This window comes from Nitrosomonas sp. Is37 (assembly GCF_033063275.1).
Lineage (GTDB): Bacteria > Pseudomonadota > Gammaproteobacteria > Burkholderiales > Nitrosomonadaceae > Nitrosomonas.
Genome location: NZ_JAWJYP010000006.1, coordinates 57,672 through 115,342 on the forward strand (window position 1 = coordinate 57,672; position 57,671 = coordinate 115,342).

General features: G+C 45.4%; 54 protein-coding genes and 1 pseudogene (2 of these 55 cut by a window edge). 16 read left to right on the forward strand and 39 right to left on the reverse strand.

Annotation, left to right across the window (positions count from 1 at the left end):
• A protein-coding gene (locus R2Q26_RS04335; RefSeq protein WP_317535140.1) for a D-alanyl-D-alanine carboxypeptidase family protein crosses the window boundary here: on the reverse strand, positions 1-131 show its beginning. It extends 1,228 nt beyond the left edge of the window; 131 of the gene's 1,359 nt are visible here — the first part of the coding sequence; the start codon lies at positions 129-131; the stop codon falls past the left edge of the window.
• A gap of 638 nt (positions 132-769) precedes the next feature.
• On the opposite strand from R2Q26_RS04335, the gene R2Q26_RS04340 reads away from it, so the two are divergent.
• Complete coding sequence (locus R2Q26_RS04340) at positions 770-1,891, forward strand: site-2 protease family protein (protein WP_317535141.1); 1,122 nt, start codon at positions 770-772, stop codon at positions 1,889-1,891.
• A gap of 41 nt (positions 1,892-1,932) precedes the next feature.
• On the opposite strand, the gene R2Q26_RS04345 is transcribed toward R2Q26_RS04340, so the two are convergent.
• Positions 1,933-2,748, reverse strand: coding sequence for a CheR family methyltransferase (locus R2Q26_RS04345; protein WP_317535142.1), 816 nt, complete (start codon positions 2,746-2,748; stop codon positions 1,933-1,935).
• A 666-nt stretch (positions 2,749-3,414) separates the two neighbouring features.
• On the opposite strand from R2Q26_RS04345, the gene R2Q26_RS04350 reads away from it, so the two are divergent.
• A complete protein-coding gene (locus R2Q26_RS04350) occupies positions 3,415-4,614 on the forward strand; it encodes a cupin-like domain-containing protein (protein WP_317535143.1) in 1,200 nt (399 codons plus the stop codon).
• A 472-nt stretch (positions 4,615-5,086) separates the two neighbouring features.
• Here R2Q26_RS04350 and R2Q26_RS04355 read toward each other — a convergent pair whose 3' ends face one another.
• Positions 5,087-5,371, reverse strand: coding sequence for a hypothetical protein (locus R2Q26_RS04355; RefSeq protein WP_317535144.1), 285 nt, complete (start codon positions 5,369-5,371; stop codon positions 5,087-5,089).
• 299 nt (positions 5,372-5,670) lie between these two features.
• Positions 5,671-5,991: a hypothetical protein gene (locus tag R2Q26_RS04360; protein ID WP_317535145.1), complete on the reverse strand. Its 321-nt coding sequence runs from the start codon at positions 5,989-5,991 to the stop codon at positions 5,671-5,673.
• Positions 5,992-6,282: 291 nt separating this feature from the next.
• Here R2Q26_RS04360 and R2Q26_RS04365 point away from each other — a divergent pair, with 291 nt between their 5' ends.
• Positions 6,283-8,472, forward strand: a complete 2,190-nt coding sequence (locus tag R2Q26_RS04365) for a copper-translocating P-type ATPase (protein WP_317535146.1) — start codon at positions 6,283-6,285, stop codon at positions 8,470-8,472.
• A gap of 150 nt (positions 8,473-8,622) precedes the next feature.
• On the opposite strand, the gene R2Q26_RS04370 is transcribed toward R2Q26_RS04365, so the two are convergent.
• Entirely contained in the window at positions 8,623-8,838 is a 216-nt protein-coding gene (locus tag R2Q26_RS04370) for a hypothetical protein (RefSeq protein WP_317535147.1), read from the reverse strand.
• Between the two features lie 64 nt (positions 8,839-8,902).
• On the opposite strand from R2Q26_RS04370, the gene R2Q26_RS04375 reads away from it, so the two are divergent.
• Positions 8,903-9,661 (forward strand): pentapeptide repeat-containing protein, encoded by a 759-nt coding sequence (locus R2Q26_RS04375; RefSeq protein ID WP_317535148.1) that lies wholly within the window; start codon positions 8,903-8,905, stop codon positions 9,659-9,661.
• A gap of 79 nt (positions 9,662-9,740) precedes the next feature.
• Here R2Q26_RS04375 and R2Q26_RS04380 read toward each other — a convergent pair whose 3' ends face one another.
• The 9 genes from R2Q26_RS04380 to R2Q26_RS04420 form a co-directional block, all read right to left on the reverse strand.
• Positions 9,741-10,484, reverse strand: a complete 744-nt coding sequence (locus tag R2Q26_RS04380; protein WP_317535149.1) for a hypothetical protein — start codon at positions 10,482-10,484, stop codon at positions 9,741-9,743.
• A 237-nt stretch (positions 10,485-10,721) separates the two neighbouring features.
• Positions 10,722-11,594, reverse strand: a complete 873-nt coding sequence (locus tag R2Q26_RS04385) for a M28 family peptidase (protein ID WP_317535150.1) — start codon at positions 11,592-11,594, stop codon at positions 10,722-10,724.
• Entirely contained in the window at positions 11,591-11,860 is a 270-nt protein-coding gene (locus R2Q26_RS04390; protein ID WP_317535151.1) for a DUF504 domain-containing protein, read from the reverse strand. The genes R2Q26_RS04385 and R2Q26_RS04390 overlap by 4 nt, the downstream gene beginning before the upstream one ends.
• Positions 11,857-12,057 carry a hypothetical protein gene (locus tag R2Q26_RS04395; protein WP_317535152.1) on the reverse strand — a complete coding sequence of 67 codons (201 nt, stop codon included), beginning with the start codon at positions 12,055-12,057 and terminating at the stop codon, positions 11,857-11,859. The genes R2Q26_RS04390 and R2Q26_RS04395 overlap by 4 nt, the downstream gene beginning before the upstream one ends.
• A 46-nt stretch (positions 12,058-12,103) precedes the next feature.
• Complete coding sequence (gene rtcA / locus R2Q26_RS04400) at positions 12,104-13,138, reverse strand: RNA 3'-terminal phosphate cyclase (protein WP_317535153.1); 1,035 nt, start codon at positions 13,136-13,138, stop codon at positions 12,104-12,106.
• Between the two features lie 15 nt (positions 13,139-13,153).
• Complete coding sequence (locus R2Q26_RS04405; RefSeq protein WP_317535154.1) at positions 13,154-14,044, reverse strand: NAD(P)-binding domain-containing protein; 891 nt, start codon at positions 14,042-14,044, stop codon at positions 13,154-13,156.
• Positions 14,045-14,218: 174 nt separating this feature from the next.
• Complete coding sequence (locus R2Q26_RS04410) at positions 14,219-14,803, reverse strand: DJ-1/PfpI family protein (protein ID WP_317535155.1); 585 nt, start codon at positions 14,801-14,803, stop codon at positions 14,219-14,221.
• Positions 14,804-15,282: 479 nt separating this feature from the next.
• Positions 15,283-16,320: a methyltransferase gene (locus R2Q26_RS04415; protein ID WP_317535156.1), complete on the reverse strand. Its 1,038-nt coding sequence runs from the start codon at positions 16,318-16,320 to the stop codon at positions 15,283-15,285.
• Between the two features lie 82 nt (positions 16,321-16,402).
• Positions 16,403-16,912: an SRPBCC family protein gene (locus R2Q26_RS04420; protein WP_317535157.1), complete on the reverse strand. Its 510-nt coding sequence runs from the start codon at positions 16,910-16,912 to the stop codon at positions 16,403-16,405.
• Between the two features lie 511 nt (positions 16,913-17,423).
• On the opposite strand from R2Q26_RS04420, the gene R2Q26_RS04425 reads away from it, so the two are divergent.
• From R2Q26_RS04425 to R2Q26_RS04440, 4 genes are all read left to right on the forward strand, one after another.
• Positions 17,424-18,200 carry a zinc-dependent peptidase gene (locus tag R2Q26_RS04425; RefSeq protein ID WP_317535158.1) on the forward strand — a complete coding sequence of 259 codons (777 nt, stop codon included), beginning with the start codon at positions 17,424-17,426 and terminating at the stop codon, positions 18,198-18,200.
• A 3-nt stretch (positions 18,201-18,203) separates the two neighbouring features.
• On the forward strand, positions 18,204-19,211 hold the full coding sequence (locus R2Q26_RS04430; protein ID WP_317535159.1) for a glucokinase: 1,008 nt from the start codon (positions 18,204-18,206) through the stop codon (positions 19,209-19,211).
• A 70-nt stretch (positions 19,212-19,281) separates the two neighbouring features.
• Complete coding sequence (locus R2Q26_RS04435) at positions 19,282-19,956, forward strand: DUF4126 domain-containing protein (RefSeq protein ID WP_317535160.1); 675 nt, start codon at positions 19,282-19,284, stop codon at positions 19,954-19,956.
• 281 nt (positions 19,957-20,237) lie between these two features.
• Positions 20,238-21,419, forward strand: a complete 1,182-nt coding sequence (locus tag R2Q26_RS04440) for a hypothetical protein (protein WP_317535161.1) — start codon at positions 20,238-20,240, stop codon at positions 21,417-21,419.
• A gap of 173 nt (positions 21,420-21,592) precedes the next feature.
• Here R2Q26_RS04440 and R2Q26_RS04445 read toward each other — a convergent pair whose 3' ends face one another.
• Both R2Q26_RS04445 and R2Q26_RS04450 read right to left on the reverse strand, forming a co-directional pair.
• Complete coding sequence (locus R2Q26_RS04445; RefSeq protein ID WP_317535162.1) at positions 21,593-22,102, reverse strand: dihydrofolate reductase; 510 nt, start codon at positions 22,100-22,102, stop codon at positions 21,593-21,595.
• The gene (locus R2Q26_RS04450; RefSeq protein WP_317535163.1) at positions 22,099-22,893 is read right to left on the reverse strand and encodes a thymidylate synthase; all 795 of its coding nucleotides are present in this window, start codon (positions 22,891-22,893) and stop codon (positions 22,099-22,101) included. Before R2Q26_RS04450 ends, R2Q26_RS04445 begins: the two co-directional genes overlap by 4 nt.
• 97 nt (positions 22,894-22,990) lie before the next feature.
• On the opposite strand from R2Q26_RS04450, the gene R2Q26_RS04455 reads away from it, so the two are divergent.
• A complete protein-coding gene (locus R2Q26_RS04455) occupies positions 22,991-24,454 on the forward strand; it encodes a leucyl aminopeptidase family protein (RefSeq protein WP_317535164.1) in 1,464 nt (487 codons plus the stop codon).
• Positions 24,455-24,466: 12 nt separating this feature from the next.
• Here R2Q26_RS04455 and R2Q26_RS04460 read toward each other — a convergent pair whose 3' ends face one another.
• From R2Q26_RS04460 to R2Q26_RS04470, 3 genes are all read right to left on the reverse strand, one after another.
• Positions 24,467-25,858 (reverse strand): transglycosylase SLT domain-containing protein, encoded by a 1,392-nt coding sequence (locus R2Q26_RS04460; protein WP_317535165.1) that lies wholly within the window; start codon positions 25,856-25,858, stop codon positions 24,467-24,469.
• Between the two features lie 246 nt (positions 25,859-26,104).
• Positions 26,105-27,283 (reverse strand): ribonucleotide-diphosphate reductase subunit beta, encoded by a 1,179-nt coding sequence (locus R2Q26_RS04465; RefSeq protein WP_317535166.1) that lies wholly within the window; start codon positions 27,281-27,283, stop codon positions 26,105-26,107.
• A 46-nt stretch (positions 27,284-27,329) separates the two neighbouring features.
• Complete coding sequence (locus tag R2Q26_RS04470) at positions 27,330-30,125, reverse strand: ribonucleoside-diphosphate reductase subunit alpha (protein ID WP_317535191.1); 2,796 nt, start codon at positions 30,123-30,125, stop codon at positions 27,330-27,332.
• Positions 30,126-30,610: 485 nt separating this feature from the next.
• On the opposite strand from R2Q26_RS04470, the gene R2Q26_RS04475 reads away from it, so the two are divergent.
• The gene (locus R2Q26_RS04475; protein ID WP_317535167.1) at positions 30,611-34,051 is read left to right on the forward strand and encodes an acyl-[ACP]--phospholipid O-acyltransferase; all 3,441 of its coding nucleotides are present in this window, start codon (positions 30,611-30,613) and stop codon (positions 34,049-34,051) included.
• A 35-nt stretch (positions 34,052-34,086) separates the two neighbouring features.
• Here the strand turns inward: R2Q26_RS04475 and der are convergent, their stop codons facing one another.
• The 9 genes from der to ndk all read right to left on the reverse strand — a co-directional run bounded on the left by der (position 34,087) and on the right by ndk (position 43,506).
• Positions 34,087-35,493, reverse strand: a complete 1,407-nt coding sequence (der, locus tag R2Q26_RS04480) for a ribosome biogenesis GTPase Der (RefSeq protein WP_317535168.1) — start codon at positions 35,491-35,493, stop codon at positions 34,087-34,089.
• Between the two features lie 110 nt (positions 35,494-35,603).
• Positions 35,604-36,824 (reverse strand): outer membrane protein assembly factor BamB, encoded by a 1,221-nt coding sequence (gene bamB / locus R2Q26_RS04485; RefSeq protein WP_317535169.1) that lies wholly within the window; start codon positions 36,822-36,824, stop codon positions 35,604-35,606.
• 30 nt (positions 36,825-36,854) lie between these two features.
• A complete protein-coding gene (locus R2Q26_RS04490; protein ID WP_317535170.1) occupies positions 36,855-37,502 on the reverse strand; it encodes a tetratricopeptide repeat protein in 648 nt (215 codons plus the stop codon).
• A 29-nt stretch (positions 37,503-37,531) separates the two neighbouring features.
• Positions 37,532-38,794 (reverse strand): histidine--tRNA ligase, encoded by a 1,263-nt coding sequence (hisS, locus tag R2Q26_RS04495; protein WP_317535171.1) that lies wholly within the window; start codon positions 38,792-38,794, stop codon positions 37,532-37,534.
• The gene (gene ispG, locus R2Q26_RS04500) at positions 38,787-40,031 is read right to left on the reverse strand and encodes a flavodoxin-dependent (E)-4-hydroxy-3-methylbut-2-enyl-diphosphate synthase (RefSeq protein WP_317535172.1); all 1,245 of its coding nucleotides are present in this window, start codon (positions 40,029-40,031) and stop codon (positions 38,787-38,789) included. Before ispG ends, hisS begins: the two co-directional genes overlap by 8 nt.
• Positions 40,032-40,081: 50 nt before the next feature.
• Positions 40,082-41,116 carry a RodZ domain-containing protein gene (locus R2Q26_RS04505; protein WP_317535173.1) on the reverse strand — a complete coding sequence of 345 codons (1,035 nt, stop codon included), beginning with the start codon at positions 41,114-41,116 and terminating at the stop codon, positions 40,082-40,084.
• The gene (gene pilW / locus R2Q26_RS04510; protein ID WP_317535174.1) at positions 41,109-41,900 is read right to left on the reverse strand and encodes a type IV pilus biogenesis/stability protein PilW; all 792 of its coding nucleotides are present in this window, start codon (positions 41,898-41,900) and stop codon (positions 41,109-41,111) included. The genes R2Q26_RS04505 and pilW overlap by 8 nt, the downstream gene beginning before the upstream one ends.
• Entirely contained in the window at positions 41,897-43,045 is a 1,149-nt protein-coding gene (gene rlmN, locus R2Q26_RS04515) for a 23S rRNA (adenine(2503)-C(2))-methyltransferase RlmN (protein WP_317535192.1), read from the reverse strand. Before rlmN ends, pilW begins: the two co-directional genes overlap by 4 nt.
• A 35-nt stretch (positions 43,046-43,080) precedes the next feature.
• The gene (ndk, locus tag R2Q26_RS04520; protein WP_317535175.1) at positions 43,081-43,506 is read right to left on the reverse strand and encodes a nucleoside-diphosphate kinase; all 426 of its coding nucleotides are present in this window, start codon (positions 43,504-43,506) and stop codon (positions 43,081-43,083) included.
• Between the two features lie 440 nt (positions 43,507-43,946).
• Here ndk and R2Q26_RS04525 point away from each other — a divergent pair, with 440 nt between their 5' ends.
• Positions 43,947-45,332: an aspartate aminotransferase family protein gene (locus R2Q26_RS04525; RefSeq protein WP_317535176.1), complete on the forward strand. Its 1,386-nt coding sequence runs from the start codon at positions 43,947-43,949 to the stop codon at positions 45,330-45,332.
• Positions 45,333-45,405: 73 nt separating this feature from the next.
• Here the strand turns inward: R2Q26_RS04525 and dnaQ are convergent, their stop codons facing one another.
• From dnaQ to R2Q26_RS04540, 3 genes are read right to left on the reverse strand one after another with little or no spacing between them, the layout of a single operon-like run.
• Positions 45,406-46,110, reverse strand: a complete 705-nt coding sequence (dnaQ, locus tag R2Q26_RS04530; RefSeq protein ID WP_317535177.1) for a DNA polymerase III subunit epsilon — start codon at positions 46,108-46,110, stop codon at positions 45,406-45,408.
• Positions 46,110-46,610: a ribonuclease HI gene (rnhA, locus tag R2Q26_RS04535; protein WP_317535178.1), complete on the reverse strand. Its 501-nt coding sequence runs from the start codon at positions 46,608-46,610 to the stop codon at positions 46,110-46,112. Before rnhA ends, dnaQ begins: the two co-directional genes overlap by 1 nt.
• 20 nt (positions 46,611-46,630) lie before the next feature.
• Positions 46,631-47,425: a class I SAM-dependent methyltransferase gene (locus R2Q26_RS04540; RefSeq protein WP_317535179.1), complete on the reverse strand. Its 795-nt coding sequence runs from the start codon at positions 47,423-47,425 to the stop codon at positions 46,631-46,633.
• A 33-nt stretch (positions 47,426-47,458) separates the two neighbouring features.
• Between R2Q26_RS04540 and gloB the strand changes: the two genes are divergently transcribed.
• Positions 47,459-48,223 carry a hydroxyacylglutathione hydrolase gene (gloB, locus tag R2Q26_RS04545; protein ID WP_317535180.1) on the forward strand — a complete coding sequence of 255 codons (765 nt, stop codon included), beginning with the start codon at positions 47,459-47,461 and terminating at the stop codon, positions 48,221-48,223.
• A gap of 80 nt (positions 48,224-48,303) precedes the next feature.
• Here the strand turns inward: gloB and R2Q26_RS04550 are convergent, their stop codons facing one another.
• The gene (locus tag R2Q26_RS04550; RefSeq protein WP_090570228.1) at positions 48,304-48,876 is read right to left on the reverse strand and encodes a peroxiredoxin family protein; all 573 of its coding nucleotides are present in this window, start codon (positions 48,874-48,876) and stop codon (positions 48,304-48,306) included.
• Positions 48,877-49,202: 326 nt separating this feature from the next.
• Positions 49,203-49,808 carry a cytochrome P460 family protein gene (locus R2Q26_RS04555; protein WP_317535181.1) on the reverse strand — a complete coding sequence of 202 codons (606 nt, stop codon included), beginning with the start codon at positions 49,806-49,808 and terminating at the stop codon, positions 49,203-49,205.
• A 138-nt stretch (positions 49,809-49,946) separates the two neighbouring features.
• Here R2Q26_RS04555 and R2Q26_RS04560 point away from each other — a divergent pair.
• Positions 49,947-50,176: pseudogene (locus R2Q26_RS04560) on the forward strand (nitroreductase family protein); the annotation flags it as partial.
• A gap of 97 nt (positions 50,177-50,273) precedes the next feature.
• On the opposite strand, the gene R2Q26_RS04565 reads toward R2Q26_RS04560, so the two are convergent.
• The 6 genes from R2Q26_RS04565 to R2Q26_RS04590 all read right to left on the reverse strand — a co-directional run bounded on the left by R2Q26_RS04565 (position 50,274) and on the right by R2Q26_RS04590 (position 56,074).
• Positions 50,274-50,933: a tetratricopeptide repeat protein gene (locus tag R2Q26_RS04565; protein WP_090570222.1), complete on the reverse strand. Its 660-nt coding sequence runs from the start codon at positions 50,931-50,933 to the stop codon at positions 50,274-50,276.
• A 141-nt stretch (positions 50,934-51,074) separates the two neighbouring features.
• Positions 51,075-51,830, reverse strand: a complete 756-nt coding sequence (locus tag R2Q26_RS04570) for an ankyrin repeat domain-containing protein (protein ID WP_317535182.1) — start codon at positions 51,828-51,830, stop codon at positions 51,075-51,077.
• Between the two features lie 94 nt (positions 51,831-51,924).
• Positions 51,925-53,046, reverse strand: a complete 1,122-nt coding sequence (locus R2Q26_RS04575) for a deoxyguanosinetriphosphate triphosphohydrolase (RefSeq protein ID WP_317535183.1) — start codon at positions 53,044-53,046, stop codon at positions 51,925-51,927.
• On the reverse strand, positions 53,039-54,139 hold the full coding sequence (aroB, locus tag R2Q26_RS04580; protein ID WP_317535193.1) for a 3-dehydroquinate synthase: 1,101 nt from the start codon (positions 54,137-54,139) through the stop codon (positions 53,039-53,041). The genes R2Q26_RS04575 and aroB overlap by 8 nt, the downstream gene beginning before the upstream one ends.
• Positions 54,140-54,174: 35 nt before the next feature.
• Positions 54,175-54,825, reverse strand: coding sequence for a shikimate kinase (locus tag R2Q26_RS04585; RefSeq protein ID WP_317535184.1), 651 nt, complete (start codon positions 54,823-54,825; stop codon positions 54,175-54,177).
• Between the two features lie 211 nt (positions 54,826-55,036).
• Positions 55,037-56,074 (reverse strand): IS481 family transposase, encoded by a 1,038-nt coding sequence (locus R2Q26_RS04590; RefSeq protein ID WP_317535194.1) that lies wholly within the window; start codon positions 56,072-56,074, stop codon positions 55,037-55,039.
• 742 nt (positions 56,075-56,816) lie between these two features.
• Here R2Q26_RS04590 and iscR point away from each other — a divergent pair.
• The 3 genes in view from iscR to sufB are tightly spaced (at most 22 nt apart) and all read left to right on the forward strand, a layout consistent with a single transcriptional unit that may run on beyond the window.
• Complete coding sequence (gene iscR, locus R2Q26_RS04595) at positions 56,817-57,284, forward strand: Fe-S cluster assembly transcriptional regulator IscR (RefSeq protein ID WP_090572212.1); 468 nt, start codon at positions 56,817-56,819, stop codon at positions 57,282-57,284.
• 22 nt (positions 57,285-57,306) lie between these two features.
• A complete protein-coding gene (locus tag R2Q26_RS04600; protein ID WP_090572213.1) occupies positions 57,307-57,660 on the forward strand; it encodes a HesB/IscA family protein in 354 nt (117 codons plus the stop codon).
• Positions 57,661-57,662: 2 nt separating this feature from the next.
• Positions 57,663-57,671, forward strand: partial view of a Fe-S cluster assembly protein SufB gene (gene sufB / locus R2Q26_RS04605; protein WP_317535185.1) — the 5' end (the start) only. Its footprint extends 1,428 nt past the window's final position; 9 of the gene's 1,437 nt are visible here — the first part of the coding sequence; the start codon lies at positions 57,663-57,665; its stop codon lies off the right edge, out of view.

The window sequence follows — 57,671 nt, forward strand, 5'->3', positions numbered from 1 at the left end:
TGACCCGTATCCGCATCGATCACGATAGCAGCATGACGAGGATTCGCCTGTACCTGGCCTACCAGGGAGAGTAATAACAATACAACAAAGACAAGAAATCCTTTTCTCCTTGCACCTTTCAAAGCAAACATAGGACCTATCCTTTCTGCAATAATGCAAATCAATGTATTAATCAATGGACTCACCCATCAGCCTGTCCTGTCGATAGCCTAAATGAAACACTCTGCTGCTGAACAGCATATAAATTAACTTATCCATGGTCGTCACTCACATCGCAATTGTAATATCCCAAATAGCCTATGATTTAGGCAAAATGTAAATCATAGAGCTATGTGTGATATCCAATCAGCCTTCAATTGCTGCTGATCAGGTTACACAAGGGTGGCAAATTTAAATGATGGATATCATCCATCCCCCGCATGATCGTCAATTAGCCTGAGTTTTTTTCCTCAGCCCTGCTGGTTTGCAATATTTTTTCAAAAGCCATGTCCCTTTTTGTCGCTTGCTGAGCAGATTGTGATCACGCATTTTTCACACGCTACACGGCCTAATCGACCACCAACCTTGCCTGCATGAGTACAGCGTGGCCGCTGCTCATGGTAGTTTAAAGTCAGGTCAACGTAATAGCTGCGATTTTATCCGAATTGCTGCTAAACGCCATACCTGATTTTGCAAGCTAATCAGTAATTCTAGGTGTTTGCACTAATTCTCTGCGGAGGGATATGAGGAGTATAGTGTGCTTATTACCGCTTCATCAAAGGATAACTAAATGCTGGAATCTTCATTTCGTCTCGGTACTGTTTTTGGTATACGTATCGGAGTGCACTATACGTGGGTTATCGTCTTTTTTTTGCTAATCAGCTCGCTGTTTGCGGTATTTAGAAATGCTCACTCAGAGTGGAGCAGTCATGCCACATTGCTGACCGCTTTGCTGGCTACACTGTTGTTTTTTGTCAGTATCATCCTGCATGAACTAGGTCACAGCCTGATAGCGATAGCTCGCGGGATCAAGGTACGCGCCATTACGCTCTTTGTTTTCGGTGGTGTGGCGCAAACTGAGAAAGATGCAGATACTGCCGCAACCGAATTCTTCATTGCAATTGCAGGGCCCCTGGTAAGCTTTGCGCTCGCGGGTCTGTTTTATTTACTCAAGCTTTGGCTAATGCCATACAGCGAAACCGCCACAGCAGTACTCGATTGGTTAACAACCATTAACTTGGTGGTGGCGATCTTTAATTTAATACCTGGTTTTCCAATGGATGGTGGCCGTGTTTTCCGTGCCCTGGTATGGAGAATCACTGGAAATGCTGTTAAAGGAATGGAATGGGCTGTAATGAGTGGCAAGATAGTCGCCTATGGCTTAATGGTTACAGGTATGCTGGTAGCCTTGCAGCCAGCCGCGCTGATCAATGGTCTGTGGTTAATAGGGATAAGCTGGTTCTTGCTTGCCGTGGCAGAGGACAGCAAACGTGCTTATTTCAGGGAACACCTGGCTGGTCATGTATCTGTTGGTGATGTAACACAAAAAGAAGTGCCGACGATAGCTGCAGACATGAGCATATTGGACTGGATAGATAAAAAGATGTTACTGACCGGCCACCGTGCGTGTCTAGTGATTAAAGATAACCAAACTATCGGCCTAGTATCACTAAGTGATATTGTTAAGTGTCCACGCGAGCAATGGTCCAGCACGCCAGTGCGCGAGATCATGACCCCGCTCAAACGTCTTTATATCGCCAAGCCTAATAACAGCATCCTTGAGGTATTACAAATCATGAATGAGTATGGCATCAACCAAGTGCCTGTAGTCGACGAGGGTAAAATTGTTGGCTGGATCGATCGCGAACATATACTGAAGATTTTGCAACTACACATCGACACCGGCCGTTAATCCCGTCATCAAGCTCATCTAACTGAGGATATCAGGTCTTCCTATTCACGCACATAAATCGGTAATCGGGACTGCCATTGGCGCCAGCCGCTCATCCCTTCAGGCAGGCGCTCATGCGCACCCAGTACCAGTATGCTTCCCGCTGAAAGTTGTGTTTGTAATTTATGCAGAAATTGTACTTGTCTATTTAAGCTGAAATAGGTGAACACCAGATTGCGGCACAGCACCAGATGACAAGATTGCGTACCAACCATCTGCTCTACATCAGCAAGTGAAAAAGTGACTGGCTGCTGATAAATGGGATGCAGACAATATTGATCATTGATTTGTCTGAACGCTCTTTGACGCCATTCAGGTGCCAAATTCTTCACACTGCTAAATGGATAGCACGCTTTGCGTGCCTGTTGAATCATGAGCGGCTCAATATCTGTTGCAGTAATCGATATTACAATTTCCGGGTAGTAGTCTTGCAAAACAAAAGACCAGAGTAACACCAGGCTATAAGCCTCTTCACCTCTAGCACAGCCTGCACTCCAGCAATATAAGTATTTTTCACCTCGCAGCAGCAGCTGAGCACACAATCGGGGTATTAATTCACTTTCAAGTCGATTAAAAACGACTTTATCACGATAAAAACGTGAGATGGTGACATGAGACAAGATGGCCAGAGTTTGCCATTCAGAAGCATGGCTAAGCAAATAATCACGATAAGCCAATTCATCCGCAAGACCTAGCTGGTTAATACGCTGACTAATACGTTTACATACCTGTTTTCTAACTCGGGGAAAACCCTGCCAGCGTAGTTGCATCTGCGGCAGGGCCCACTGCAAGAAGTGAATACAGGCTTCATCTTTCATAAGTATTACCTATTTAAAGCCAGCCAGCCTTTCCTGTTATTATTGATCAAAAATACCATCGGTTCTCAACAAGACCGGGCCTCACAATCCAGAAAGCACGATGTAGATCCATGCAATATAGCATCGGATCAGCACATCAGTACTGCTAGAGTTTGGAGCCACCCGCTACAAAAGCAATATTCTTGCATCCAGTTATTGCTATCTAATCTAATTGTTAAACCCAGATTCCTCAGTTAATCGTTCATGCGGGTATTAACATTATGAATATAATAGTCTTTCCTATAAATTTCATTCTCACCTTCCAGATGTTTACGCTTCGGTGCGGAGTGCACGATTTTACAAGCACATAACTGCATTGCGACTCCTTGGCATGGAGCGACCATTCTGCATCGTTCGCTTTGCCCTGCGCTCGCAAAACCGCCACTCCATCCCGTCCAGCTAAGAAATCTAGATTAAAACTTTATCCGTCCGGATTAATAACACACCAGTCAGATCACTTGCTCCTTTCTTTCTCAATGCACCTCTCGCTAAGGAATAAAAATTGTAGGCTTCTGCATTATTGCCTATCTCTTTGTTATTCCTTAGCATCAATATGAGACAAAACAGGATCAATTCTCATTCTCAAACTGAAATTAAACACTGAGAAGAAAACAAAGGAGGCATTCAATGGAGATTGCTGACAAAGTACTAAAAAGAACAACACGGGCGTCTGTGAGAAACGTGCTGGCTATTCTGCTGGCTGGAGTAACGACATTTCTATATGCGGCGTGGCAATTAGTGATGGAGCAGCAATTTTTCTTGCGCATGTTTGTTGTAGAGCGAATAGGTAAACGGGGTGTAGTGAGACTGCCATTGGGGTATGTAAATGTGTTATCGCTAAAGAGCATCATGTTATGTCAACATCTGGCTAATAATCCTGACGTATTACGAAAGGAGCGTCAGCGAACAGAACAGCAGATATTACAAAGATTGAAAAACTACAACCTACCGCGCCGACTAATTCTAGATATTGCGGAATATCGTCCTGGTAAGATTGAGCCGCACCAGTTTTACCATGAGCACGTCAAACGCTCCATTCCGTGCTTATTGCGTGGATTTATGGAAAATGTACCCGCAGACTGGACACTCGCAACACTGGCAGAACGATTTCCTGATGCAGTGGCACAGGCTCTGAACAAGCACAGCATGAAGATGATCAATACATCCCTATACCAGATCGCTAAGGATCGTCGCTGCAATTTCATCCCGCAACAATTACTGCTCGACCAAAACCCAGCCTTCTACCAACATTTTGATATCCGACGGTCACATGCCTATTTCCCAGTCATGGGTCGTCCATCCAAACCTATTCTGAGTTTTCTGATTCTCGGTCTCGGCACGGGGTTAAATGCCAATTACCACTGCGAAGAAGGTCTCAACTGGTATCTGGCCGTATCGGGAACCAAGCGCTGGACATTGATTGAATCCGAATATTCCTGGCTGTTATATCCGGCCGCTCGTGGCGATGGTATGCGACGGTTTGCAGCATTCCGCGCTGACGAACAGGGTGAGCCAAGTGATCGTGACGCTTATCCATTAGTGGAGTACGCCCCGCGTTATGAGTTCGACCTGCACCCGGGTGATGTTTTATTTTTCCCAGCATGGATGTGGCATAAGACCATCAACCTCGATGAAGAAGGACTAGGTGTTACTTGTCGCTATAGCGCACCAACGGTGATGTCGAACAGGTATTTCCGTGGCCTGCAGCTGCTTTCGGCTGGTTTCTGGAAAAGCTGCCCTGAAGTCATCAGCAGCACCATTCGCGGGAATATTGGTGATCTAGCCAGGAACACCGCCCATAATGAGCAGGAAACCATACTCTACTGAAAACCTGGCTCCAGGTTTTCAACAAGGCCCAAATTTGACTATTTTGATCGGCTAATCACAAATATGCGCGTTGATGGAAAAACTGCTATCTTTACATGACGATAAACACCGACCCATTTTTAACTTAAAAAACAGAAGAGTATAGAGCAAACGTGTATAAACGTGTATAGATCAGCGAGGTAAGCACATGAAGGTTAGAGCACTCTTTTCTCTTTCATTTTTAGACCATGGCTTTGAGCTAGCCCTCATTATTCCATTTCCAAATCAAACATGACGCAAGAGCGAGCCGCAGACAGTATAAATAATACGGCAAGGAGAAGCCGACAAAATCAGGTTTGATTTAGAAATGGAATTAATCGTTACCATTCCAGAATTGCTGATTATTTCATCAGCTCACGCATGAGAGTGTTCACATCTACCGGCGCCCCCAGGCGGCGAGCAACCTCTAAAATTTGGCTAGGACTGGGCTTGACTAAACGGGAACATGCTTTCGAGTTTGCGTAAATGATGTCTTCACAGTAGGCTGGTCTTGCACCCGAGCAGGCAAGCGCATCGGCGTAGCGCGAGCTGCTACAGTAGGATGGGTGTGATGCGAAGCATGCGCCGGAATTGGCGTAGCTATCGCTTTCGCAATAAGCTTCGCTAGCCAGGAAGCAGGCACCGGAGTGAGCGTAACTCGAGCTGCTGCAATATACTGGATGTGATGTAAAGCACGCACCAGAATTCGCATTGCTATCGCTTTCACAGTAGGATGCATTAATCAAGAAGCATGCTCCTGCGTTGGCAAAACTCGTACTGTCACAATAGGAGAGATGCGAGGCGAAGCAAGCCTTGGCGTCAGCATTGGTAGTACTTCTGCAATACTCGGATGGCTCAGTGGGTAATGTAAATCCGCTGAGCAGATTCAGAAGCAGAAACAGCAGTATGAATCGCCAGATACTTGTCATCACCTACTCCGATATATCCTAAATTTTGTCCTGGAAAGAGCGCCCACTACAGTCAACGCCCAAAACAGCATCAACGTAACAAAGTGAGAAAAAAGTCATAGACAACAGATCAAACGCTAGTATTGTGTGGCGTATCGACACTTTGGGTGGGCATCAGTCCAGATCGGTCAGCTGTAACCCTGCAGTGTGGCTTATCATTGGCAATATCGAAATCATTTTCCAAATGAAATGGCTGCAGGTTCTCCAGATGATCCGGACTACCTGGTTTAACATTTACAATTTTCCAGCCATATTCTGACTTTGCATTATTATATTTTTGCCGGCTTATCCATGCGCCACATTGGTCCTGGCGCCACTCGGATATGTCTTGCCCCAGTGTCCCTCTTCCTTTTTCCCAGACTGCTTGTACCAAATTCTCATCGATAGTCATAGTCTTCTCCTGCAAAAAGGTTTTCTTAATATTTTCTAATAATCAGAACCGTTTGTTCACTGATACCGTTATTAAAATTTATTTGTCAATCTCGGTTTCAGTCTATCATTAGAAAACAGTGTAAGCAGCAAATTCCATCATGCAGGTAAGAAAGAAAAATTATCAGTAACGTAGTGGCGATCTGCCACTGTGTACTAACAAATGTAGGTTGGTATTTGCCAGAAAAAACTCTGCTGAACACGCTTTGAGAACGCAGACGCAGCGGCGGACGGTTCATATCACGGAGGTTATATGGAATCACAAAATGAGCGCCATGAGCACAAACAAAAGGGCAGCACAGCGCAATCCTTACCAGCTGCTGAGACCAGAGGATTCTATACTTGTCCCATGCATCCCGAAATTCGGCAAAAAGACCCGGGAAATTGTCCAATCTGTGGTATGGCGCTGGAACCGGAAGCGATGACTGGAGAAGAAGGTGAAAACCCGGAACTGACCGATATGCGTAAAAGGCTCTGGCTCGGCTTGCTGCTAACCCTCCCCGTTTTCTTATTGGAAATGAGTGCCCATTTTAGAGATCAGCTCTTTTACCTCAATACTCATTTAGCTAACTGGATACAGCTGGTACTGGCTACCCCAGTGGTGCTTTGGGCGGGAAAATCCTTTTTCACGCGCGGCTGGGCTTCATTGAAAACGCGCAAATTGAATATGTTCACGCTGATTGCCATGGGCACAGGGGTGGCCTGGCTATACAGTTTGGTGGCAACGCTGGCACCTGGTATTTTTCCCACTGACTTCCAGCAGGCGAACGGCGCTGTGGCGGTATATTTTGAGGCTGCTGCAGTGATTACGGTACTTGTCTTACTGGGACAGGTACTGGAACTCAAAGCACGCGAGCGGACAGGCGGTGCAATCCGTGCGCTACTCGATCTGGCGCCCAAAACAGCTCGCCGGCTTAGCGCCACAGGAGAAGAAGATGTACCACTGCAACATATCCATGTGGGTGATCTGCTGCGTGTTCGGCCTGGTGAAAAAGTTCCTTTGGATGGCATCGTTACCGAAGGACGCAGCGCAGTGGATGAATCGATGGTGACGGGTGAATCGATGCCCGTGAAGAAAGAACCCAACAGTAAGGTGATCGGTGGCACGATTAATCAGACTGGCAGTTTTGTGATGAAAGCCGAGCGCGTGGGTAAAGATACGATGCTTGCGCAAATCGTTCACATGGTGGCTGAAGCACAGCGCAGCCGCGCTCCAATTCAAAGACTAGCTGATGTTGTTTCTTCCTGGTTTGTGCCTGCAGTTATCATCATTGCTTTGCTGGCCTTTATCGGGTGGGTTGTATACGGACCGCCCCCTACCACCCTCAGCCATGCGCTCATTGCTGCAGTCAGTGTGCTGATTATCGCTTGCCCCTGTGCGTTGGGGTTAGCCACGCCCATGTCAATCATGGTCAGTGTCGGCAAAGGCGCACAAGTGGGCGTGCTCATTAAAAATGCCGAAGCGCTGGAGCGTATGGAAAAAGTAGATACGCTGGTCATTGATAAGACCGGAACACTCACTGAAGGCAAGCCAACAGTAACCAAAATTGTTACGACCGAAGGATTTACCGAAGACACGTTGCTAGCGCTGGCTGCTTCGCTAGAACAAAGCAGCGAACACCCGCTGGCGCATGCCATTGTCACAGCAGCGAAAGCAAAGAGGCTCGATCTATCTGCGGCAGATCAATTTGATTCACATACTGGCAAAGGTGTTATCGGAAGAATAAAAGGGCAAAATGTTGCCCTAGGCAATGCAATGCTAATGGAAGAACAGGCCGTCGATGTTTCATCACTCAGTACGCAGGCTGATGCACTACGGGCCGAGGGGGCTACTGTCATTTTTATGGCTGTAGACAGCAAACCTGCCGGGCTGTTGGCCATAGCCGACCCGATCAAGACGACGACAACGGCGGCGATCAAGGCGTTGCAGCAAGAGGGTATTCATATTATGATGCTAACTGGTGATAACCGCCGCACTGCTGAAGCTGTAGCCAAGAAACTCGCGATCACCGAAATCGAATCAGAGATTCTGCCAGAAGACAAAGGCGAAATTGTCAGAAAACTGCGGGAAGCAGGACGAATTGTCGCTATGGCCGGCGACGGCATCAACGATGCACCAGCATTGGCTGCGGCCGATGTTGGTATTGCCATGGGAACGGGTACCGATGTGGCCATGGAAAGCGCTGGCATTACGCTGCTCAAAGGCGACCTGACTGGTATCGTACGCGCTCGCAAGCTATCCATGGCAACCATGCGCAATATCCGACAAAACCTGTTCTTTGCGTTTATTTACAACGCTGCCGGGGTACCTGTGGCAGCAGGTATGCTCTACCCTTTCTTCGGGATCCTGCTCTCGCCGATTATCGCCGCTGCCGCAATGTCACTTTCTTCGATCAGTGTCATTGGTAATGCTTTGAGATTGCGCCTCACTTCTTTGCAGTAATCATCTGTTAACGTTTGTTGAATTGCAGCAAAATCATCAGAATATTTTCAATCTGAGTTAGCAAAATTACTTTCTGGATCATTTCTCAGTATGTTTGACAACATATAGGATCCTCGGTACATTCCGGCTAAATAGAAAAAGATGTTTATATTAACTCTCCTCCAAATGCATTATGTTAAGGGTGACGCGCTTCTCGAATGCATCTGCGCGGAGCTGATCAGAGTAAATATCAAGACTTCCATCGAATTCACGTTGCGTAATGGTGCGACGGAACTCGAAACGGCCTGGGAAATAGTCGATCAATGCTGTAACTACGAAAAGCGTCAGCCGGTGGTGAAGTCTTGAGTGCCTTGGCGTATGAGTCATGGAGTAAACCTTTTTCAATAGCCTACCTAAACCGTGCGTTTCCAAGGGAGTCACACTGATACTTATGTCCAAAAGAAAAATCGTATCACTATCGGTCACCGTGAAGAATCGACTAGACGGGGCCAGAACCATCGCCCATCCATCTGATATATCTCGTATTACGCCCACCATGCACTCTGCTTTCCGATCGCTCGCTAATTATTTTCGATGCTCTTTCTTGCTACTTTTGTTTATTTGCGTGGAAGCGCTTGCCCAAGAGGCACGCAACGTGGAGGGATGCAGTATCCGGCGAGGCACATTTTGCGTGGATATGAATCTGTACGGAAGCGATCTTCAAAATGCGAATCTGGCAAATTCCCAGTTCACCCGATCGGTACTTTCCAAAGCGAATCTGACTGGAGCCAATCTGAATGAAGCGAATCTGTCGAGTACTCAACTACGCGAAGCCAATCTGAGCCAGGCTTCGCTGGTAAAAGCAAATGCCCGGGGCGCACGTTTTAATGACGCCCAACTGGTAGACGCGAATCTGCAAGGTGCTATTCTACAAAATGCGGATCTGAGTGGCGCTAATTTGACAGGAGCCAAGCTGACCAGCGCAGATTTCACCAACGCGAAGCTTGGTGGTGCCAAACTCGACCATGCCGATATCCAGCGCGCCAACATGCGCGCCGCCCATTTGCGTGGAGCATCCCTGGTTAGCGCCAATTTGCAAGGGGTAAATTTTACCGATGCCGATCTGACCGACGCAGATCTGAGTGGAGCCAATCTCGAGCAGACTATTTTTACCATGGCGCGTACAAGTGGATGTAAGGGTTGTCCCTAATTCCATTTCTAAATCAAACATGGCGCAAGAGCGAGCCGCAGACAGTATAAATAATATGGCAAGGTGAAGCTGTCGACACTCACCCCGATTGCCCAAGCGCATCCCTCGGTACCCATACCCAGCCTTCTGAAGCCGGTATGTCGCTAGCCGGCGAACCAAGCAAATCACGCTGTTTTGCATAGAGATAAGCAATCAGGGCGCAGGTCAAAGCATCCTCTTTGTCTTCATGACCTAAAGGATCATAGCGGCCACGCAACCTGGCAATCATGACGGAGTGCTGGCATCCGGAGGGATAGGTTTCCAGCACAGTCAGTGAATGACCGTCGGTCCAGACGCCACAGCTTGAGATCTTACGGGCAAATCGCGCCAATACATGCATCCCTTTGGTCGCCTGGCTGCCTATCATGTCCTTGATAGGCGACAACGGGGCAAGTCCCTGCTCGAACAGCAGACGCTCCGTCTTTCGGTACAAATAAGGGTTACTGAACGAGTCGCCTAATGCTGTGACGCCTTTCAGTTCTGTGATCAAGCTGATGAACTCTTCAGAGAATCCCAGCGGTGTGTCGATCGCCAGATAGATGTGCGACATAGTATGAATAGTGTCAGCAGCGGCACACGGCTCAAACAATGCCTGAATCCATGCATTGGAGGTTTCTGTCGCATTGATTGAATTGCGCAAGTTGCCGCGCCACGGCTGGCCGACAATAGCGAGCGATGCATCCAGGATCACGATGGCATCGCGACTCCTGCTATTTTTATCGCAATTCCAGCCACCTACATCCCAACCAATGTAAAAATCCTGGGATTGTGCAACACTACTCATCTTAACTAGCCTGCAACTGGAAGTGCGGACTCCAGTCTCCAATAAACCACCGAGATGACATCATTTTCTGCACTCAGAGCTTATTCGAGCGTAGCGACGGTGCGCAGGAAATGATCAACATTCAGCAGCATTAAATGATTCCTTCAGAAACTTTAGTCATTTTCATCATATGTTACGCCAAGATGGCAGTTGATTAATGTAAAAATCGCCAGCAATGGCCCACTCGCTCCGTTGCCATCACTGGGCTTTCACCAATACTGTCAGCGCGCCGGCCAGTCCTTCGACCACACGCGCCATCTCGGCATAGCTGAGCTCCCAAGGGGTATCACTAGCACGATGATAGTGCGGATAGCGATAAAATGCTGTATCGGTGACCATCACTGCCTGATAGCCCTGCCGCCAGAACGAGAGCTGATCGCTCCATGAGACGCCTGGCACGATGGTAGGGCTTGCGAGCGTCTCGTACGGAAAATCCGAACTGGTGGCGAATGCTGCCGCAAATTGCTTAAGTGCACGACGTGACTTGAGATTGGACACGAAGCCGATAAAGTTGCCTCGATCGGGATAGAACCAGCGCAGAAGAGATGGATAATTCTGACTGCCTGGCTCGTCGCTATAACAACCAAGCATCTCGAATGAGAGCATTAGACGGATGTCATCATGCCGCTCACGCGCAGCTTGCGCATAGATTTTGCTTCCCATTTCGCCGAAATAGAAGAACGGTGCTTCTTCATTCACAAATGCAACTAACCGCAGTGTGCGCTCGGGTTTGATTCCGACGAGAAGCTGTGCGATCTCGAGCAGAGCTGCGACGCCCGAAGCATTGTCATCTGCACCCGGGCTGCCTGTCACGCTGTCGTAGTGTGCGCCGGCGAGCACAATCTCATTTGCCCGCACCCCACCGCGAATCTCGATCTCGAGGTTCTCACTCCATACACCGCCCGCATCATAGCCCTGGGCATGGACCTCATAGCCCAACTGGCCCCAGGTATCACGGATGTAGTCGGCAGCAGCATATAGCGCTTTTGGCCGCCACACGTTGCGCTCGCCGATCTCACCAGCAAGTTTTTCAACATGCAGCTGCAGCCGTTGTTCGAGTAGTGGTTTCATTTTGCTTTACTCCCTGGATGTCGTTCCCAGATAAGCGCTCCATCGCACCAAACTTTTCGCACCCGATGAAACGGTACAGTATGCAGTGTGCCATCCTCCTCTTCTGCCTCGAATGTAAAGTGCTGACCTGATTCGATGTCTATCCGCTCGAGCGGCACACGCTTGAGCTGGTGTTCGACCTTATCTTCGTAGGCAAGCTCAAATTTTCCCTTACCGAATTCGGGATCCCAGCGGATGCGCGCGAGCAGTTCGTGAATCGGAATCATGATCCTAAAAACCGCAATTGGACAGGGTGGAGCGTGTGGTGATCCAGGTGCGAGGCAAAGCGCGATGAAGCCCGCAAGGCCGCCCCCTGCAACGAAGAGCAACGTCGCATTCGCGCCTGGAGCGACATACGATACACCTCGTAGCGGCCCACCATTCTGATGAATGAGAAAATTTCTAAAATGTCTTTATATGTCATGAGATTAACTCTCCTATCAAGCGGCCAATTGCGGTTCTTAGGATGATTATTCTCCACGTGCTCTCACAGTAACGTATGCGAGCCCTGACGATTCAGTTACCTCGAACGTTACCGGCAGAAACTGTTCGATCAGCCACATCGCAGTGCGCGCATGCAACGAGACACTACGCGTGCTGAATGACCCGCCCCCTACAAGCGCAAGGTAAACAAGCATTTGATCAGCTGCGTGGATATCGAGTGCAGCGCCCGCTGCAATATCTGTGGCAAGCTCTTCTCCCACAGCCTCACCAAGCGTCTCCGCGGATACCCCCCGCTCTGCGACCCGCGCTGCACCGAGCACAGCGTGCTCGCTCTCGAGCCAGCACACGATGGCGCCGCCTGCACCAAAAGCCGCTTCGCGCCCCATAATCTGTGTCTCGATACTCGCCTGTGTGCCATAAGCGCCAAGCCGGTTAAGTACCGCTTGCTTCATTCGTAACGCAATATGCTCAGGAAGATTAGCTACATGCGCAACCCCGCAGATCGCCTTACTGTACCCAGACGCATCGAACACTGCAGATGAAAGCATTGCTGGCCTCACTGCGAGCTCGATCTCGCCGCCACCCCGTGGATAGTAGCCACGCCGCAGCACACGCATGGTCACCCGGGCACCGAGTCGCTCGACAAGCCGAATGATCACTTCGTGCAAGTAATCCGCAGCGGGTGCCTGTCGGACGTCGGTACCGCCAGTGATGTGCACTTTGCAAGGGAGATGGACCGCTAGCATGACTGGCAGCAAGGCTTGCAGCACTAGTGTAATGCTGCCCGCAGTGCCAACATCAAAGCGATAGTCGCCACCACGAAGCGTTGCTGGTTCGAAAACAATTTGTTGTGATCGTAAGATGAGGCCTTCGATTCTCGCGCTGCAAAGCTTGCCCACTGCAAGCACCCCAGCGAGGTGCTGCGCTGCGAGACCGGGTTTGTCGCGTCGTACACGAATATTCGTAATGCAAACTCCAGCACCGGTAATGGCAGACAACGCTACGGCAAGCCGCAGCAGCTGCCCACCACCCTCGCCATAGCTACCATCAATTTCGAGCATAAGTTACCCTATCAGTCACCCCCATAAGGAATAGCGATGCGCGCCTGGCTTGAGGCTCGGAATACGCTTGGCGGCATCGAGCATCACCCGTGCAGCGAATGTCGGCACATCAAATCGTCCTTCCAGCAGCAAGGTGGCATGCGCACCTGTTCGCTCGGTACCGATACGTTCCAGCATAATGCCGCGACCTTCCTCTTCCAGGGTGGCAATGCTCTCAACTTCGAACACATGTGTCTGTTCGCCCACGAAAAGCGGATCAGCAGCGAGGGCAGCCTCAACTTTATCGAGCGAGGCGCCCTCCGAGCCCTTTGCACCCCTTACGCCCTTTGCACCTTTTGCGAGTTCGACGTAGACATAGCGGGTCAGTTGCCCCTGCCAATCCCGCGTCTCGGTGGCAAGCGCTCCTTTCACACCTTCGATACCTTCCACCACTTCGGTGTGATGAAGGCTCGCGCCTGGCCGACTGGTGCGCTTGGTGTGACTATCTGGAATCAGTGTCGTGAACGCGCGCTCGAACAGCGGCAGCATACCCGGATTCCATCCTGCCCCAACAATGGCACGCGTATTATGGTGGCGTGCTGCATCGCCGATTGCATCGTAATGCATCTCAAGTGCATGCCCTTCGAGCACCGCACACTCGACGACAGGGATTTCTGCCTGCAACAATTCGCGCGCAACGCCGAGGACGACATCTGCAGGCACACAGATCAGTGCTACATCGACACGCTTCAGATCACGAACATGCGTGACCACCGGGATCTCGCCAAGCGGATCGGGCAATTTAATTGGTGAAGTTGGGCGCCGAACAACACCAGCCATTGCAAGATAGTCTGTATTGCGTAATGCAAGTGCACAAGCACGCCCTACTCGCCCAAAGCCGATGACTGCAATGTTAAGCTTCACCATGAGTCTTCCCTCCGTACCTCTCTAGGAAAAGTGCTCGCTGAGCTGTTTAATTTTTTAGTGTCTTCCTATTCGACCTCTCTTTTTACATCAAGTGCAATCGCAAGTATTCGCTGAAGCAGTTTAGTTCTGCGTAATACTCATATTGGCTCAATCTATGGATATGATGTGTGTTCCCTATGGTTTAATCTTCGTTCCCAGCACTTGCAGGAATTTAGCGAGCCAATCCGGATGCGCAGGCCACCCTGGGGCGGTAACCAACTTGCCATCGACGTGAGCCTGATCCATTGGAATATCCACATACTTGCCACCTGCACGCGTAATATCTGGCCCCACCGCTGGATAAGCAGAACACGTCTTACCTTCGATGACTCCAGCTGCCACCAGGAGTTGCGCACCATGGCAGATGGCGGCAATCGGTTTGTTCGCTTCTGAAAAATGTTGCACCATTTTGATTACTTTTTCGTTCAGGCGAATGTATTCAGGTGCGCGCCCTCCAGGAATGACCAGCGCGTCGTAATCTTCTGCCTTAACCTTGGCAAAAGTTGCATTCAGCGTAAAGTTGTGCCCTGGCTTTTCGCTATAGGTCTGATCTCCCTCGAAATCGTGCACTGCCGTGCGCACTGTCTCACCTGCCTTTTTATTGGGGCAGACAGCATGGACAGTATGTCCCACCATCAACAGTACCTGGAAAGGTACCATGACCTCGTAGTCTTCCACATAATCACCAGCCAGCATCAAGATTTTCTTTGCACTCATCATGAACTCCCTTTTGTTGTGTTTTGCAAGTTGTCTTTCTGGCAGCTATTGTAGCGAATTGGCTGCGGTAATGAGTCGACTGACAGTCAGCTTAAGCTGGCCAATTTGGAAAAACAGTGAGAAAAAAAACCAGTTATTGAACCTTATTCCATTTTCCAATTAAACATGACGCAAGAGCGAGCCAAAAACAGGATGAATAATATGGGAAGGTAAAACCGACAAAGTCAGGTTTGATTTGGAAATCAAATTACAGCTAACTCATTGATTATAAAGATAAAGACCGTCTCCGAAAACAAAACTTATGGTCAACTTTCTTTTTGAAATTAAAGACGATGCCTAACAGACTGTTGAAAAACGTATTCGAGGCAGTCGATGATAGGCAGAAACATGCGAAAAAAGCGGAGTTTATACCTGAAAAATGAGCATTTTGAGCCTGTTTTTAACACCGCAGCGATCAACTGCGGTTTTTAGGTTTCAACAGCCTACCATGGCTTGCGGCCAGTCACGATACTATAATAGCCAAAAGCTTTATGTATTTGAATTTCCTCAAATCCAATTTCCTTCAGCATCGTTGACAACTCCTGACCGGAATATTGTTTGCCCTCAGTCCAGCCCAACATCATCATGCTGAATGCTGCGGAAGCGAAAGGACCGGTTTTTTCATCGTTATAAAGCATCTCATGAATCACGATCTGTCCTCCGGATTCAAGGCTATCGAAGCTTTTCGCGGTCAGAAAATGACATTTTTCTGGCAGCCAATCGTGATACATATTCGAGAAAAAGTGAAGATCCGCAGCAGGCCAGTGGTCGCGCCAGATATTGATATCACACGTTTTAACGCGATCTTGTAGTTTGTAGTGGGTAATATAGCTCTGTGCAATCTCACACACCTGGGGAAAATCCAGGATATGTGCATGTAAATTTGGCCATCGCAAAGTAGCGCCAATCGAATGTGCGCCAGATCCCCCCCCAATATCAAGCATCATCCGGTGCTGGGAAAAATCCATGATTTGTGGCCAAACGAGCGCTGGTGTCATGCTGATACTGTGCATGCCGCAGGTGAAGCGTTGGAGCAATTCGATTTGCTCTTCATGAGATTTAAAAATATCGCCTCCTCCGTAAGCCTGAGCAGAATCGGTGAAGACTGCTTTCTCCAGACCAGCATAGGTACATACTTGATAATTGTCGATCATCAGATCCCAAAAATATCCAAAGTAGTTTGGGCTGTTTTCGAGCAGATATTCTTTGGTAACCGGCGTCAGCGAATAGCGTCCCGCTTGTAAAGACAGAAAACCTAATGCAGTAGCCGCCGTCAATATTGCCTCGGCGGGACGCTGCTTTATGTTCAGTGCATTACAAATTTCCGACAAAGTGCGTGTGTTTTCAGCCAGCAAAGGAAAAACTCTCAGCCGATGAGCCAGGAGCAGTGCTGGATAGCCATAAATCGCAAATACCACATCCCAGAGCGGACGATCATCCACTTGCGGTACCTGAATATTAGAAATAATATCTCGCGCCATTTATTCTCCTTTTCTGACTACAAGTAACTGACAGAGTTGGTCAATCGTAAATATGCATTATTTATTAACAATTGTTTGCTGCTCAGGTTGCAGAAGTTTTGATAGATTTTTCTGCCTCTATCAGGCGCTTGATATTCTGAACTGTGCGTTCAGCCCCATCTTTTATGGCGGCACGGACTAATCCCTCGAAAGGCCGCATGACTACTAATAGTTCAAGCAACTCAAAAGAAAACGTCAGCCTGGTAGATTTCTCAGGATTGATATCCTGCAATTCATAAGTACAGCGAAAGGGATCAGATACGCCGACAAGTGTTAAACGCACACCCGGCTCATAAGTAAAAACTTTAAAGCGCGATTCTGTACGTCGTCCCAGATCGAGACGCACTTGTCGCCCAATCGTTCCAAGTTGCACTGGGCCAGGCGTGAGCTGCTCAAGCTCTTGAACCTCCGGCGACCATTTTTGATAATTTTGAAATAAATCTTGACCAAGATATTTGAATAGATCTTTGGTCGAACATTCCACTAAAGTAGAAGCTCTCCCTATGACCGGTTCTGTAGAACCCAAGTTGAGCATGGAGCCTAAATTGAACATATTACAAGAGTCCCTTCTGGCTAGTTGATGTTCGACTCAGCATCTGTCAAAACGAAGCTTCGCTAAAACGAAGTTTCGCTAACAAATTTGTTCACAACTTCTCAGCTTATTTCTTGTCGATTAACCTACACCTTAAACGAATCAGGGATCAGTTTCAAGCTCTTTGTATAAAAAACAGCTTGGGAAATCAACTCCTATCCGAGAAAGTAACAGAATGGTATAAAATTAGTAATATAGTTAATTTAGCAGGGAAGACCTGACTGAGAGATTGTGAAAACGAAGTTTCGCCAATAAATCTACTGCGCACCCAAATCGCTGTGTTGGGCGATATTCGCTCCTCACCTATTTATTTGATATATAGCTACGCTACTAAAACTTCGTTTTATCGAAACTCACTCCGTTCGTTTTCTCGTCGCTGCGTTTGTCCGCTTTGCACTGGAACCACTTCGTTCACTTATTCAGATCTTCCTTAGTTCAACTAAAACTTCATTTCCAAACATCTTGAAAGCTTATGTCATGGGGTCTGAAAAATTGGTGGCGACAGCATATTCTTAAACATGAACCGATAGCTGAAATCAGTTGGCAGAATGCTCTGGCACAACTACACTTTCTGCAAGGATTAACTCTGTCTGAAACCATACAACTGCGGCAATGGGCAACTATTTTCTTGCACGATAAGAAAATAAATGGCGCACAGGGTCTCATTGTCACGGAAGAAATGCGTGTCATGATCGCAGCACAGGCCTGCATCCTGATTCTGAATCTTGATCTGGACTATTATCGCGATTGGCTAGAAATCATTGTCTATCCAGGGAAATTCATTCTTGATTATGAGTACACCGACGAGATTGGCATCGTTCACGCTGCTCATATGGCCGCATCAGGCGAATCCTGGCTCGCTGGACCCATTATTCTTTCGTGGGAAGATGTCACCGATATCAATAATAAACAAGGACATAATGTGGTAATACATGAGTTTGCACATAAGCTGGATATGTTAAATGGTGCTGCCAATGGTTTTCCCCCACTGCATAGCAATATGGATCCTCACGTCTGGACTGCAGTCTTTAGCAAAGCTTTTGAAACTTTCCGTGAGCAAGTCGATAATGAGGAGGAATTAATAATTGATCCTTATGCCGCCATCAGTCCGGCAGAATTCTTTGCGGTACTGAGTGAAGCTTTTTTCGTCAAGCCGTGCGAAATAAAACAATACTTCCCGCAGGTCTATCAGCAGCTGTCCGCGTTCTATCGCCAGAATCCGGCGATGCGATGGCCCCACAGGAGCTAATTGATGAGCAGCTATTTTATTTATGGTGACATAGGTGGCACCAAGACATTATTGCGTACGATGGTATCTGATAAGGACAAAACTGAACCATGTTACGAATGGCGCTATGACAGCCAAGCTTATGCTGATTTCAATGAGATACTTGCCGATTTCCTTGACAAAACAGGGATGAATAAAACAAATCGCTATCCAACGTCAGCTTGTTTTGGAATAGCAGGTCCGATTGTTTCACAACGGGCAAAGCTGACTAATCTGCCATGGTTGATGGATGCATCAGCGCTTGCGACGGAGTTTTCTATACCCAAGGTAAAGCTGATCAATGATTTCGAAGCTGTGGCAATCGGCATTGAAAGGTTATCCCGAAATGATCTGGCAACGCTGCAATGGGGGGTAGCAGATGCGCAAGCAATGCGGGTAGTGCTAGGCGCGGGTACCGGTATGGGTGTCGCCTGGCTTCATTGGCAAGGTGATCGCTATATTCCGTTACCCACAGAAGGAGGGCACATTGAGTTCGCCCCTACTACCTCCTTGCAGATGGAATTACTTGATTATTTGATGAAGAAATTTGACCATGTCTCAGTAGAGCGGATTCTTTCAGGACCGGGGTTGACCAATATTTTCAATTTCCTGCAAAACGATTCAACAAGATTTCCTGGTATCGTCGTAAATGAATTAAAGGAAGACAGCGGCGCGATCATCACTAAGCTAGCGTTTGAGCAAAAGCACCCAATCGCACAGCAAGCATTGGAGCTGTTTGTTGAAATCTATGGCGCCTATGCCGGCAATCTGGCACTCTTGGGATTATGTCGGGGCGGCGTGTATATTGCTGGAGGAATTGCACCCAGAATTATCGACACCTTGATGAAGGGTAGTTTCATGCACGCCTTCTGCAATAAAGGAAGATACACAGGAATGATGAGCGAGATTCCGGTCCATGTCATCATGAACCCGCAGGTGGGTTTATTGGGTGCTGGTCTCGAAGCGCAGCGGTTGATAAGCAATTGCACTTAATAGCAATCAATCCAGTAAGATCCTTCCACTATTCCTTGTTTTAACAATCACATAATTAAAGAGTATTGACATGAATGGTTATGAAGCTTTAATCGCCACTCTGGCGCTGACCATGGGTACCTCGTGGGCAAGCGGCATCAATTTGTATGCAGTCATGCTGGTGCTGGGCCTCGGCGGCGCTACTGACAATATCAACTTACCGGCCGAACTGACCGTGCTAGAAAACCCATTGGTAATCGGCGCGGCGGCGCTGATGTATGTGATTCAATTTTTTGTCGATAAAATACCCGGTTTGGATAGCGCCTGGGATACCCTGCACACTTTTGTTCGCATCCCTGCAGGTGCTATGCTGGCAGCCGGCACGGTAGGAGATGTTTCTCCCGCGCTGGAAATAGCGGCAGGAATTTTAGGTGGTGGCGTTGCCGCCACCAGTCACGCAGCCAAGACTGGCACACGTTTGATGATCAATACCTCACCCGAACCGGTCACCAACTGGTCTGCCTCGATTAGTGAAGATTTATTGGTGCTAGGTGGTTTATGGACTGCATTGAATCACCCCATATTATTTCTGATCCTGTTCGTTATTTTTATCGGCCTAGCCATCTGGTTATTACCCAAATTGTGGAAATTGATCAAAGGAGTGTTACTCAAAATAGGTAGATTCTTTGGGGTGGCAAAAAACAGCACGGCTGAAACTGCACATGTCAGCACATCTAAGCCTGAAGCCATCAAGATGGATAAATGATTTTTTCTAAATTCGGCACTAGGGGTATGTAGCTCTTTGTTTTTGGATTAGCAAGCACCCTGTTTTTCTTTGCTTTTTCTTTTTAAAAAATATTGGTTAGTCATCAAACTTGTGGATCTAACAATGTTTATTATGATGAAAGATAACAAGGAGATATCATGGTTTTTAGCGTAATAAATCTCATCCTTGACGGAATGTGTTGCGTCTTTTCGGGGGTCTAATTTTAGTTAGGGCTAAACGTCTGTCCAATCACGAGCGCCAGGAGCTAACAAAAAATCGCAATGGATCGATACCTTACCACCAAAGGCCTGTTCCTAAGGCAAGCTACACAATGCAAATACGTACTAGAAGACGTATTTGGTAATTGCACACTACCATTCGAGGCGACAACTCCTGCGCTTGCTTTCGACGCCGCATATGACTTAGCACGAGTACGCATCCTGTGTCATGAGTCCGAATGCCAAGAGATGTCTAGTTTCTCCTCGTTCAAGTGGTTTGAGCTTGAGAAGTATTACGTCGCTAGGCTGACCGACTACTTCAGGTACTGGCAAGTTGGTCAGAACAATGTGTCCGTATTCGACATGTTGACGCATGGGCTACCAACCGCCTACATCGACGCTGGTTTTGGAGAAGGCACGCGCGATGAATTGGAGAAAGTCGACAAGTTCGTGAACGCCAAGGCTGAATTTGGAGTGCTGCCCTTCACGAATCAGTATCTTGCGATAAAGTTGTCTCATGTGCAGCTTAGAAGAATTTGTAGTGACCTAATGTCGCTGATACATCGCGCAATCACCGCTTTTGTCGAACTGCTTAAAATTCAAAGAAAAACTATCATGGAAGAGTGCTGGTCAGCTGAACACATGGGTGTTCCAGAGATAGTCCACACCGGACCGAAGTCCTACCGTACCGCAACAAGCGTAACAATATGCGTGATATCTTTGTGTTCGTCGCTAGACATATCCAGTAAGCTGATTCACTTTCTGAACAGTTGCGCAAGCCCCATAGTTCGCTTCCGTGGCGCTCAAGGCAAACATTACTCCGATTTGCAGAAAATGCGTCCGATATCCTTGCCAGAAAATCTGGTTAAGGGGATAGTCGAGAGGATAACGCGTGAGAAGGAGTTTCACTCCCTGATCCAATTGCGCCATGATATCGTGCACAGCACTACCGCACTTGAAATGGAAAAAATCTACGTCGGCAACAAAACGGGAGAAGTGAATGAGCTGCCCCTCTGTTACTCGTTCATGCCCTGGCGAGACTGTCTAGAATCTGGACAGCCGCTGCGCTATCTTGGGCGGGATTATTTCGTAGGATATGGGATGGATATCGAGTGGCAGCTTCTCAATTGGATTCGAGCGGTGATTGATTATCACTTGTTCGTGGGCGCTGCACTATATGGCTTTTTAACGTCCAACTTAGCCGAGGATACGGGAGTTCAACTTGTGGGGCAGCTTGATCCCTAACCCGCTGCTCAAGCTAACGCCCAAAAGCCCAGGCTTTTGGGTATCCTCCGCTTCGCTCCGGTGCGGCTTAGCAAAAAGCGTAAAATGGGTCGGGGTCTTGCCTTTTGCCATCTTTATAAAATTGGGTTGTAGTAGCATTAATTGTCAAGTTACTCAAACTCCCAATTCTAATTCTATGAAGCCGCTTTCCGCTCGAGCACCACAAAATGGTATTCCAGTTTGCTCTCATCTTCTAACCTATGGATTTCACGTGATGATTCATACCAGTCGTTACGGTCGAATTCTGGAAAAAAGGCATCTCCTTCAAAATCTTGCTGTACCTCGGTAAGATAAAGGCGCTGGCAATGCGCCAGCGTTTGCCGGTAAAGTTCTGCGCCGCCAATGATGAAGATTTCTCTATCCTGATAAGGCATGCATGCTGCTAATGCTTCTTCAATCGAGCAGGTTACTATCGCGTCAGGAATCAAAAATTCTGGCTGTCTGCTGATGATGATGTTGATACGCCCTGGTAACGGCCTGCCGATCGATTCATAGGTTTTTCGCCCCATAATGATGATCTGCCCCATGGTAAGCGCTTTGAAGCGCTTGAGATCGGCTGAGAGATGCCAGGGAAGCGCATTATTTCGACCGATGACGCGGTTAGTGGCCATGGCAGCCAGAATGGATAAACGATGTGATGTCATACTGCCACCGGTGCTTTAATGGCTGGATGGGGATCGTAGTTATCCAGCGTGAAATCTTCATATTTAAAATCAAAAATACTTCTGACCGATGGGCTGAGCTGCATAGTTGGCAACGCTCTTGGCTCACGCCCTATTTGCTCCCGGGCTTGCTCAAGATGATTCAGGTAGAGGTGCGCATCGCCGAACGAGTGCACAAAATCACCTGGCTTTAGATCACAAACTTGTGCAATCATCAAGGTTAGCAACGCATAAGAAGCAATATTAAAAGGTACTCCGAGAAAAATATCTGCGCTGCGCTGATAAAGCTGACAGGAAAGTTTGCCATCGGCGACGTAAAACTGAAACAACACATGACAGGGCGCCAGCTTCATTTTATCCAGATCATTGACATTCCAGGCAGAGACAATCATTCGCCTTGAATCAGGAGTTTTTCTGATTTGCTCAATCACCTGTGAGATTTGATCAATTGACTCTTCTCCCGGGCTTGACCAGGAGCGCCATTGATGGCCATAGATGGGACCCAGATCACCGTTTGCATCAGCCCATTCATCCCAAATGGAGACCCCATTTTCCCTGAGATAGGAAATGTTGGTATCACCACGCAGAAACCACAGCAATTCGTGGATAATCGATTTTAAATGACACTTCTTGGTCGTTACCAGCGGAAAACCCTGTGCCAGATCAAAGCGCATCTGATAGCCAAAAATAGACAGCGTGCCGGTGCCGGTACGATCTGACTTCTGATGACCGTGCTCGAGCACATGTCGCATAAGTTCAAGATATTGATGCATGAAAAATTAACAAATAAAGCGGTAATAAAAAAACCATGCTAAATATCGTTAGGATAGCAGATATAATATACGGCTAACTACACTGGCAGGAATTCTGATGCTCGCAACACTTTTACAAAATAACTTACCGATTGATGAATCTGTTAAGGCAACGCACATTCTAGCTCTGCTTCCCAAGCTAGAAAAACTACCTAGCAAAATGAGTCTGCCTGGCGAATATGCGCTCAAAGCATTACTGCTTCGACGTGAGATGCAATTATGTGAGATTAATGAAATACCCGTCTGTGCCAATTTGCAAAATGGTACGCTCTGTACCTGGGTGATGGTGGATTTTAATAAATCTATCTTTGAGCAACACACCGTAGTTCGCAAGGCTTTGCAATTGCTATTGGAAGAAGGACCTACCCAGATTCACCTATCGGTTCATGGCAGTGCGCATCAAAAACAGCTCTTGGCAAAATTAGCAGTCTATGTCACTTGGATCAATGGTGCAGTTTTACCCGTGCGTAAACTTAGGCCTGAGAGAAAACCTCTCGAGTCGATCGTTTTGCGTGGATACGAAGACCCTGACCATTTCTTACTGTTACGCGCTCAGGCGGAAGGAAACTTGCTCGCGCGCGGACTGACTGGGCTGCCGCCTAATGAACTAACGCCTAAAACTTATCGCGAGCAAATTGAAAAGCTTGCGAATAATGAAAATTGGAAATATGAAGAATATGACCTAGCGACACTTCGCAAACTTGGTGCAGGCGCATTTGTTGCGGTAGCTCAGGGAAGTGATACCGAAGATGCTGCCATCGTACATTTACAGCGAAGCAATGGAAAAAAAACGAATAAAACCATTGCGCTAGTCGGGAAAGGCATTTGCTTCGATACCGGTGGCCACAATTTAAAACCTGCGCGTTTCATGCATGGTATGCACGAGGACATGAACGGCTCGGCGGTTGCATTAGGTGTGTTACTGGCGGCAACTCGAGCAGATTTACCCATTAACATCGATTGCTGGCTTGCTATTGCACAAAATCATATTAGCCCGCGTGCTTACAAGCAAAACGATGTCATTACGGCATTAAATGGCACCACGATAGAAATCATCCATACTGATGCAGAGGGTCGCCTGGTACTTGCTGATACGCTGACTTTGGCAGAAAAACAAGAACCTGATTTGATTATTGATTTTGCAACGTTAACAGGCAGTCTTTATACCGCGCTGGGATCACGTTATAGTGGTATCTTCAGTAATCGCGAGCATCTTATCCAGAAGGCGCTGGCTGTTGGAAAATCAAGTGGTGAGCGTATTTGTGCTTTTCCTATGGATACTGATTACGAAGCTGATCTTGAAAGCAAAATCGCTGATATCAAACAATGCACGCTGGAGAGCGATTTTGATCATATCCTGGCAGCCCGCTTCCTCAGTCGATTCGTCAATGAGGTGCCCTGGCTACATATGGATCTCTCTGCATGCAATCATAAAGGTGGCCTCGGTGCCGTTGGAACTGACATCACAGGCTTTGGCGTTGCCTGGTCAATAGCCTTTCTGCAAAAATTTCTTACAAGCTAATTGGAGTTAACTTTACTCATAAGAATTTTCAGTTAAATAAATTTTATTTAAGTTAATCAGTCTGAGAGTAAGTTCCTGACCAATGGAAAGGCGCTCAATATTGCCATTCCATGATTTGATTTCTTTTATACCGATGCCATAGCGCCTGGCAATATCGTATAACGTATCGCCTTTCCTGACTACATAGGTAATCTGATTATCCAATAACGAGGAAGCATTACGCTTATCATTTTCGCTATTTTGTGCCAGATAATCATTTTCTATGCCCCTCTTCTTGCTGCGAGGAACTAATAAAATTTGTCCCTTTCTTACAATACCATTTTCAGCAATACCATTGATCTCTGCAAGTTCGGTTACAGTGACCCCATATTTTCTTGACAAATCTTCAACAGTTTTGGCTTTTTTTACCCGATAAACTCGCCAGGAAACAAGTGACTTATCGTAATTCTGGAGATTAGTTACGAAAGTTTTTACTTTATTAACCGGCAACAAAAGAGTACGGGGTGAATCATCAATTCTGATGATAGGTCTACGATGAGCTGGATTAAGTGCGGTGAATTCATTTTCTGGTACATCTGCAAGCTCAGCTGCCAGCTTCACATCAATATGTTGATTAATTTCAACTTGTTCGAAATAAGGTCTATTAGGAAGCGGTTTAAGTTTGACACCAAAATTTTCTGGATTAGCAATAATGTTTCTTACCGCGATAATTTTTGCAACCTGATTTTTGGTTTGAGGGGGTAACTCTAGTTTACGGAAATTAACCCGCCCATTTCCTTTATGATTTTCATCTATGGATCTTTTTAGCACGCCTTCCCCACAATTGTATGCGGCCAGCGTCAGCCTCCAATCACCAAACATTTTATAAAGCTTCTGCAGATAGTCCAAGGCAGCTCGTGTAGCAGCAACAACATCGCGCCGCTCATCATGCCACCAGTTTTGTTCAAGACCAAATGCTTTCCCAGTAGAAGGAATAAGCTGCCAAAGACCTGAAGCATGGTGGCTAGAATAAGCTAGCGGATTAAAGGCGCTTTCCACAATAGGAATAAGTGCAATCTCAGTTGGCATACCCCGTCGCTCCACTTCTTCCACAATATGAAACAAATAGCGCCTGCTTTGCTCCACGATATGATCAATATCTTTTTGATGGCGGGTAAAATTATTCTCGTTATGTCGTACTTCCTGGCTTCGCATATCAGCGAGGGTAAACCCACTACGTATACGTACCCACAAATCATCTAAATGCTTATGTGAACGGGCAGAAACTTGCTTTATTTCAGAGGTGGAAGTATTTTGATTATTTGCTAAAGTTTTCTGTGTTTCTGCCGCAATGGGTAAGGAGGCCAGTATTATACTGGCCGTGAGTATAAATATGAGGTTTGGTAAGATTCTTTTTCTTAGCATGAGTGATTGCATCCTTAATTTTCAAAACGATCAATATCTCTGAAAATTCAGATTGATCATGTCTGCATGATACGGAGCCTTATTTCCTGAGATTTCTGTCGAATAACTCAGTTAGCTCTGTCTTGCAGACAAGTGCTACATCATTGCTTTCGCGCTTACTCCTAGATTGTTAATGAACCCCTAATTTATAGGGCCTTAAATTTCAAAAGAACTATCCAGCAAATAAAAGTAAATTTGCTGCCAATGCTAATCCCAGCTCAATACACCACCCGTCTGATATTCAATGACGCGTGTCTCAAAAAAGTTCTTTTCTTTCTTTAGATCAATCATTTCCGACATCCAAGGAAATGGGTTACTTGCATCTGAGAAAAGAATATCAAGGCCAATTTGTTGGCATCGACGGTTTGCAATAAAACGCAAATATTCTTTGAACATTGATGCATTGAATCCCAATACACCACGGGGCATCGTATCTTCCGCATAGCGGTATTCAAGCTCTACCGCTTTCTGCATCAAAGTGCTAATTTCCTCGCGGAATGCTTTAGTCCAGAGATGGGGATTTTCCAGCTTGATCTGATTGATGACATCAATGCCAAAATTGCAATGCATGGATTCATCACGCAAAATATACTGATATTGTTCAGCAGCACCCGTCATTTTATTCTGCCTACCCAGTGCCAGAATTTGCGTGAATCCTACATAGAAAAACAGCCCTTCCATGATGCAGGCAAATACAATCAAGCTTTTCAGCAACTGCTGATCAGTTTCTAATGTGCCTGTTTTAAATTTTGGATCCGTCAATGTATCGATGAAAGGAATCAAAAATTCATCCTTATCGCGAATCGATTCAATTTCATGATACGCATTAAAAATTTCACCTTCATTCAGTCCGAGTGATTCAACGATATATTGATAGGCATGGGTATGAATGGCTTCCTCGAAAGCCTGGCGCAAAAGATATTGACGACATTCAGGGTTAGTGATATGACGATAAGTGCCCAGCACAATATTATTTGCTGCCAATGAGTCGGCTGTCACAAAAAAACCAAGATTGCGCTTGATCAGACGGCGCTCATCTTCAGTCAATCCATTAGGATCTTTCCAGAGCGCGATATCACGACTCATATTGATTTCCTGCGGCATCCAGTGATTAGCGCAAGCCGCCAAATATTTTTCCCATGCCCATTTATACTTGAATGGAACCAGTTGATTCACATCTGACTTGCAATTAATAATGCGCTTATCTTCTACGGAGACGCGACGACAGTCATCCTTTATCGAATTTTCATTCGATGGATCAATATGGCGTTCTGTCGCTGTATTGCTTGCAGCAGGGGAATACAAAACTGAATCGGATATTCCGCTTAACAGGCCTTTTTTGGGGAGGCTTTCAGGTTGCAGTGGCTCATCATCAAATGTCAACATTTTCTTTCCTCCTTACCTTTATATAGTTGTACTGCTACATTCATTATCATTGACACGATTCACATCCAGGATCATCAATTGCACAATATTTGATTTCCGTCGTTATCTGCTGAGCGCTTGCTGCAACTACGCCGCCACTGGCTGGTACGGCATTAAGTACACCGGTGTGTACTGTAGATTTTTCTGCTGTCGTTGCGCCTAATGAACGCAAATAGTAGGTTGTCTTGAGTCCTCGCAACCAGGCAAGCTTATAAACCTCATCGAGTTTCTTGCCAGAGACGCCCCCCATATAGATATTGAGGGATTGCGCTTGATCGATCCATTTCTGCCGTCTGGCAGCCGCCTCAACCAACCAGCGAGGATCCATTTCGAAAGCAGTAGCATACATGTTGCGGATATTTGCAGGTATTCTGTCTATTCTGCCAATAGCGCCATCGTAATACTTGAGATCAGCAATCATCACTTCATCCCAAAGATCACTTTTCTTCAGATCATTGACCAGCCATTTATTGGCGATCGTAAACTCTCCAGACAAATTGGATTTAACGTATAGATTCTGATATGTAGGCTCGATGCTCGCTGAAACACCGACGATATTGGAAATCGTCGCAGTAGGTGCAATCGCCAGGCAATTTGAATTTCTCATGCCATGCTTCTTGATGCGTGCACGAAGTTTATCCCACTGCAGGGTGGCTGAAGTATCCACCTCAACATAATCACCACGTTCTTCGCGCAATAGCTCAAGGGAATCCTGTGGCAAAATCCCACGATCCCACAAACTACCACGATAGGAAGCGTAACAGCCGCGCTCTTCTGCTAATTCGGTGGAGGACCAATAAGCATAATAGGCGATGGCCTCCGTTGATCGGTCTGCAAACTCTACCGCTTCTTCAGAAGAATAAGGAATGCCAAGCTTATGCAGACAATCCTGGAATCCCATGACGCCAAGTCCAACCGGTCGATGCCTCAGATTGGCATTACGTGCTTTTGCAACTGCATAGAAATTGATATCGATCACATTATCAAGCATACGCATCGCTGTGTTAATGGTACGCTTGAGTTTATCCATATCAAGCTTGCCATCGTTGATGTGCGCCAGTAAATTGATCGATCCCAGATTGCAGACAGCAATTTCCTGCTCGTTGGTATTCAACGTGATTTCAGTACAAAGGTTGGAACTATGCACCACACCGACATGATTTTGAGGGGAGCGTATATTGCATGGATCCTTAAAGGTAATCCACGGATGCCCTGTCTCGAACAGCATAGTCAGCATTTTCCGCCATAATTGCTGGGCAGGGATCTTCCTATGCAAGGCAATTTCACTCTCCATCGCTTTCTTTTCGTAAGCAAGATAAGCCTGCTCAAATACTTTGCCATACTTGTCATGGAGATCTGGCACATCCGAAGGGGAAAACAGTGTCCAGTCACTCCCTTCCATCACCCTTTTCATGAACAAATCGGGCACCCAGATCGCGGTATTCATATCATGCGTACGACGGCGATCATCACCGGTGTTCTTACGAAGCTCCAAAAACTCCTCGACATCAAGGTGCCAGCATTCCAGATAGGCGCATACCGCCCCCTTACGTTTGCCGCCTTGATTGACTGCCACAGCAGTATCAGAGACTACTTTGAGAAAAGGAACTACACCTTGTGATTTGCCATTGGTTCCCTTGATGCGCGACCCCATCGCCCGCACCGGAGTCCAGTCATTACCCAGTCCACCTGCAAACTTTGAAAGCAGGGCGTTTTCCTTAATGGCTTCATAAATGCTATCCAGACTATCTGGTACGGTAGTCAGGTAACACGAAGAGAGCTGCGGACGACACGTACCCGAATTGAACAACGTCGGCGTCGAGCTCATGAAATCAAATTTTGATAGCACATGATAGAACTCGATGGCACGCACCTCACGATCAATCTCATTAAGTGCAAGCCCCATGGCTACCCGCATGAAAAAAGCCTGCGGCAGCTCGATACGCTTTTCATTGACATGCAAAAAATAGCGATCATACAGCGTCTGCAAACCCAGATAGCCAAACTGCAAATCACGATCTGCATCCAGCACTTCTGCCAAACGTGCCAAATCGAATTGTGCCAGTCGCTCATCCAGCAATCCTGCCTCGATACCTCGTTTAATAAAGCCTGGAAAATATTCGGCGTAACGAGTTTTCATCTCGTTTTGTGCGACATCCTCTCCTAGCACCTCAAAGCGGATCGTGTGTAATAACAACTTCGCCGTAACGTAACTATAAGCGGGATCTTTTTCTATCAAAGAACGTGCCGACAAAATGAGCGACTTTCTGACTTCTTCTGCTGGCACGCCATCATATAAATCTCTTAGCGTTGATTTAAGGATCAATGTGCTATCTACTGCCTCACCGAGATCCGCACAAGCTGCTTCTACCAGCGCCGTCAGTCGCGCAATATCGAGAGGAATCCTGCGACCATTTTCCAATACATGCAAAACTGGAGCCTGTTTCTCGGCAGCCAGCTTTTCTTGCTGTTTTGCCCGTTCACGCGCGCGCTCCTCACGATACAGCACATAAGAGCGCGCCACATCATGTTCGCCCGAACGCATCAGCGCCAGCTCAACTTGATCTTGAATATCCTCGATATGAAACGTGCCCCCTTCAGGCTGGCGTCGTGTCAGCGCACCCACTACATCCTGAGTCAACCGTGCCACCACCTCACGCACCCGCGCAGACGCAGCCCCCTGCCCGCCTTCCACCGCGATAAAAGCTTTGGTCATGGCAACAGAAATCTTGCTCGGCTCAAAAGCAACCACCGCACCATTACGGCGAATCACTTTGTATTGTGCGTATTGCAGCAAACCCATCGCTGAGGGAATCTCAGAAAAATCCTTTTGCAGCGCTGGGCTTAAATTTTCACTGTCGGCTGTAAGCACTGGTCACTCTTTTATTTTTTGTTGTTAGTTAAGGATAAGGGCAATAAGGGCAGCTTCGTTGCCCTTACTATACTACCTGTTGTAGCAAGCGGTAGATTATGGCTGACCTATTGTACTAGGTCAATAAATTTGTAAATTATTTGAGAAAATGGAACATTCTGATCAATTAACAGATTGATAAAAAATAAAAATTAAAAAGTTTGAAATAGAGATAAAACCGAAACAAAAAAATAGCACTCTATTACCAAAGTAGGTTATTACAAATTATCTTTTAACCTGAAAACCGCTTTTAGGTTTAAGTCAAAAATAGGTGTTTTAACCACAAACACGCCTACTTTTTCCTAAGTTTCAAGACAGATAATGTTGTGAGAAACTACGATCGATTAATCTCCCTCATTATTAACAGGCGTATTTCTATGCACCAGAATCAATGGCACCTGCTTACCACCAGACGCTTTCTGCCTCTTTTTCTCACCCAGTTTCTGGGCGCATTGAATGAGAATGTTTGCAAAAATGCGCTAATCATCCTGATTACTTATACAACGATGGATAATGCTGGCTTTAGCCCACAAATCATGGTAGCTCTTGCAGCCGGCATCTTCATCCTGCCTTTTTTTCTTTTTTCTGCTACTGCCGGTCAGCTTGCAGACAAGTGGGACAAAGCAAAGCTGATCAGAATCATCAAATTCATAGAAATCCTGCTAATGAGTAGTGCAGCAGCCGGCTTCTTTCTAGGAAATGTAGTTTTTATGCTGGGCATCCTTTTTTTAACGGGAGCCCAGTCAGCATTTTTTGGACCACTCAAATATGGCATTCTGCCAGATCACCTCAAAGATAATGAATTGATTGGCGGTAATGCTCTCATTGAAGCAGGCACGTTTTTATCTTTATTACTTGGCACAATGCTAGGGGGTCTGCTCATTCTGGCTGAGAATGGCATTACCATCATGGCAGCATTGATCATCATCACTGCGCTTGCTGGTTGGTTATTTAGCCTATTTATTCCATCAACCCTTCCAGCATCACCCCAAATTAAAGTTGGTCACAACTTATTGAATGAGACTCACATCCTCCTTCAACATATAGGTCAGAATACGGTCGTATTCCGCTCCATACTGGGTATCTCATGGTTCTGGCTGTTTGGGACAGCCTTTTTATCTCAGCTCCCCCTTTTTGCGAAAGAGACTATGGGTGGCAATGAACAAGTTACCACTTTGTTGCTGGTATTTTTTTCCATTGGCATCGGCCTCGGCTCACTACTTTGCAATAAGTTGCTAAAAAGTGAAATTGCGGCGATCTATACTCCGCTGGCTATTCTGGGCATGACCATTTTTACAGTAGACCTGTTTTTTGCCAGCAAAAGCATCCTGCCAGCAGCAGAAGGTGAACTGATCGGCGCAATCGCCTTTCTGGCTTCATTTGCACATTGGCGTATTTTGCTGGATCTGCTGGCTATTGCCATTTGTGGTGGCATCTATGTTGTTCCACTTTATGCTCTTGTTCAGCGCTGCTCAGAAGCGTCTCATCGCTCCCGTATCATTGCTGGCAATAACATCATGAATGCATTATTCATAGTGGCATCAGCCATGGCTCTCAGTTTGATGCAGACTAGCGATTTCACTGTAACAGAAGTTTTTCTTACCATCGCGATTCTGAGTGGTCTTATTATGACGATCTACCTTTCCAGTCTATTGCCGCAAACTTTGATCAGATCCATTCTGCAGTGGGTTTTTCATACTTGCTACCACCTGGAAGTCAAAGGGCTGGAAAACTACCAAAAAGCGGAAAAAAAAACGATCATCATTGCCAATCATCTCTCTTTCCTGGATGCTCTTCTGCTAAGCATTAGCCTCCCCGAGCAACTGTGTTTTGCCATCAATACGCACATAGTACGGCGTTGGTGGATCAGGCCATTTTTATTTCTGGCTGACACTATCACAATTGATCCTGCTAATCCGAACTCTACTCAGTTATTGATTGATAAAGTAAGAAGTGGTCAGAAAGTTGTCATTTTTCCTGAAGGCAGACTAACACTAACCGGATTACTCATGAAAGTATGTGAAGACCTCGTCATCATTGCCGACAAATCAGGTGCACTGCTTCTCCCGATCAGTATTTCAGGTGCGCAATACACTCCGTTCTCCCGACTGAAAGGCAAAATCCGGATTCGGTGGTTTCCCAAAATTACTCTTACCTGCATGCCGCCTGAATCATTTGATCTTCCATCGCAAATCCAGGGAAAGCAACGAAAACGTCTTGCTGCGATCAAGCTCTACGACATCATGACAAGTATGATGCTTCAAAGCAATGAGCTCAAGCAAACCTTATTTCAGTCCCTATTGGATGCAACCGCCACTCATGGCAAAAAACATATCATTGCTGAAGATACTGAACGCAGACCAATAAGTTACGCTCAATTGATCACCGGCAGTTTTATTCTGGGAAACGATCTGCGCAAGCTTACCCGAGCAGGAGAAAATGTAGGGATATTATTGCCTAATATGACCAGTACACTGATCAGTTTTTTTGCCTTACAAGCTTTTGGTCGCATCCCCGCCATGTTAAATTTCTCCGTCAGCAAAAAAAATCTGATGGAGGCGTGTCAGCTAGCACAAATCAAATCAGTCCTCACTTCCAGGCAATTCATCGAAGCTGGAAAACTCACTGAAATGATCGATGGATTACAAGCGCAACATGTCACGATACTTTATCTGGAAGATATCCGCAAACGCCTTCACTGGTGGAACAAGTTGACAGGATTGTTAGCCGGGAGGATTCCGCGGCTTTCTTATCACTTTACTAACCCCGCACACGATGCCGCTGCGCCTGCGGTAGTACTATTTACTTCTGGCTCTGAAGGCGCGCCTAAAGGCGTAGTGCTCAGTCACATCAATTTACAAGCTAACCGCTTTCAGGTGTCATCCGTTATTGATTTTGCCCCAACGGATAGTGTATTCAGTGCTTTGCCGATTTTTCATTCCTTTGGTCTGACAGGCGGTATGCTGTTACCTGTTTTATCCGGAATAAAAACATTTTTTTATCCCTCGCCGCTGCATTATCGAGCTATTCCTGAATTGGTGTACGATACCAATGCCACTCTTCTATTTGGTACTGATACCTTCCTGGCTGGTTATGCACATTATGCTAATCCTTATGATTTTTGCAGTCTCCGATATGTATTCGCAGGTGCAGAAAAATTAAGGAAAAGCACGCGCAGTACATGGTTAGAAAATTTTGGTATCCGCATTCTCGAAGGGTATGGTGCAACCGAAACGGCGCCCATCTTGAGTATCAATACTCCTATGCACCATCGGCCAGGATCGGTAGGCCGGTTGATGCCGGGCGTTAGCTATCAATTGGAAAAAATTCCTGGTATTGAAAATGGCGGTAAGTTACTGATTTCCGGTCCTAATGTCATGAAAGGCTATTACCTGATCGATTCACCTGGGCAGGTTATGCCACCAGTTAACGGCTGGTATGACACAGGTGACATCGTCGAAATGGATGAGGAAGGCTATCTCTTTATTAAAGGTCGTGCCAAGCGCTTTGCCAAAATCGGCGGTGAAATGGTTTCCTTGACTGCGGTAGAAGAATACGTCCATAAACTATGGCCTGCTTATACCCATGCCGTTGTGCAGATTCCCGATGCCAAAAAAGGTGAGCAGTTGGTCCTCATTACCACCAATCCCTCTGCCAACCGAAACGAACTGATTGACTATGTCCAAAAACAGGGCATTGGAGAGTTGAATATTCCCAAAACTATTTTAACTGTTGATGAAATGCCTCTCCTAGGCACTGGAAAAACAGATTATGTCACACTGCGTGATTGGACTCTGAAACAAACGACTGGCCTTTGATTCATACATTCCGATCTTTCTAATACAAATCAATCTCATCGACCATATTTTTTTCTGTTGCGGCGTCGCCGGTTATGTGCTCGCCTGGCTTCTTCTTCAGTCAGTGGTGCAGGTTTTTTATTAGCGTAAGGATTGTAGCCCGTCCTAAATTCTATTCGTAACGGCGTACCTTCTAGCCGGAAAGTTGCACGAAACGTATTTTCCAGGTAACGGCGATAAGTTTCTGGCACATGATCCAGCATGCTGCCATGAACAATGATCAAGGGAGGGTTGGATCCTCCTTGATGAGCATAGCGCAATTTGGGACGAGACATCCCTCCCCGAGGAGGCGATTGTTTTGCTACAGCCGCCAGTAAAGCGCGTGTCAGCTTAGGTGTTGGCAGATCAGCCATTGCGGCGGCATAAGCGGCATCAATCGATGGAAACAGTCCTCTTATGCCACTTCCATGTAACGCAGAGATATAGTGATATTTAGCATAATCAAGAAACGCAAACCTTCGTGCAATCTCTTGCTTGACAGCATCTCGTTGATACTCATCCAGACCATCCCACTTGTTAATAGCGATGACCAATGCTCTTCCCGTTTCCAGGATAAATCCAGCAATATGCGCATCCTGATCAGAAATATCATTTCTTGCATCAAGAACCAGAACCACCACATTTGCATCCTCAATTGCTTGCAGCGTTTTGATGACTGAAAATTTCTCTATCGTCTCGAATACTTTGCCACGACGACGCAAGCCTGCTGTATCGATTAAAGTGTAATGCTGCTGATGGTACTCAAAATCAATATAAATACTGTCCCGGGTCGTACCCGGTTGATCAAAGGCAATGACACGTTCTTCACCCAGCAGCGTATTGATCAGTGTTGACTTGCCTACATTGGGTCGTCCGACAATAGCAATTTTGGGATATTTTTCCGTTCTCTCCTCAATTTCTTCTTGCTGAGGAAAAAAGCCAGCTAAAGCCAGCTCAATGAGCTCACCCACATGATCGCCATGAATAGCTGAAATCGCACAGGGTTCTCCCAAACCTAGCTCATAAAATTCCGAAGTGACGATGGCTGTTCGCATGCCCTCAGTTTTATTTACGACTAGCAGAATTTTGCGTCCAGTTTGCCGCAGGTGCTCCGCAATAATTTTGTCATGTGGCATCAATCCTTGTCGCCCATCAACCACAAATAAAACAACATCCGCCTCATCCACTGCCTGGAGTGTCTGCCTGGCCATCGCATGCAAAACACCCGACTTCACAACAGGTTCAAAACCACCCGTATCCACGACAATATAAGGTTTATCGCCTATCTTGCCGTGACCATAATGTCGATCACGCGTCAATCCTGGAATATCTGCCACGATGGCATCACGGCTCCGTGTGAGACGATTAAAGAGTGTTGATTTACCAACATTGGGACGCCCAACCAGCACAAGCGTAGGTTTCATTGATTGCAGGAAATGATAATGACTGAAAAGATGTATGCTTTCACCCACTGTGGGAGAAAGCATTTTGAAATTTATTGTGGAAAGTATAAAAAATGTATTATGAACAACCGTTACTGCACAGCAAAAGCATAAATCCCGCCGTTTGAAGTTTGCACAACAAAACCATCAGGAATATATTCCGGACGGCTCAAAATCGCGCCGCCATCCGTGGAAGCTCGTGCAGCCAAGCTACCGTCATGGCGCCTAAGTAAAGAGACATTACCTTCAGCATCACCTACTGCCAAGAGCGCACCACGAACAAGCAAGGGTGCAGATAATTTACGGCTACCCAGTTTAGCCTGCTTCCACATCATGGCTCCACTTCTTTTATCATAAGCCACGACCGCACCACTATCTTCACTGACATAGACATTATTGTTATCCATGGTAAGGCCAGCATTGCTAGAAGCGTCTCTCGCCCAAATCTGATTACCATCTTTGATTTCAAAGCAACCGATACGACCATGATAGGCCACAGCACAAACTTGTTGATCATCAATAACAGGTAGACCAGTGATATCCGTCATACGTTCCAGCTCTGTTACCCCTCGTGGTTGCGAAACAGTCGCCTCCCAGCCTACATTACCATTCAACAAACTCATTGCCACTAGTTTGCCGCCGGTTAATCCAGCAAATATAGCTCCGCGAGAAATTAATACACCGGCAAAATTTCTCATCGTCAACGCAGGAGTAGGTCCTTGATAAATCCATTTGCGACTACCATCAATAGCATCTAATCCAAAAATCCTACCATCTGCGCTTCGTACAATGACCACACCGCTATCGATCTGTGGTTGACTTAATACTTCACTGGTCACACGCGTTTTCCAGCGCTCATGACCTATTTCGTCAAACGCAAGCACCTCGCCATTAAACGTTCCAACCAGAATTGTTCCCTGACCAGCACCCACTCCCCCTGACAATTTATGCTCAGTCTCTATCTGCAAAGTCTCTTTTCCATTAGCAGGATCAAGGCGAACCAGGGATCCTTTTGCATCAGCGGCATAGACTGCACCATTCTCATAAATGGGAGAAAATACCGCTATCTTGCTCTTATTCAGACCGTGCTTCCATAATAGCGGTATCTCAGGCGCTGCTTTTAATGCTGCAATTTCTTCCTTATCGACTTCGTTTTCATCTTTATTACTCAGTAGATCAACCAAATTACTGATACCCAGATCACCAATATTACCGATACCCAAATCACCCATACTTGCGCATCCAGTCAGTAAGACCAATACTGCAAATAATACGAAGCGTCGTAAAAAAGAAGTGCCTGCTCTAAGCAACAAAAGATACTCCACACGCAAATTGACGAATACTTACTGCTTGTTCTCTCTCAAAGCATCCAGCTTCATCTGAACAATGTTCTGATAGACGCTTCTCCCACCACTCAATTTATCGATTGCTTGTTGATAAGCAATGCGTGCTTCTGTTATTTTCCCAGACGCAGTCAGGATATCCCCTTTCAAATCAGCATAAAGCCCATCAAAAGATTTCCCATGCTGAGCATTCAGCAAACTCAAAGCCTCTTCATATTTTTTCTCATCCAACAAGATGCCAGCTAGGCGCAAGCGCGCAATATCCTTTAGCTCTGGTTCCTTACTCATATCGAGAACCCATTGCAGTTTACTTTTAGCTGTTTGACTATCACCAGCATTTACATTTACCTGCGCAGCAATGAGTGCTGCGCGTGAAGCATACCCGCTGGCAGGAAAGCCTTCTGTCAACAAATGTGCGGCGTCATTAATCTTTCCAGGATCACTACCCTTCTCAACTTGCTGTTGTAAGACAACAAATAAATCAGCAGCCTGCTGCGCTTGCTGTTTTTGATAATAGTTCCATGCCTGCGTCCCGACTATCGCGGCAATAACGGTCGTCACCATGATAATCACTGTGTTACCATGCGTCGCCCACCAAGATTTTAGCCCATCTATTTTTTCCTGTTCTTCCAGATTATAAGCTGCCATTTTTCTTTGTCTGTCTAGATAATTAACGATTAAATTCGTTTGAGTAGCGGACCAGCTTCCACCAACCCCACTCTCACCTGCTCAGCTGCCTCACGCAATGGTTTGATACTCACTTCACCTTCTTCTGCTTCATCATCACCAATAATGACGGCAAAACGAGCACCACTGACATCTGCCTTTTTCATTTGTGATTTGAAACTCCCACCACTGCAATGCAAAATGGCATTTAATCCTTCATTCCGAAACCATTCTGCTGCTTTCCAGGCAAAACCCGCTGCGATCTCTCCCTGATGAACAACATAAATATCTACAGTGGGGCTTGGAATTTCAATTTCACTTTCGCTCATCAAAGTAAGAATTCGTTCAATCCCCATTGCAAACCCACAGGCAGGTGCTGGCTTACCACCCATTTGCGCGATTAGGCCATCATAACGCCCTCCGGCGCATATTGTCCCTTGGGCGCCCAGCTTATCGGTTACCCACTCGAATACAGTACGATTGTAATAGTCCAATCCCCTCACCAGGCGGGGATTTATCTCAAAATCAATACCTTGCTCATGTAACAGGTGTTGCAACGCTTCAAAATGTTGAAGTGAATCCTCATCCAGATCATCCAATAACCGGGGTGCTCCAGCCAGAATTTCACGCATAAGCGGATTTTTACTATCGAGAATGCGTAGTGGATTGCTATGCAAGCGCCTGCGAGCATCTTCATCCAGATCATCCTGATGCCGCTCAAAATACTTAATAAGCCTCGATCGATAAATGGCACGCGATTCGGTACTTCCAAGCGTACTAATTTCCAGACGTACACCTGAAATACCCAACTGACGCCAAAGTCGTGCACCCATAATAATCAGCTCTGCATCAATATCAGCGTCTGAATAGCCAAGTGCCTCTACGCCAACTTGATGAAATTGCCGGTAACGCCCTTTTTGTGGGCGTTCATGACGAAACATCGGCCCATAGTAATACAATCTCTGTGGTCCTGCATAAAGCAGATTATGCTCAAGCACCGCCCGCACACAGGCAGCAGTTCCTTCTGGCCGCAATGTCAGGCTGTCTCCATTAAGATGGTCCTCAAACGTGTACATCTCTTTTTCGACAATATCAGTCACTGCACCAATCGAACGTATGAATAAATCAGTTTGTTCAACGATGGGAGTACGAATATTACGGTAACCATAGCTTGCCAGCCAAGCGCGTACGGTATCCTCGAAAAACTCCCAACGATGCGTTTCCTCCGGCAGGATATCGTTCATCCCCCGAATAGCCTGAATCATATTAGACATGAATTGATTTTTTTGGGTATTTGGTGCGCACATATTCATCAACGATGCGACGAAACTCACCTGCGATGTTATCTCCTTTCAGAGTAACCGTTTTTTGTCCATCCACAAAAACGGGTGCCACTGGATTTTCTCCTGAGCCAGGTAAGCTAATACCTATATTGGCGTGCTTGCTCTCTCCCGGGCCATTGACCACACACCCCATCACCGCGAGCGTCATGTTTTCTACTCCATCGTATTGCTCACGCCAACTGACCATTTGCTCTCGTACATAAGCCTGGATACTTTCAGCTAACTCCTGAAAATAAGTACTCGTCGTTCGCCCGCAGCCTGGGCATGCTGCCACAAGTGGAACAAATGCCCGCAAACCCATGGTCTGAAGGATTTCCTGCGCCACGATAACTTCACGTGCACGATCTCCTCCAGGCTCAGGAGTCAGGGATATCCGTATAGTATCGCCTATACCTTCAAACAACAGTACTGACAATGCCGCAGTCGATGCAACGATCCCCTTTGATCCCATTCCCGCTTCTGTCAGCCCCAAGTGCAACGCATAATCACATTGGGCCGCCAGCTCGCGATAGACTCCTATCAAATCTTGTACACCGCTTACCTTGCAAGACAATACGATGTGATCTCGAGGAAGTCCAAGCTCTTCCGCTTTAGCCGCGCTCTCCAACGCAGAAGTAATAAGGGCCTTACGCATCACTTGACCAGCATCCATCGGTTCAGCCGATTTGGCATTTTCATCCATGATGCGTGCCAGCATTTCGGGATCCAAGCTGCCCCAATTTACGCCAATTCGTACAGGCTTATCATATTTACAAGCTGTCTCGATCAGCGTAGCAAACTGCTCATCACGCTTCTTGCCATGACCTACATTGCCCGGATTGATGCGATATTTGTCTAATGCTTTGGCACAATCCGGATAAGCTGTCAATAATTTGTGACCATTAAAATGAAAATCACCCACCAATGGCACATGACAGCCCATATCGTCCAATCTTGCACGAATCGCTGGTACAGCTTTGGCTGCTTCCGCTGTATTGACTGTAATCCGTACCAGCTCTGAACCGGCACGGGCCAATTGGGCAACCTGTATGGCAGTAGCCACTTCATCCGCTGTGTCAGTATTAGTCATCGATTGCACAATGACAGGTGCATCACCGCCAATCGTAACGGTACCTACGCGTACACCGATACTTCTGCGTCGTGGTGAAGAAATATTGTTTTGAGACATTTCTATAAAACCTGAAAAAGAACTAAAAATTTGATGAACAAAATAAGAGACTATTCCAGTGAAAAGCGAGCCACATTATCGCCTTTTCGTGTATAAGGAGCTAGATCAATTAACCTGCTATTGTACGTAAGATTAACGCCAGTAGCATTACCAATCACCAAATAAAGAGGAGGTATCCCTTTTATCACTTGCTCCGTACCTTTGGCATTCATTTTGACAAAGATAACTTTTTTATTGCTGTCTCTTATTTCAACCCATGACTCTTTGGAAAAAATAAAATGCAGTGTTTTTTCGTTACTCTCCACAGCCTCAGTCACAACAGGCTCAGCCACAGGAGGCGTGACTGGAGCAAGCCCAATTTCTGAGGATCTCTTCCCTGGGGGTTCTAACGTATCTACACTGCGTGAAGGAGTTGAAGGTGTCTGCGGCAGCAATAATTCCCTTGTGATCTGACCATTTTCAGCTTGTGAATCAGATGAAGCAGATGCATCAATACTATTCTTTATGGCTGCCTTCTGACCCCAATCTCCACCCTGATATACGCCGTAACCTAGCAAAGCCAGAATTAAGACCACAGTCAAAAACAATATACCACGCCCCCCGCCATCTCGCTTCGACGGAATCAGTGGAATCGTTTTTACCTGCTTTGCAGAACCTTGATGAGCAAGTGCTGGAGTAGATTGAGTTAATAAACGAAGCAACGAATTCGTATCAAGTTGGAGCAAGTTACCATAATTTCGAATGAAACCCCGAAGAAATGTGCTGGAAGGAAATTTACTATAATCTTCTTCCTCTATCGCATTGATTTGTTGCACTGACAATCGTAATCGCCTCGCCACCTCCCCCACACTCAAACCGCGTTTTAGTCTTTCAACGCGTAATAACTGCCCGCATCCAGTTACTGTATTAAACTTTTCTCCTGAATTTGTTCCGTGATCAGCAAACTTCTTATTAGGCGCATCTATCCCACTTTCACGAGCATCAAGCTGAGCGGGTATACTTTGGCGAATACCGCCATCAGAAGAAATGACCTCTTCTAGGCTAGTATCAAATACTTTTTGCTTCTCTTCATCACTATTATTCATGATTTAATCTGCCTTCCCGCAGGGCTATCGCCTCATTGGAATCAGGAAAACGCCTTTGTAACTGAAAAGCATAACTCGCCTCAGCCTGATGATCTCCAATTGCATGTTCAATTTGAATGGCCAACCATAAACTTTCCGACGTAAGTGGATAAGTTTGCATATAGGAAATAATGTTTGATTTAGCTGTTTTGAGATCACCACGCTTGAAATCAATCTCGATTAACCCAAGGACTGCCAGTGGATAGTTGGGACGAATTACCAGGGCTTTTTGAAAGAACGCTTTAGCTTGTGCAAATTCATCACGTTTAAGCACACAAATTCCTGCATTCGAATATGTTTTTTCAGGCATTTCGTAAAGTGGATTTCTTATTGCACTCATAAAATGATCCACTGCCAAATCCATCTCTTCAGGATGGCGCTGGCAAAGAAACCAACCAAAATTATTGTGTACGTCAGAATCGCTCGGAGCTATTTTAAGTGCACGCTCAAAATTCCAGCGCGCACGTCCATTTTCGCGCAAATTCATATACACCAACCCAAGTACATTATAAGCAGGTGCATAATCCGGGTTTGCTCGCAATGCAATTTCAGCTTCCTCTATGGCTACTCTATACTGATTACGATTGTAATATTGCCCAGCGAGTTCTGTATGAATTTTTGCGCTTTGTTGAGCTCTCTTTCTTGTTTCTTCTGAAGCCTGCCCCATCTCTTTAACAGATAGCTGAGTACATCCTGTGACCACCCCAACAAACATTCCTAGTAAACCGGCCAGCGCCTTTTTCATCCAGCTACCTTCGTGATACTGCGACTTGCTCGTCGGGTTTTATCCAGCACCTGACCAGCCAATTGACCGCAAGCTGCATCGATATCGTCACCTCGTGTTTTACGCACTGTCGTAACGATCCCTGCTTGCATCAACACATCACGAAAAATTCGTATCGTTTCTAATGAGGAGCGCTTATAACCTGATCCAATAAATGAATTAAACGGAATTAAATTCAATTTACAAGGAATTTTTTTCACCAGTTGCACTAACTCATGAGCATGTTCAATACTGTCATTTACACCGTCAAGCATGACATATTCGAATGTAATGAAATCTCTAGGCGCAGCTTGGAGATAACGCTCACATGCAGCCAACAACATTTTGATTGGATATTTCTTATTAATCGGTACTAACTGATCGCGCAAGGGATCATTCGGTGCATGCAAAGAAACTGCCAACGCAACGGGGCAGCGCTCGCGCAACCGATCCATCGCAGGCACCAGGCCGGAAGTACTGACAGTTACTTTTCGCCTGGATAAGCCATAAGTGTTATCATCCAGCATCAAGTCCAGCGCAGTTACGACATTCTCAAAATTAGCCAACGGCTCACCCATACCCATCAGCACGACATTGCTGATGGCCCGGCCAGCATCTTTTTTCTGATCGTGCGCCCTACCATGGATAGAACTTTCTGAGACAAAACAAGCTTCATGAGCTTTTTCAGTTTTGAGCATCTTGTTTGCCCACCACAACTGACCAATGATTTCTGCAACTGTCAAATTACGATTAAACCCCTGCCTGCCCGTTGAACAGAAACTGCATGCGAGGGCGCACCCCACCTGACTGGAAATGCACAGTGTGCCACGATTAACTTCAGGAATGAAAACCATCTCCACAGCATTTCCAGCACCCGTTGACAACAACCATTTACGAGTACCATCTGCAGCAATATGGTCACTAATAACCTCAGGCGATTGAATAATGGCGAGAGCAGCGAGTTTCTCCCGGAATGCTTTTGCCAGATCACTCATTTCAGAAAAATCTGACATGCCTAGTTGATGTATCCAGCGCAGCAATTGTTTCGCACGATATGGTTTTTCTCCAATATCTATGCAGAAACGCGTGAGACCAGCTGAATCCAAATCAAGTAAATTAATAGCCATATTCATACGCAAGCAACCATCGCTGCAAACTATTTTTAGCGTGAATAAATATCTAATGTAGGGAAAAAGCAGGCAATTTCCACTGCCGCCGTCTCGGCTGCATCCGAGCCATGTACTGCATTCGCATCGATATTTTCTGCGAAATCAGCACGGATAGTCCCTTTCTCAGCTTTTTGGGGATCTGTTGCTCCCATCAATTCTCGATTCTTGCTGATAGCGTTTTCTCCTTCCAGTACCTGAACCATGACAGGTCCAGAAGTCATAAATTCCACCAGATCATTAAAAAAAGGACGCCCACGATGAATTGCATAGAAAGTTTCAGCTTCCATTCTGGACAAACGTGTCATACGTGCAGCTATAATTTTTAACCCCGCCTGTTCAAATCTCGAATAAATCTGGCCAATAACATTCTTTGCTACTGCGTCCGGTTTAATAATCGACAACGTTCTTTCGACAGCCATTCAACACCCCACAAAATTAATAGATCAAAATAAAGGGTTATTCTAACAAAAAATATATACAGATTCTGAAAAAGAGCGCTTAAGACAAGATGTTATGATTAACCAAATTAGCTGGTACAATCAATTCAACTGCTTAATGTTTACATTTTACTTTATAGCACTTTAGTATTGACAGCTTCATAACTAGACAAGGATAATGTCATGGCTCTCAAAAGAAAACGCTTTTGATTGCTCAGAATGAATTAACTATTTTAAACCTCGTATTTTCCTAAATTTTATTATCTGAGTATCAGATACATTCATAGTGTTTTTTCCGTCATACCCACCCTTGATTTAAGCATCCACGATAAGATCTCTAAACTAAAAGCCTCTCTGACCCCATAAGATTCAAACATGTTTTTTCAACTTTTTGCATGCAATTCTGTCACGGAACTTGGTTTATGAATATTCAGGAACTCATTCGGCAACGGGGCAGAGAAAATTTCACCTTACACGATCTGTATCTTAACAGTCAGATGGTGAAAGTGTTAAAAACAATAGGCTTTGATCGTCATTATGTAAAGGCTGAAGGAGCTTATCTTTTTGACGATCAAGGCAATCGCTATCTTGATTTACTAAGCGGCTTCGGAGTATTCGCATTAGGACGCAATCATCCGCAAATCGCCCAAGTACTTAAAGATGTACTCAGTGCAGATCTTCCCAATTTGGTGCAACTGGATGTCTCCTTGTTGTCTGGTATGTTAGCAGAAAAGCTGGTAGCCATTAGTCCAGAAGGTCTGGAGCGCGTTTTCTTTGCTAACTCTGGAACAGAAACGGTCGAAGCAGCGATCAAATTCAGCCGTTATGCTACAGGTAAATCCAAAATTGTTTACTGCCGGGGAGGGTATCATGGTCTTAGTCTTGGTTCACTTTCTGCTACCGGGGATTCCCATTACAAACAAGGATTTGGCCCACTCGTGCCAGACTTTATTGAAGTACCTTTTGGAGATCTTGCCGCTTTGGAAAAAGCGCTCTCCCAGAAAGATGTAGCTGCCTTTATAACCGAGCCGATACAAGGGCATGGCGTCTGGATACCAGATGATCATTACTTACCGCAAGCTGCTGAGCTAACTCGGCGCTATGAGGCATTATTTATCGCAGATGAAGTACAAACGGGACTGGGACGTACTGGTAAATGGTGGGCTGTAGAACACTGGTCAGTCGTACCAGATATACTCTGCATGGCAAAAGCGCTATCGGGAGGATTCGTTCCTGTCGGCGCACTGGTCTGCAAGGAATGGATTTTTGATCGTGTTTTCAATCGTATGGACCGCGCCGTCGTTCATGGCAGCACTTTCGGCAAAAGTAACCTTGCCATGGCCGCTGGATTGGCCACCCTGGAAGTACTGGAATCAGAAAATCTGATCGAAAAATCTGCTCAATCCGGGCAAGCTATTGTCGATGCACTGCAACCCCTTGTCGGAGAATATGAATGCCTGAAGGAAATTCGAGGAAAAGGCATGATGATTGCCTTAGAATTTACTGAACCCCAAAGCCTGTCTCTTAGGATGTCCTGGAAAATGTTAGAAGCGGCTAACAAGGGATTATTCTCGCAAATGATTACCGTCCCCTTATTTTCCCGGCATCGCATTCTGTCCCAGGTAGCAGGGCATGGCATGAATATTGTCAAGTTTATTCCACCACTCATACTTACAGAATCCGATATCAAGTGGATAGTAGATGCGACCAAAGCTGTTATCCGTGATGCACATCGTGGTCCTGCTGCAGTTTGGGATTTAGGTAAAACGCTTGCAACTAAGGCTCTGCGAATAAAAGCCGGTACTTAACAATTTTTAAAGAAAACTATAAAAAGCATTCCATGGTAGAGCATGGTATGTAGAGCCCCCCCCCCCCTTTGAGCTAAGCGCTGAACGCTACATGTTTCCATAAGCACTTCCCTTTGCTTTCTTTATCGATATTCTCAAGCTGCCGCTCGTGCAATTCAAGTTCTTTGTCATTGGCAGGCAATACTGTCAAATGCAGATTTTCCACGATGATTGCTGTATCAAACGATAATGGCGCGATATCCAAATCCATTAACAAACTTTCTTGCCCTCTGGTCATGGCTAAATAGACCTCGGCTAGAAGCTCCGCATCCAGTAATGCGCCATGTAAGGTACGCCTCGAATTATCAATCTGATAACGCTCGCACAACGCATCCAAATTATTGCGCTTACCGGGGTGAATCTCTTTGGCAATAATGAGAGTATCAGTAATCTCGGTACAGTAATTTTTTAGTGGCTGTAACCTGATCAACCCTAATTCATGATCAAGAAACCCTACATCAAAAGGCGCATTATGGATAAGAAGCTCTGCACCTTCAATAAAATCTAGAAATGCCGCACAAATATCACGGAATTTTTGCTTATCTTGCAGAAACTCAGTGGTCAGACCATGTATTTGCAACGCACTTGCTTCGCTTTCTCGCTCGGGATTTAGATAGTAATGAAAATGACGGCCTGTCAATTGCCGGTTACACATTTCAACAGCGGCTATTTCAACAATTCGATGGCCCAATTTGGGATCTAAACCGGTTGTTTCGGTATCAAGAAAAATTTGCCGCATCAATTACTCACCCTTTCGCCTGAGTTTCCTTTTCTTGTGGTCACTGATTCCACTCCCTGGTTAGCCAGTTCATCTGCTCGCTCATTTCCATCATGTCCCGCATGCCCCCGCACCCAACACCATTCAATTTGATATTGCTGTGACAATTGATCGAGCTCTCTCCACAATTCTTCATTTTTGACTGGTTTCCTATCAGCAGTACGCCAACCCCGATTTTTCCAAGCATGTATCCACTCACTGATACCTTTCTGCACATACTGAGAATCAGTATGGAGTTGTATTTCGCAAGATTGCCTTGGAACTGGCAGTGATGCTAACGCCTGCAATGCACGAATTGCTGCGATCAATTCCATCCGATTATTAGTCGTCATTGCTTCACCACCAAATAATTCCCATGTACTTCCTTGGTATTTCAGCAAAGCACCCCATCCACCTACGCCCGGGTTTCCCTTGCAGGCACCATCCGTAAATATCTCCACCACGCATGTAGCATCTTGCATATTTATCAGTTCTTTGTATTTTATTTTATGATTGGTTGTCGAGCGTGATTACGCTCTTTTACAATGTCTTTGAATTTCTGGGTCGCAGGCACAATTTTTCTTTTGGTAGACAAACTATTTTCCCAGCAAGGTTTAATAATACGCATGCCATGGATTTGCTTAATCGCGTGTAAGAAATAAACGCCACCGGAAATCGGCCACCAACGATCTCCTGCGGCCTCCATAAAATGAAAATGCTTTATCCATTTCTCTTTACCGAAAGGAGGCGCATAGCAGCCGAGTCGCCCTCCAACAATCTCGAAATCGAGCAGCTTCAACCAATCCTTGAGACGAGGTAATGCGATGAATTGGCCGCACCAGGGAAATTCATTTCTTGCTGTCTTCCAATACCGATTCATTCCCCAAAGGCTGAAGGGATTAAAACCGCTGATCACGACATGACCCTCTGGCATCAAAACACGATGTACTTCGCGAAGAATCTGATGTGGATTAGAATTGAATTCCAATATATGAGGTAACAATACCAAATCCATACTGCCACTTTCGATAGGCAGGAAATCAGGTAACGCATAGAAGGATGCACCCGGGCTGATGCCAAGACGAAACCGAAAAGGGATACGATTAGTACGTAAAAAATTCAACTGAGGAAATCCAATTTGCAAAGCGTTATAACCAAAAATATTGATAACTGCTTGATCAAAATAGCTTTGCTCCTCCCCAAGCAAATATTGGCCTAGCGAAGTCTCAAACCATTGCTGCATAGCCTGAGCATGCACGGAGAGAGTCATGATGCTGTTAGTGCTCAGCCTTATCATAAATATATTTTTACTAAACCGAGAAAAAACATCATGCTCAATATTTACCCTGTTCGCGCCTTTAAAGACAATTATATCTGGGTAATTCACGACCAGCATTATGCTGCCATTGTCCACCCAGGAAGCGCAACACCAGTATTAGCTTATCTTCAGCAGCAGAAATTGCAACCCATCGCCATTCTCAATACACACCACCATAACGATCATACTGGCGGCAATGTTACATTATCGCAAGCATATTCTCTGCCAGTATATGGCCCTGCAAATGAAAACATTCCTGGGCTTACGCATGGCCTCAAAGAAAGTGATATTGTTCATCTCTCGGAGTTATCACTTGATCTGGTCGTATTGGATATACCCGGTCATACAGCAGGACATATTGCTTATTATGGTGAAAAATCATTGTTTTGTGGCGACACCCTATTTGCCTGTGGCTGTGGCCGCATCTTCGAAGGCAGTGCACAACAGATGTATGCCTCACTTCAGAAACTAGCCAGCCTGCCTGATGAAACCCTTGTCTACTGCACGCATGAGTACACCTTGTCCAATGTCCGATTTGCAAAGGCTATCGATCCCAACAATCCAATCTTAGCACTACGCGCAATCGAAATAGAAGAACAAAGAAAGCGCGATATGCCAACGCTTCCCGCAATATTAGCCATCGAAAAAGCGACGAATCCTTTTTTGCGATGCAACCAGTTAGCAATCATTCATGCTGCTAGCCAGCATTCAGGCAAAACACTGTCAGACCCCCTCAGTGTTTTTACAGAAATTCGCAAATGGAAAGATATCTACTAAATCAAATTTCCGAAATTTACTTTTCTATACTCCCCTAAATCGAAGTAAGCGAAAAAAGAGTCTGCTAAATTGATATGCAATTAAACTGCACAACCATCCGTCCCACAACCTACAGATTCAGCCTCATTCTGCTTGCTTAGAGCAGACTGTAGCTGTTCGGTTTCATCGACCTCTTCTGCAAGCAAAGTACCTATTGATACACCCAATATAAAATCACTGACATGACCAAATTTATGCATACGCAGATGACCAGTCTTATCGATCAGAATAGTCGTGGGTGTGCCTTGCATCTGATAAGTCATCATGGTATGCGGAATGACATGCTGATCATTCGGCTTATCGATCCCAATCGGAAAACGCAATCGATACTCATAAGCAAATACTTCAAGTGCTTCACGACCCATTACTGAATGATGCTCAAAGACCGTATGGAGGCCAATCACGGCAACTTGATCTGAATTGAATTCTTCGAATATCCTTTGCGTCTGAGGAATACCAACTTGCACACAGCCTGGGCACAGCATCTGAAAAGCATGGAGTAATACAACCTTACCGCGCAATGATGCTAATGTAATAGGTTGAGGGGTATTAAGCCAACTGACTGTCTGGAGTTCTGGCGCTAAAATTTTTCCATTTGCTTGATTAGTTTTCATTAATTAACTACCTTTTGTTTTAGAAACTGCATATTATTATAATTTTAAATCAAAATTTACTTTGTCGACTTCCTCTTGCCATATTGTTAATACTGTTAACGAACTTGCCTTTACCTCATTTCTGATTGGAGATAATGGAATTAGGAAGCAACAACATGAACACAAGCGAGTTGCATGAAATCTCTTTAAATTTTATTAAAAAAGAAAGGGCAAGTTATTCTGCACCGAGAAGCGCTGAGAATAAAATGCCCCCTCTTTCTAAAACTTTGAGAGGATTATTGCAGCAAGCCTTTTCTCCTGCTCATCACTTTATCAGGTTGCTTTACTTACTTTCCAGGTTTGCCAGCACGCAATACGGGGTAGTATTGGGTAAACACGTTGTCTTCAGCGGCATTTTCTTTATGACAAGTATTGCAAGATTCATCAGTTTGTGGGGCTGCGCTCTTGCTTTCATAGCTTTCAAAACCAAAGTATGCCCAGTTATTAGGTCGATCAGCAAAACGCTTGGAATCCTTGACTGTAGCAGCTATGCCGAGGTATTCTCCCTGAAAGTAACCATTGCCACTGGCTGCTTCCTCGGCACCGACACTAACCAATTCTTTAACAATAATTGTACCATCACGAAATTTTCCAGTTTGCTTCCAGTGTGCCCAGCTAACAGGGTCAATGTACACATTGTGAAACTCAGGGAATGCTGGATTGCCATCGTTCATATCTTTTGGTGTCACAGGTGCACCAACGAAAATCCATTCACGGTAATTTTTAGGTGTTAGCAGCTCTCCATCCTTGTTGAAATGAGCATAGGTTGTTCTGCCATGTTCATGACGATCATCATGCTGACCAGCAGTAACAGAAGTTGCCTGGCCAACTAGCAGACCAGATAACAATAATGGCGTCAAACCACCTAACAACGTTCTTTTAAACTGTGACATAATCAATCCCTAAAGTAATTAAATCAGAAGACCCAGAAAACAGCTATCAACAACGACCGCTCTCTTTTTTAATGGTAGACAGAGCTGCATACTGCGTCAAGGCAAGAATCAATTACACTTGTCATGTAAATATAAGCGATGCGCTCATGCGGTATGACAGCAATGACGCTTATGCTAGCAGCTCAAGAAATGGGGTATGCTACTTGCCCGATGGATGATTTGATTTTGAAGCAGTCACAAAACTGATTAAACTACCTGAAGACCATGTGATCTCAATGTTTGTTGCCATTGACAGGGGAATCAAGGAAGCATGGCCACGTGGTGGGCAACTTCCTTTAAAAGAAGTCATCTCTTATAACAAATTCTAGACTCTCTCCCCATGCTTCCTTGCAATACTTTGTAATTAGAAATATCTGAGAATAAATACAAACTAAATACAAACCAATAAAAAAATGACGTATCAGCCTAATTTCCCGCGGCTCGTATTGCCTTAAGATTTTCTTTGGCTTCTTCATTTCCCTGTTTCGCAGCCTTCTCAAACCATTCAATCGCTTTATTCATATCTTTAGGCACACCCTCGCCTACTAGATACATGACACCGAGGTTATTTTGCGCATCCACGTTGCCTTGTTCAGCAGCCTTGGTAAACCACTCCACTGCTTTAGCGGGATCTTGTGGAACGCCATGACCTTCGGCGTACATCAGACCCAGATTAAATTGGGCACCCGCATGCCCTTGCTCTGCAGCACGATGAAACCAGCCTGCAGCTGATTCAAGGTCATAGTCCATAATTTTTCCCGTCGCATCCCTGGATATGGCCTCTCCAGAATAGAACAAGAAACCAAGAGCAGTCTGCGCTTCGGCATCGCCCGCTTCCGCATCCTGGCGTAATTTTAGAAATCGTTCTTCAGGTGATAATCCATCATCCGCCATTGGCATGATTTTTTTCAGCAAATCAGCCTTTTGTTCCGGAGTTAATCCTTCTTCAAATACGGAAGGCAATTCATTGATGGCAGTGATCTCATCCGGGAATCTCGTTGAAGATTCATCTGTTCCAGGGGATGTACCTTCACCGCAGCCAGCAAGCAGTAATAAAGCAATTAATGTAAAAGCACGCGTATTCATCTAGTAGTTTTGCCCTTCTTATCGGCAGGTAAAAATTTAATGAAAATTATACCATTTTGGTTGTACTACAGTCAGATAAACCATCAAACTCAAGCTGATAAATCAATAAGAAATTCATAAGATTATTACTCAGAATAATCTCTATTTGGCACCTGCTTTTTGAAGTAATTCAATGACACCCTTATGATCATATTTTTTAGCCAGCAATAATGCAGTCGCACCATTTTCTGCCTTAGTATTAATTTCCGCACCCACAGCAAGTAGCGTCATTGTCACTCCTTGATGGCCATTTTGTGCGGCTAGCATCAGCGCAGTTGCACCATTTTTTGCTTGGCTATTAACATTGGCGTTTGCTTGCAGCAAATACTGGACAACGATTTGGTTACCCACTTGCGATGCAAACATAAGTGCTGTAACACCTTCATTTGTAGCGGCATTGACATCAACACCCGTTTCGAGCAATAAGCGTACTATCTCCAGGTGATTTCTTTGCGACGCTAACATCAATGCTGTCATTCCATTGTCGGTAACCGCGTTTATATCTGCATCAGCAGCAAGTAATGCCTGCGCGATACCTAGGCGGTTATCCTGCGCAGCCAATATAAACACAGTCCGGCCATTTTTTGCCTTCACATTTGCGTCTACTCCAGAGTCAAGCAAAAGCTTGACGATACTTTCGTGGCCATTCTCCACTGCACCTACCAATGCCATATTCTTATCGCGTGTTTCATAATTTTTCTCAGACATTGAAAGTAACGCTTTCACTTGGGACAAGCTGCCGCGTGTAGCTGCATTAACCAGATCATTGTTTTCTAAACCAGCCAATGCATGGTTTGTAAAATGCAGTAACCCTATCAGGACTCCTAAAGCATATAAATCAATCCTTGACCAGAGCATTTTTATTCCTCCTCTTCTATATGTATTCACTCAACTTAGTAATCAGTAGCAGATAGATCTATTTAAAATCTTCTGTTATTCACCAAAATGAATTTTAACTTTCACTGATGATAAATAATCGTTGATATTCCTTGATTGCAAAACGATCAGTCATGCCTGCAATATAATCTGCAATAGCCTGATGTCCATATTGAGAAAATTTAATCTGATATGCTGTAGGTAGTAATCGGATATCTGAGTTGAACGCATTGAATAACATTTTAATCGTATGGTGCGCCTTATTACTCATGCGTGTTACTTGAAAATGCCGATAAAGATTCTCCCGCAAAAAGCTTTTTAATTCCTGCTGCTCCTGCTTTATCTTTTCGCTGAATCCAATCAAGTATGGCGCTGATCGCACTGCATCCAGGCCATCTGGCCGCACATTTTCGATGTTGCTTTTACTTTGCAGGGTTAAATCTGTTGCTACACTATTAATCATGCCACGTATCGTTTCATGAATTAAACGTCGGCCATCAATATTCGGATAGTCTCTTTTCACCTGCCATAGGTGTCTGGAAAATATCTCTATCTTTTCCAGTTGCGACAAGGTAATAAAACCGGAACGTGAACCATCGTCCACATCATGATTATTGTACGCAATTTCATCAGCAAAATTGGCAAGCTGTGCCTCCAGTGAAGGTCTTTGGTTGATTAAAAAACGCTCTCCTACTTCACCCAGCTTTTCGGCATTTTTTCTAGAAACATGCTTGAGGATGCCTTCACGGGTTTCAAAGCACAAATTCAAACCATCAAAAGCACCGTAACGTTCTTCAAGCACATCAACTATTCTTAAAGACTGAAGATTATGCTCAAAACCACCATATTCCTTCATGCAATCATTCAAAGCATCCTGCCCTGCGTGGCCAAAAGGTGTGTGCCCTAGATCATGCGCCAGCGCTATTGCTTCAACTAAATCCTCATTCAGCTGCAAATTTCGCGCAATAGAACGTCCAATCTGGGCCACCTCCAGACTATGTGTCAAGCGAGTGCGAAACAAATCACCTTCATGGTTAACAAATACCTGTGTTTTATATTCGAGCCGACGGAAAGCTGTTGAATGAATTACCCGGTCACGATCGCGCTGAAATTCACTACGACCAGCAGGAGGTGTTTCTTTGATGAGGCGTCCGCGCGAATTAACAGATGATACTGCGTAAGGTGCCAAGTCATTCATTTGCCATACAAGTTAGCAACGTCCCTCTTAAAGTTGATGCAGGAACATCATGACTCATCATCGCCTCACCAATACGCTTCAGCAAAATAAAACGCATTCTCCCTTCTTCTACTTTTTTATCAAGCTTCATCAATCTCAAGTAATCATCTGGAGAAAGTTTTGGCGCAATGACCGGTAGCCCTGCCTTTTCAAATATACTGTGTATGCGTTCGAAATCGATTTCATTGATAAATTTTAGTTGTTTTGACAGCTCTGCAGCCATTATAATGCCCGCAGCAACCGCTTCACCGTGCAACCATACACCGTAACCCATTGCGTTTTCAATTGCATGACCAAAGGTGTGGCCAAGATTAAGCAGTGCCCGCATGCCGCTCTCACGCTCATCTGCGGCGACAATTTCCGCTTTGATCTCACAACTGCGACAAATGGCTTTACTTAGAATGTCAGCATCGCGCGCAATCAACCCAGTAATGTTCTGCTCCAACCACGTAAAAAAATCAGCATCATGTATGAGACCGTATTTGATCACTTCTGCAATGCCGGCACGCAATTCTCTGTCCGGCAAGGTATTAAGTGTTTTACTATCTGTCAGCACAACTCGTGGCTGATAAAATGCACCAATCAAATTTTTGCCAAGCGGATGGTTAATACCTGTCTTACCGCCCACTGAAGAATCCACTTGCGCGAGTAATGTAGTAGGAATTTGAATAAAAGGTACGCCTCGCAAATAAGTCGCTGCCGCAAACCCTGTCAGATCACCAATAACCCCTCCTCCCAATGCAATCAGGGTAGTTTTTCGCTCACAGCGTTGCTCCAATAAAGCATCGAAAATCAAATTTAATGTTTGCCAATTTTTATGATCCTCACCATCAGGCAAAATAATTGCAATTGAGCAGACCTCATGCCGCTCTAACGCCATACGGAATCTATCCAGATAAAGAGGGGCTACAGTAGTATTAGTTACAATCGCAACCCGTTTTTGAGGCAAATGAGGCAATATCAAATCTACCCGCTCTAATATCTCATTACCGATATGGATGGGATAACTTCGATCCTGCTTAGGAGAAAATAACGCTACCTTAACAGTCTGCATGTCATTCATATGAAGTAATCATTTTCGGGAAAAACTCACCCCTTCTGGGATTCATAATTATTTGATTGATAAGCCTTGATCGCGTTTTTTTTTCGATTTAACGCCTCAGCCCGGAGTTTTTTAAATTTGAAGAAAAGCAGTTTTCGGGCGAGCCGTTGTACGAGAGAGCGCACCCCTTGTTTTCCGCTATCTATAATGATATGCGCTGCTTCGCGATATAGAGCATCGCGTTGAGCATGAAGCTCTGTTAATCTCGCATGCAAGTCCTCTGTCTGAAGTAATGGCCTATTTTTATCAGAGCGCGTTCTTCGTTGCAATTCATCCACGGATGCACTCAAATAAACCACGATACCATGCTGTCTTAATAAAGCACGATTTTCAGCACTCAGCACTGCTCCTCCACCAGTAGCAAGCACAATATTCTCTGCTTGCACCAGCTCATGCAACACCTCCGTTTCACGTCTACGAAACCCAACCTCTCCTTCAATTTCAAAAATCAAAGGAATTTTAACGCCAGTACGCTGTTGAATCTCATGATCGGAATCGATAAACGTTTTACCCATGTAATTTGCCAGTAATTTACCAATCGTAGTTTTCCCAGCACCCATCATACCTACGAGAATAACATTCCCCTGTAAAAACTTTACATCGTGATTTTTTTTTGTAGTTGGTTTGATTAATTGCATAAGAACAATTGTAACGGAATACTTTCGCCTACGCAGAGATTCCAAACAGTCCATAAAAAAATTCATCTATTCTAATTTTTACAAATAGCCAACCCTGCTTCCCTGCGCGCCAAGATAATAAATAAAATTAGACTAAATGCCACAAAATTACTCAGCATCATGCCACTGAGCCCCCACATCCCCGTTGATCGCTATGGAACCTCAGTCAGTGTTATAAACACCTCCCAAATGAGACTCTGATAAAATTGCTCACGTCATAGGGAATGCTTTCCCCAATCCCCTTAGAGATGTTTAGTCCCACGATGTGCTGGAAAGGGTCAACGTTAAATCGTTCTGGCTCTTTTGTCCATATTTTGCAAATGTATTCGTAAGGCGTGAGGCCCTTAAGGATTTTCAGCCGTCTGGCGAAGTTATATGCCATCACAAAAGTATGTAGGTGGGCCTTCAACTGGTCATGTGAATCATAATAATAGCGTTTCACAGTCGCTTCTTTGATTGTTCTATTCATGCGCTCGACCTGTCCGTTCGTCCAGGGATGTTTTGGTTTCGTGAGTCTGTGTTCGATGCCATACTCATTGCAGCACAGGTCGAACATATGCGTAATCCATTGCGCTGTTGGCCCGTTGCGATAGCGTGGTGGGTGGCAAAACTGACTGCCGTTATCGGTCAGGATGGTGTGTATCTTGTAAGGCACTACCTTAACCAGGTTGTGCACGAATGCCGTCGATATCTCCCTATCTGATTTATCGTGTAATTCCACATAAGCGAACTTCGATGTCCGGTCGACGGCAACGAACAGATAAAGCTTCCCTTCTTCTGTGCGCACTTCAGCCAAGTCAATATGAAAATAGCCAATCGGATAGTTTTTAAATTTCTTCTTTGCAGGCTTGTCACTCTTGATATCCGGCAACCGGCTGATGCCGTGACGCTGATAACAGCGATGCAAGGTCGAGCGTGACAAATGCGAGATCGTGGGCTGCAGCGCATAAAGGCAATCGTCCAGAGGCAAGAGCGTATGCCGCCGAAAAGCCACACACATAGCTTCTTCCTCTGGCTTTAAAACCGTGGAGGCAGGTTCCTTCGGTCCCATCGGCGCATCATGGACAAAGTCACGCTTGCGCCACTTGGCTACGGTTTTCGGATTGATGCCGTACTGCTTCGCCAGAACGTTCAGGCTCTCTTGACTATGTTGTATCGTTCGACGCACCGCCTCCGTCGTGCGGGCGCTTCCATGCAGAATTTGTCCCATAATTCCTCCTTCCGTAGCTGTTCGTATATTACACCAGCACACCATGGGACTAAACATCTCTTAGGAAAACACTTTTTAGCTCTCTTTCTTGGGTTCCGCTAACCAAATTCTGATATGGGATTGCGGGAAGAATCTTGGGATTCTTCTGAATCAGGAAAATCTTTTTGTCGCGCTCATTGATGAGCAAATAAAAACTAGATGAGCCGTTTACCCCTCCAAAGCAAGCAATGATCTTGCTTACTACCGCGCAACTCAGGTCCACCCCCTCGCCAATTTATGAACGCATTTAGCCACACTCGCGTTCAAACATAATTTGCCGCACCACTCATATTACTCAGCACTCAGCTGGACTAAAGCTTTCTTTCATCATTTTTTATCTGAGCCGAAAAACGCAATAAATTCAATCTATTTGCGACCATGATCTATAGTAGGCAATACATTCCAGCCCAGGAGTTTTTCAATTACTGACTTATTTTTGTCACGCGCAACCAAAACTAAGATGGAACAAATGTATTCGCCGATGTCCATAAATAACCCATTGATTTAATTTACACATCAATCATTCACTTTCAACCAAATAAGAGACTAACTTATTGAACTTACTTGAGAACTCTAAATCTTAGTTATTATAGTTGACTAGTTCAGTCAGGTATTATATAGTTGACAAAAATGATCAAGTATTATTTACATAACAAACCTCAATTTTTACTTACCTAATTTTTATTGTACTAAGGAATATGGTATGAGACTGACAACGAAAGGACGATTCGCAGTGACAGCACTTTTAGATCTCGCGATGCAGCACAGCAATGGACCTGTCACACTTGCTGATATCAGTCAACGTCAAAAAATTTCACTGTCATATCTTGAACAATTGTTTGCAAAATTACGCCAACGTGAACTTGTTGATAGTGTGCGTGGTCCTGGTGGCGGTTATTGCTTAGCTAAGAGCCTGGAGCAAGTATCTATCGCAGATATTATTCTCGCTGTCGATGAACCAATTGATAACACGCGATGTGGCGGTAAAGAAAATTGTCTGAATGATGGCAAATGCATGACCCATGATCTATGGGCAGAGCTCAATGACATTATTTTCAATTATCTTGGCAGCGTAACATTAAGGCAATTGGTCGATGAACAAAAACAACGTGATGAGCAGCGTGAACAAGCAGTTGTCAAGTTATACGATATGCGTGAAGCAGCATTTTAGTTTTAATTTATAGAGAAAAATTATGGCGATCACATTGACTGAACGTGCAGCCAAACAAATTCAGCAGCAACTAACAAAGCGTGGTAAAGGGTTGGGTCTACGGATAGGTATAAAAAAATCCGGATGCTCCGGTTTTACTTATATCTTTGATTATGCAGATGAAATGAAAGAAGAAGATCAACTCTTTGAGTCGCATAACGCAAGAATAGTTATAAAACGCGATAACCTATCTTATTTTGATGGATCAGAGATAGATTTTGTCAAAGAAGGTTTAAATAGTACTTTCAAGTTTAACAATCCCAATATTGGAAATACATGCGGTTGCGGTGAAAGCTTCAGCCTCAAAACACCTGAAGAGTCTAAGGAAAATATATAAAAATGAGTGCT

Bases quoted from the DNA above. Each gene is read 5' to 3' on its own strand.
- gloB (WP_317535180.1), top strand. From the start codon at position 47,459: ATGCTCAATATTTACCCTGTTCGCGCCTTTAAAGACAATTATATCTGG.
- R2Q26_RS04585 (WP_317535184.1), bottom strand. From the start codon at position 54,825: ATGCAATTAATCAAACCAACTACAAAAAAAAATCACGATGTAAAGTTT.
- R2Q26_RS04420 (WP_317535157.1), bottom strand. From the start codon at position 16,912: ATGTTCAATTTAGGCTCCATGCTCAACTTGGGTTCTACAGAACCGGTC.
- R2Q26_RS04590 (WP_317535194.1), bottom strand. From the start codon at position 56,074: ATGGGACAAATTCTGCATGGAAGCGCCCGCACGACGGAGGCGGTGCGT.
- R2Q26_RS04525 (WP_317535176.1), top strand. From the start codon at position 43,947: ATGAATATTCAGGAACTCATTCGGCAACGGGGCAGAGAAAATTTCACC.
- R2Q26_RS04395 (WP_317535152.1), bottom strand. From the start codon at position 12,057: ATGACATATAAAGACATTTTAGAAATTTTCTCATTCATCAGAATGGTG.
- R2Q26_RS04370 (WP_317535147.1), bottom strand. From the start codon at position 8,838: ATGACTCATACGCCAAGGCACTCAAGACTTCACCACCGGCTGACGCTT.
- rlmN (WP_317535192.1), bottom strand. From the start codon at position 43,045: ATGGCTATTAATTTACTTGATTTGGATTCAGCTGGTCTCACGCGTTTC.
- R2Q26_RS04365 (WP_317535146.1), top strand. From the start codon at position 6,283: ATGGAATCACAAAATGAGCGCCATGAGCACAAACAAAAGGGCAGCACA.
- R2Q26_RS04450 (WP_317535163.1), bottom strand. From the start codon at position 22,893: ATGCATCAATATCTTGAACTTATGCGACATGTGCTCGAGCACGGTCAT.
- R2Q26_RS04360 (WP_317535145.1), bottom strand. From the start codon at position 5,991: ATGACTATCGATGAGAATTTGGTACAAGCAGTCTGGGAAAAAGGAAGA.
- R2Q26_RS04415 (WP_317535156.1), bottom strand. From the start codon at position 16,320: ATGGCGCGAGATATTATTTCTAATATTCAGGTACCGCAAGTGGATGAT.
- dnaQ (WP_317535177.1), bottom strand. From the start codon at position 46,110: ATGCGGCAAATTTTTCTTGATACCGAAACAACCGGTTTAGATCCCAAA.
- R2Q26_RS04390 (WP_317535151.1), bottom strand. From the start codon at position 11,860: ATGATTCCGATTCACGAACTGCTCGCGCGCATCCGCTGGGATCCCGAA.
- R2Q26_RS04505 (WP_317535173.1), bottom strand. From the start codon at position 41,116: ATGAATAATAGTGATGAAGAGAAGCAAAAAGTATTTGATACTAGCCTA.
- R2Q26_RS04600 (WP_090572213.1), top strand. From the start codon at position 57,307: ATGGCGATCACATTGACTGAACGTGCAGCCAAACAAATTCAGCAGCAA.
- R2Q26_RS04405 (WP_317535154.1), bottom strand. From the start codon at position 14,044: ATGGTGAAGCTTAACATTGCAGTCATCGGCTTTGGGCGAGTAGGGCGT.
- R2Q26_RS04380 (WP_317535149.1), bottom strand. From the start codon at position 10,484: ATGAGTAGTGTTGCACAATCCCAGGATTTTTACATTGGTTGGGATGTA.
- hisS (WP_317535171.1), bottom strand. From the start codon at position 38,794: ATGTCTAATATGATTCAGGCTATTCGGGGGATGAACGATATCCTGCCG.
- R2Q26_RS04435 (WP_317535160.1), top strand. From the start codon at position 19,282: ATGAATGGTTATGAAGCTTTAATCGCCACTCTGGCGCTGACCATGGGT.
- rnhA (WP_317535178.1), bottom strand. From the start codon at position 46,610: ATGCAAGATGCTACATGCGTGGTGGAGATATTTACGGATGGTGCCTGC.
- R2Q26_RS04445 (WP_317535162.1), bottom strand. From the start codon at position 22,102: ATGACATCACATCGTTTATCCATTCTGGCTGCCATGGCCACTAACCGC.
- iscR (WP_090572212.1), top strand. From the start codon at position 56,817: ATGAGACTGACAACGAAAGGACGATTCGCAGTGACAGCACTTTTAGAT.
- R2Q26_RS04355 (WP_317535144.1), bottom strand. From the start codon at position 5,371: ATGCATCCTACTGTGAAAGCGATAGCAATGCGAATTCTGGTGCGTGCT.
- R2Q26_RS04440 (WP_317535161.1), top strand. From the start codon at position 20,238: ATGGATCGATACCTTACCACCAAAGGCCTGTTCCTAAGGCAAGCTACA.
- der (WP_317535168.1), bottom strand. From the start codon at position 35,493: ATGAAACCTACGCTTGTGCTGGTTGGGCGTCCCAATGTTGGTAAATCA.
- aroB (WP_317535193.1), bottom strand. From the start codon at position 54,139: ATGCAGACTGTTAAGGTAGCGTTATTTTCTCCTAAGCAGGATCGAAGT.
- R2Q26_RS04385 (WP_317535150.1), bottom strand. From the start codon at position 11,594: ATGAAACCACTACTCGAACAACGGCTGCAGCTGCATGTTGAAAAACTT.
- R2Q26_RS04470 (WP_317535191.1), bottom strand. From the start codon at position 30,125: ATGGGTTTGCTGCAATACGCACAATACAAAGTGATTCGCCGTAATGGT.
- rtcA (WP_317535153.1), bottom strand. From the start codon at position 13,138: ATGCTCGAAATTGATGGTAGCTATGGCGAGGGTGGTGGGCAGCTGCTG.
- R2Q26_RS04430 (WP_317535159.1), top strand. From the start codon at position 18,204: ATGAGCAGCTATTTTATTTATGGTGACATAGGTGGCACCAAGACATTA.
- R2Q26_RS04570 (WP_317535182.1), bottom strand. From the start codon at position 51,830: ATGCTCTGGTCAAGGATTGATTTATATGCTTTAGGAGTCCTGATAGGG.
- R2Q26_RS04565 (WP_090570222.1), bottom strand. From the start codon at position 50,933: ATGAATACGCGTGCTTTTACATTAATTGCTTTATTACTGCTTGCTGGC.
- ndk (WP_317535175.1), bottom strand. From the start codon at position 43,506: ATGGCTGTCGAAAGAACGTTGTCGATTATTAAACCGGACGCAGTAGCA.
- R2Q26_RS04350 (WP_317535143.1), top strand. From the start codon at position 3,415: ATGGAGATTGCTGACAAAGTACTAAAAAGAACAACACGGGCGTCTGTG.
- R2Q26_RS04575 (WP_317535183.1), bottom strand. From the start codon at position 53,046: ATGAATGACTTGGCACCTTACGCAGTATCATCTGTTAATTCGCGCGGA.
- R2Q26_RS04340 (WP_317535141.1), top strand. From the start codon at position 770: ATGCTGGAATCTTCATTTCGTCTCGGTACTGTTTTTGGTATACGTATC.
- R2Q26_RS04425 (WP_317535158.1), top strand. From the start codon at position 17,424: ATGTCATGGGGTCTGAAAAATTGGTGGCGACAGCATATTCTTAAACAT.
- R2Q26_RS04540 (WP_317535179.1), bottom strand. From the start codon at position 47,425: ATGATAAGGCTGAGCACTAACAGCATCATGACTCTCTCCGTGCATGCT.
- ispG (WP_317535172.1), bottom strand. From the start codon at position 40,031: ATGTCTCAAAACAATATTTCTTCACCACGACGCAGAAGTATCGGTGTA.
- pilW (WP_317535174.1), bottom strand. From the start codon at position 41,900: ATGAAAAAGGCGCTGGCCGGTTTACTAGGAATGTTTGTTGGGGTGGTC.
- R2Q26_RS04375 (WP_317535148.1), top strand. From the start codon at position 8,903: ATGTCCAAAAGAAAAATCGTATCACTATCGGTCACCGTGAAGAATCGA.
- R2Q26_RS04490 (WP_317535170.1), bottom strand. From the start codon at position 37,502: ATGGCAGCTTATAATCTGGAAGAACAGGAAAAAATAGATGGGCTAAAA.
- R2Q26_RS04465 (WP_317535166.1), bottom strand. From the start codon at position 27,283: ATGTTGACATTTGATGATGAGCCACTGCAACCTGAAAGCCTCCCCAAA.
- R2Q26_RS04460 (WP_317535165.1), bottom strand. From the start codon at position 25,858: ATGCTAAGAAAAAGAATCTTACCAAACCTCATATTTATACTCACGGCC.
- R2Q26_RS04410 (WP_317535155.1), bottom strand. From the start codon at position 14,803: ATGATGAGTGCAAAGAAAATCTTGATGCTGGCTGGTGATTATGTGGAA.
- R2Q26_RS04455 (WP_317535164.1), top strand. From the start codon at position 22,991: ATGCTCGCAACACTTTTACAAAATAACTTACCGATTGATGAATCTGTT.
- R2Q26_RS04475 (WP_317535167.1), top strand. From the start codon at position 30,611: ATGCACCAGAATCAATGGCACCTGCTTACCACCAGACGCTTTCTGCCT.
- R2Q26_RS04345 (WP_317535142.1), bottom strand. From the start codon at position 2,748: ATGAAAGATGAAGCCTGTATTCACTTCTTGCAGTGGGCCCTGCCGCAG.
- R2Q26_RS04550 (WP_090570228.1), bottom strand. From the start codon at position 48,876: ATGAAAACTAATCAAGCAAATGGAAAAATTTTAGCGCCAGAACTCCAG.
- R2Q26_RS04555 (WP_317535181.1), bottom strand. From the start codon at position 49,808: ATGTCACAGTTTAAAAGAACGTTGTTAGGTGGTTTGACGCCATTATTG.